Origin of the sequence: Burkholderia sp. Bp9140 (assembly GCF_003853425.1) — a bacterium.
Taxonomy (GTDB): domain Bacteria; phylum Pseudomonadota; class Gammaproteobacteria; order Burkholderiales; family Burkholderiaceae; genus Burkholderia.
On sequence record NZ_QTPQ01000015.1, the window covers coordinates 1 to 57,671 of the forward strand.

Here is a 57,671-nt window from a genome sequence, read left to right on the forward strand (position 1 = left end):
AGCGGCTTCGCCTCGAACGGGCCGAACTTCGAGAAGTCGACCTTCGGCCACGGCAGCAGGTTCAGCTCGCCGCCGCCTGCCGGCGCGGCCGCTGCGGCCGGCGCTGCGCGCTGGCCCGTCATCGCGCCCTTCACGAAGCCCGAGACGTCTTCCTTCGTAATGCGGCCCTTCGGACCCGAGCCCTGCACGCGTGCGACTTCGACGCCGAGTTCGCGCGCGAACTTGCGCACCGACGGCGACGCGCGGCTGGCGCGATACTCGCCCGACGACGCTGCGGCCGGTGCGGCGGCAGCCGGAGCGGGTGCGGGCGCAGCCGTCGCCGGTGCCGCAGCCGCAGCCGCAGCCGGTGCCGGTGCCGGTGCCGGCGCCGCTGCGCTTGCCTGCGGCGCGGCGGCAGCCGGTGCGCCGGCGGCGTCGAGCAGCACGATCAGCGTGCCTTCCGACACCGAATCGCCCATCTTGACCTTGATGTCCTTCACGACGCCGGCGACCGGGCTCGGCACGTCCATCGTCGCCTTGTCCGACTCGAGCGTGACGAGCGACTGCTCCTTCTCGACCGTGTCGCCGACCTTCACGCCGATCTCGATCACCGGCACATTCCTGTAATCGCCGATATCCGGCACGTTGATTTCAATCACATCCACCTCAGGTATCTCCCCATGCCATCGCGGCACCGCACGGTGCGCGCCGAACGCACCCATCTAGTATTCGATGTCGCCAGAGCCCATCAACATGCTCGTCAGCCCGGACCCTGCCGGGATCATCGGCCATACGTTTTCGGTTCCGTCGATCTGAAAGTCCATGAAAACGGTGCGATCCTTCATCGCCAACGCTTCGCGCAGCACCGGTTCGACGTCGCCAGGCTTGTCGATCCGGAAGCCGACGTGCCCGTAAGCACGGGCGAGCGCGACGAAGTCGGGCAGCGCATCCATGTACGAATGCGAAAACCGGTCGCGATAATGCACATGCTGCAACTGCCTGACCATCCCGAGATAGCCGTTGTTCAGCGAAACGACCTTGACCCCGAGGTCATACTGCTTGCAGGTCGACAGTTCCTGGATGCACATCTGAATCGAACCGTCGCCCGTGACCGTCACGACGTCCGACTCGGGAAACGCCCGCTTCACGCCCATCGCGTAGGGCAGCCCGACGCCCATCGTTCCGAGGCCGCCCGAGTTGATCCAGCGCCGCGGCTTGTCGAACGCATACAACTGAGCCGCCCACATCTGGTGCTGGCCGACATCCGAGCAGATGTACGCGTCGCCGCCCGTCACCTCCCAGAGCGTCTGGATGACCGATTGCGGCTTGATCACGACGTCGTCGTCCTTGAACGCCAGGCAACGCCGGGCCCGCCATGTTTCGATCTGCCTCCACCACCGGGTTCGGTCGGTCGTGTCGGCCGTCATGTCTTCCAGCGCGGACAGCATGGCCTGCACGGCGGCCTTGACGTCGGCGACGATCGGTACATCGACGGCCACCCGCTTCCCGATGGTCGCCGGATCGATGTCGACGTGAATGACCGTTCGTCCGACCGACAGGAAATCTTCCGGATTCCCGATGACGCGATCGTCGAATCGCGCACCGAATGCGATCAGCACGTCGCAGTGCTGCATCGCCATATTCGCTTCGTAGGTCCCATGCATGCCCGGCATGCCGAGGCATCGCGAGTCGGTGCCCGGAAAGGCGCCGAGCGCCATCAGCGTGTTGGTCACCGGTGCGTCGAGACGCTTCGTGAGCCGCGCGATTTCGTCGCTCGCGCCCGACGCGATCGCACCTCCGCCGACAAACAGACACGGCCGCTGCGCGCGCGCGAGCAGGTCCGCCGCCCGGCGAATCTGGCCCGCATGCGCGTCCTTGGGTGAACGGTAGGAACGCAGCGACACGGATTCCGGGTAAACGAATTCGGCGCTTGCCTGCAGAACGTCCTTCGGAATATCGACGACCACCGGGCCGGGCCGCCCCGTGCTCGCGATATGAAATGCCTTCTTCAATGTCACCGCGAGGTGCACCACGTCGAGCACGAGGAAGTTGTGCTTGACGATGGATCGCGTAATCCCGACGGTATCGCACTCCTGAAACGCATCCGATCCGATCGACGCCGTCGGCACGTTGCCGGTGATGACGACCATCGGGATCGAATCGAAATACGCGGTCGCGATACCGGTCACCGCATTCGTCACGCCCGGCCCCGATGTCACCAGCGCGACCCCGACCCTCCCCGTCGCACGCGCAAAGCCATCGGCCGCATGAACCGCTGCCTGTTCATGCCGAACCAGCAGGTGGGCGATATCCGCACTTTCCTGAAGCGCGTCGTAGAGCGGCAGGACCGCGCCGCCGGGATAGCCCCAGACCGTGTCGACGCCCTCTCGTCGCAGCGCCGACACCACCATCCGGGCGCCCGACAGTATCGTCGCGCGGCCCGCGTCTGCTGCATCGGCCCTTGCGACCTGCCGGAGCTCCGATTCCGCATGATTCACATCACTCTCCCCATCTCGCCAAACATCCGTCAAACCACATCCCCCCCCGCAGGCGACCCGTCGATCCTGCCTTCATCGGCCGGAGGACGGCATCGACCGTCGTACGGTTATCGCAGCCAGGGCTCAACGCGATTGCTGTTCGTTCTGCCGTATTTTTCGATCGCATCCCGCAACACGGATTTTTCGACCGTCCCGTCATCCACCAATGCCTTCAGCGCGGCCAGCACGATGGCGACGCGATCCACCTCGAAGAACTCGCGAAGCGCCGCGCGGGTATCGCTTCGGCCGAATCCGTCGGTTCCGAGCGTGACGTATCGGCGCGGCACGAACGCCCTGATCAGTTCGGGTACCGCGCGGACGTAGTCGGTTGCCGCGATCACCGGGCCGCGCGTTGCACGCAGGGATTCGGTGACGTAAGGCACGGCCGGCTCGTCATCGTCGAACAGCCGCGCGCCACGCTCCGCGGCCGACCCGTTGCGATGCAGTTCGGTGAAACTCGTCACGCTCCAGATCGCCGCCTCGATACGCCAGTCGTCCTTCAACATGCCCGCGGCCGCCATCACCTCGCCGAGAATGGCGCCGGATCCGAGCAGCTGGACCTGTGCCGTATCCTGCGTCGCCGGATCCAGCGCATACATGCCGTTCAGCACGCCATCCCTTACACGCTCCGCATCGGCCAACGACGGCTGCGCGTAGTTCTCGTTCGTGACCGTCAGGTAGTAGAAGACGTCGCGTTGTTGCCCGATCATCTGCCGCATCCCTTCGTCGACGATAATCGCGATCTCGTACGCAAAGGCGGGATCGTAGGCACGGCAATTCGGCACGGTCGATGCCGCGAGCAGGCTCGTGCCGTCCTGATGCTGCAGCCCCTCGCCGCCAAGCGTCGTCTTCCCCGCGGTCGCGCCGATCAGGAAGCCGCGCGCACGCTGGTCGGCGGCGGCCCAGATCAGATCGCCGATTCGCTGGAAGCCGAACATCGAGTAGTAGATGTAGAACGGCAGCATCTGCAGATCGTGGACCGAGTACGCCGTCGCCGCGGCGATCCACGACGAAATCGCGCCCGCCTCGGAGATGCCCTCCTCCAGAATCTGCCCGCGCGTGTCTTCGCGGTAGTACAGCATCGACCCCATGTCCTCGGGTTCGTACAACTGCCCGAGCGGCGAATAAATGCCGACCTGACGGAACATGTTCGCCATCCCGAAGGTACGCGCCTCGTCCGCCACGATCGGCACGACACGCGGCCCGAGCGCGGCATCCTTCAGCAGCGCCGTCAGCATCCGGACGATCGCCATCGTCGTCGACATTTCCTTGCCGTCCGCGTCGAGCGCGAATTGCCCCCACGACGACAGCGCCGGCACCTGCACCGCGGCGGACGCGACCTGACGCCGTCGCGGCACATAGCCGCCGAGCGCGGACCGGCGCTCATGCAGGTAGCGCATTTCCGGGCTCGACGCCTCCGGCTTGTAGAAACGGAGCTGCTCGACGTCTTCATCGCTCAGCGGGAGACGAAAGCGATCGCGGAACGCGATCAACTGCTCCACGTCGAGTTTTTTCTGCTGGTGCGTCGTCATGCGGCCCTGGCCGATCGCGCCCATGCCGAAGCCCTTCATCGTCTTGGCGAGAATGACCGTAGGCTGCCCCTTGTGTTTCAGCGCGCGATCGTAGGCCGCATGAAGCTTGCGGGTGTCGTGACCGCCGCGCCGCAGACGCTCGATCTCTTCGTTGCTCAGATGGGACGCAAGCGCGGCCAGCTCGGCGTTCTGCCCGAAGAAGTGCTCGCGGTTGTACGCGCCGTCGTTCGCCGAGAACGTCTGAAACTGCCCGTCGACGGTATGTGCAAACGCACGAAGCAGCGCGCCGGTTCGGTCGCGCGCGAACAGGGCATCCCAGTCCGATCCCCACACCACCTTGATGACATTCCAGCCGGCGCCGACGAACTGCGCTTCGAGTTCGTCGATGATCCTGCCGTTACTGCGCACGGGGCCATCGAGCCGCTGCAGGTTGCAGTTGATCACGAACACGAGGTTATCCAGTTTCTCGCGCGCAGCCAGAGACAATGCGCTCAGGGATTCCGGCTCGTCCATCTCGCCGTCCCCGAAGAAGCCCCAGACGGTTCGGCCCTCCGTCTGCAGCAGCCCCCTGTTTTGCAGGTAGCGCATGAAGCGCGCCTGATAGATGGCATTGATCGGACCAATGCCCATCGAGCCGGTCGGGAACTGCCAGAAGTCCGGCATCAACCAGGGATGCGGATACGAACACAGGCCAGGCCCGGCAATCTCGCGCCGGTAATGCGTCAGGTGTTCATCGTCCAGGAAGCCTTCGAGGAAGGCGCGTGCATAGACACCCGGCGACGAATGCGGCTGGAAATAGACCAGATCGTCGCCCGGCCCCGTACCGCCGTCTGCCGCCCCGCCGCGAAAGAAGTGATTGAAGCCGACTTCGAACAAGTCGGATGCCGACGCATAGCTCGCGATGTGCCCGCCGAGTTCGCCGTACGCACGATTCGCACGCACGACCATCGCAAGCGCATTCCAGCGCAGCACGGCGGAAAGCCGCTCTTCCAGTTCGAGGTTGCCGGGATAGCGCGGCTGTTGGTCGAGCGCTATCGTGTTCTCGTACGGCGTCACGTTGCTGCGCTGCGCGGCGAGCCCGCTCTTGCGTGCATGCTCGGCAACCCGATCGAGCAGGAACTGCGCCCTGTCCTGCCCGACCGATGCGACGACCGCATCGAGCGCTTCCAGCCATTCCGCCGTTTCAACCGGGTCCGCGTCGACGTTCGCCGTATCGGCGTGCTTTGCCGCGTCGATGCCACTCGATAAGTTTGTCATTGCAAGTCTCCCGCACGCCGCCCATCGACGCGCATCAATCTGTTCATGCTACCGGTCGAGGTGCAGAATATGTTTCTGAACTGCTTGTAATTTCGACGCGGACCAGTGTAAATATTCCGGATACAGACACGCTTCCAGACGATTCCTTCCATGAGTTCCCACACCAAACGGCTCGACCGAATTGACATCGGCATCCTCAACGAATTGCAGCAGAACGCGAAGATCACGAATGCGGAGCTGGCGCGCACGGTCAACCTTTCGCCGACGCCCTGCTTCAATCGCGTGCGTGCGCTTGAAAAGCTGGGCCTCTTCAAGCAGCAAGTGACGCTGCTCGACCCCGAGCCACTCGGCCTCAGCATCAACGTGTTCATTCAGGTCAGTCTCGAAAAGCAGGTCGAGCACGCCCTGCAACGTTTCGAAAAGGCGATCTCCGAGCAGCCCGAGGTCATGGAGTGCTATCTGATGTCCGGCGACGCGGATTACCTGCTGCGCGTGGTGATGCCCGACATGCGTGCGCTGGAGCGCTTCATCATCGAAAGGCTCACGACGATTCCCGGTGTGTCGAACATCCGCTCCAGCTTCGCGTTGAAGCAGGTGCGCTACAAGACTGCTCTCCCGCTGCCGACACAGGGGCTCACGCTCGTCGACGCAAGCAAGACGGCCGACTGGGATTGAGCGTCGTACCGTGGCGGCTCGGCGCCATCACGGTATTCGTCACGCCCGGACGGCGGAACATCGCCCGCCGCCGCTTCCCCGCAGGCGCACGAACATCCTGCGCCTGCCGACCGTGCACCCCGTCGCGATCACTCGCGATCACGACGGGCATACCTCCTGCAGTTCGCGTCCCGTCCGGTCAGAAGCGGTGACGAAGCCCGATCTGAACCAGTTCCTGCGTACTGGTACCCGCATAGCCGAACGAGCCGATCGATGCCTGTGCCGGCTGCAGAACGCGCTGGCCGGCCGAGTTGTACGTGGCCTGCGTCCCGCTCGCATGCTGATACGAGCCGATCAGATAGACGTCCGTCCGCTTTGACAGCGCGTAATCCGTGCCCAGGCCGACCTGGTGATAGATCGCGGACGTATCGCCGCTTGCACGCATGTAGGTATAGCCCGCACTCAGTCGCCACGCCGGATTGACCCAATACGTGACATAGCCGCTGCCGACGTTGTAAGTCTCGTTCGACTGGAACGCGGAGAAAGCGTCATGCTTGTATTGCGCGTTGCTGTATGACGCGCCGAGCACGAACGGCCCGGCCGTGTACTGCGCCGCCGCGCGGAAGATCGCGATCGAATGGGCGGTCGTGTAGCCGTTGTTGATCGGGCCGTCGAAGATCGAGTCGCTCGACGACGTCACGCCCCAGTTCGACGCTTTCGTCGCGGTTCGCCCCGCGCTCGGATTGTTCGTATGGAAGTAGCCGGCGGCGGCGGCCAACGGGCCGCTCTTGTAGCTCACTGCCCCGCCCCATGCCTGCCCCTGCCCGGTCGCGCCCGCGTTATTCCCGAATGCGTACAACGCTTCGAACTGCAGCCCGGCGTAAACCGGCGACAGGTACTTGACCGCGTTCGACACCCGCAGGCTGTTGTCGTAATTGTCGACGTCGCCGGGTGTGCCGGCCGTCGACGCGATATACGCGTCGGCGGTCAGCCCCTGTACGGTGTCAACCACCGGATCGTATTGCCGGCCCAGCCTGATCGTGCCGAACCGGTCGCTCGAAAGCCCGACGAACGCCTGGCGCCCGAATTCCCGCCCGCCCTGATTCAACGCGCCGTTCGCGGAATTGAACCCGTTCTCGAGCACGAACACGGCCTTGAGGCCGCTTCCCAGATCCTCTTGGCCTCGCACGCCCCATCGGTTGCCCGACATGGTTCCCTGCTTCATGCCGACGAAATTGTCGCGGCCGCTTTGGTGATTGACGTAGATGACGCCCGTATCGATCACACCGTAAAGCGTAACGGTGCTTTGCGCGCTGGCCATGCCGGACAGCGCGAGTGCAGAAATGGCGACAGCGGATTTCGTGTACATGAAGATCTCCTGAAATAGTTAATCGATTTATTGGTTTTTACTTCCACGTCATCTGTATGATTCGCACTACGAACCTATACGCGTGTATCCCTGTGCATGATCGACGCTTCCGACGTCCGGATGCGCCTGCGGGTCATGCATTGCCGCGCACCTGATTTCCTGCCGGCCTGCCGCGCACGCCGCCACGGACGGCGTGCGCCTCGTTCCGTCAGCGCTCGAGGATATTCAATGCGCCGTCGGTCGACATCAGCGATTCGACACCGTCCTTGCGGACCACGATCATGTCTTCGACCTGCAGGCCCCAGCTGCCGAGCTCGTAATACGGTGTCTCGACGCACATCGTCATCCCCTCCTCGATGACGACCGTGCTCGACGGCGTCAGGTTCGGCACGTCGTAGCCATCGATGCCGATGCCATGCCCGACGTGACTGCGCTTGTAGTGCGGAATCCCTTCGCGCTGAACCGCCTTGACCGCGGCATCGAACACGTCGGACGTCTTCACGCCCGGACGGATCATGTCGAGCGCCGTGAGAACGCCGACATGCAGCGCGCGATGGTATCGACGAATCCGCTCCGTGGGCTCGCCGAGCACGGCAATGCGCGAAATGTCCGCGCGGTAATGACGGTAGCGGCCCCCCACGTCGAAGCGGATCACGTCGCCGTGCTCGAGCTTCCGGTCGCCCGGCTCGACGTTCGGCATCGCGGAGCGCGGGCCGGAGCCGATACACCCCAGCACCGGGTAGCCGCCTTCCCGTGCCGTGCGTTCATGAAACGCCAGCCCGAGTTCGCGTTCGCTGACACCCGGCCTGGCAATTTCCAGTGCGGATGCGATCGATTGCTCCGCGATATGTGCAGCACGCCGCAGGCGATTGACTTCCTCCGGCGTCTTGACCGCGCGGACCGTACGGAAAATTTCGAGTGCCGGCTTGACCTTCGCGTTCGGCAGGCGGGCCTGGATCTCCTCGAAGTTGCCGGGCATGAGGCCCAGCTCGTCGAGCCCGATCACGCCGCCACTCAGGCCGCAGTCGTCGATGGCCGCGCACAGCGCGTTGATCGCCGTTCCGTGGTCCGGCAGGTTGTACAGTTCGAGCTGACGCTGGTCGAGCGCATTCAGCGTCACGCCGCTCGCCTGCTCGACCGAGAAGAACCCGTAGCGGTACACCTTCGAGATCCAGACGTCCTCCTGGTCGGCCAGCTGGTCGAGCAGGCTGGTCGTCGCGATGATCGCGGGCTCGCCGCGACCGGGCGCCGGAATGAGCACATACGATTGCGGACCGCGACGGATCCATTGGGAGAGTGCCCAGTATCCGCTCGAGTACGTCACGTTTTCCGGCAAGGTGGCGACAATGGCGTCCAGCCCATTGCGCGCCATCATTTCATTGAGCCTTTCGAGATTCAGCAACATATCTGCAACGTCCTATGTTCGAGGAAAAAATTCGCCCCGGCGCCGCCAGGCGCACGCTGCCGAGGCACCGCATATGCATACCGTCGATACCGTCGCGACGCGGCGTTCCAGCCAATGGATGTCATGCCGCGCGCGAACCGTGCCACCCGGCTATTGCTGGATCCACGCATTCCAGCGTTCGAGCAGCCGGTCGCGGTTTGCATTGATCCACGCGACGTTCGGGCTGATGAGCCTCGAACGGAGCGCGTCCGTGACAGGAAGGCCCTTCTGCGTGTCGGGCGACATCAGCTTCATCGCGTCGGTACTGACCGGAACACAGCCGAGGTTCTCGCAATGCTTGGCCTGGGCTGCCGGCGACGCGGCGAAGAACGCCAGCAGTTTTTCGGCAGCGGCCTTGTGCGGCGCGCCCTTCGGAATCATGGCGCGGTCGGAGATCATGATCGCGCCGTCGAACGACGACTTGATATTCCGGCCTTCCTTCTGGAGCACGCTCGCGCGCGTCTTCCAGATCATGCCGGCGACGTACTGGCCGCTTCGGTATCCCTGAATGCTTTGGTCGCCGGTCTTCCACCACATCGACACCTGCGGCCGGATCTCGTCGAGCTTGCGCAGCGCCCGATCGACATCGAGCGGAAACAGCTGATTCGACGCCACGCCGTCGGCCATCAACGCAACCGCCATCACGCGCCACGGATCGTTGAAATCGGGCAATGCACGGCCGCCCGGAAAGCGCTTCGTGTCCCAGAACGCCTTCCAGTTCGTCGGGCCGCCCGTGGGAAACTGATCGCCGTTGTACGCGAGATAGGTCACGCCGTAGTCGAGGTCAAGGCCGGCCGAATCGCACGCACCGGACAGCAGGCCTTTCCCCGCGAATTTCTGGCAGAAGCCGCTCATGTCTTCCGTGATGGCCTTCACGGGGTCCGCGTGCGCTTCGATATCGCCGAGAATCACCACGTCCCAGTTCACCGAGCGCGATTGCGCCATCGCGCGCAATCGCGCGATCTGCTCCTGCGCGGTCGCGGTCACGACGTTGACGGGGATGCCCGTCGCTTTCGTGAATGGCTCGAAGAGGCTGGTACGCAGGCTTTGCTGGTACGAGCCCCCCTCCAGCGCGACCGTTACGGATTCCTCGGCACGGCTCGCCACCGAACAACAGAAGGCGAAACCGCCAATGGACAGCAGGCCCACAAGTTTCTTGATCGATTTCACGTCAGTCTCCTAGATCTGGTTTTTGCTCGAGTTTCCACGGGTCCGTCTTTCCAGCATGCGGATGCCCGTCATCAGCACCAGCGACAGCCCGATCGTCATCGTCGCGACCGCCGCGATGATCGGCGTGAGGTTGTAGTCGATGTCCTCGAAGAACTTCCGCGTAATGGTCTTCCCGCCGGTATCGGACAGGAAGAACGCCACGGTCGCCTCGTCGAACGACGCGAGGAAGGCAAACACCGCGCCGGCCGCGATGCCGGGCGCGATATCGGGCAACACGACCGAAAAGAAGGCCGTCAGCCGCGTTGCGCCGCAATTCAGCGCCGCGCGCTCCAGCACCGGATCGAAGCTCTTCAATGCCGCGGACACGGTGACGACGACGTACGGCACCGCGAGCACCGTGTGCGCGATCAGGAAGCCGCCGAAATTCCCGATCAACCCGAAAGGCGCGAAGAACAGGTACAGCGCGATCGCGATGACGATGTGCGGCACGATCAGCGGACTCAGCGCGACGGCCTGTACCGCCGCCTTGCCCGGAAACGCGCCGCGAACCAGCGCGATCGAGGCCATGGTGCCGATGACCGTGGCGGAAATCGTCGTCGCGAAAGCGATCTTGAGGCTGAACCAGGTTGCCGACATCCAGTCGACATCGCTGAAATACCGCGCATACCATTTCAGCGACAGCACGTGCGGCGGAAACTGGATATACGCCGCGTCGCCGAACGACATCGTCACGATGATCAGGATCGGCCCGATGAGGAACAGCAGCACGAGAAGTGCCACGCCCACAAGCGCCATCTTCCCGACCGACAACGGAAAGCCGATCCGGCCGACCGTTGGCGAAGACAAACCGATGGAAGGAGTTTTCATATTACAAACGCCCCGAGAGCGACATGAAGCGCCGGAAGACCACCGTCACCGCGACGGTCGCCGACAGCAGGAGTGTGGAAAGCGCTGCCGCGAACGGCCAGTTGAACGTCTGCGTGACCTGCTGGCCGATCAGCGTGGCGATCAGCAGCGTGCTCGGCCCGCCGACCAGGGCCGGCGTCACGTAGAAACCCAGCGCCAGGACAAAGACGATCAGCGATCCTGCATAAACGCCCGGCATGCTGAGCGGCAGCGTCACGGTGGAAAAGGTCCGCACCGAGCTGGCGCCCAGGTTTGCGGAGGCCCGCGACAGATCCACGGGTATCGCCTTCAACGCGCCATACACCGGCAATATCATGTACGGCAGAAGGACATGCACCATCGCCATGACGACGGCCCCCTGGTTGTAGATCAGCTTGAGCGGGCTATCGATCGCGCCGGCACCGATCAGGACGTCGTTCACGATGCCGTTGCGCTGAAGCAGCACGATCCACGCGTACGACCGCACCAGCACGCTCGTCCACATCGGGATGAGAATGCACACGGTCATGAGGAACGCGGTCCTGCCCTTGACGCGCGTCAGCAGCCATGCGACGGGATAGCCGAGCACGCACGTGATGCCCGCGACCGCGAGCGCAATCGCGAACGTCCTCGCAAACACGCGCACATAGAGTGCCGACGCGACGTGCTCGTAATGCTCGAAGGTCAGGCCCGGGGAAAACAGGCTCGTCAGAAGCAGCTTCCCGACCGGATAGACGAACGCGATGGTCAGCAGCACCAGGAATGGCGACAGGAGCAACAGTGAAGGCAGCGCGCCGTAGCTGTCGCCGGACCGGGTGGCCGATGTTCTTGTCGACGTGCTCATCTCAGCCTCCGCGGAACACGTGCAGCGCCGACGGCTCGAACGTGATGTCAACGGCCTGGCGCTCGTCGATATCGCCGTCGGCGGATTCGCCGGACTGCGTCTGCACATGCAACACCGTCCCGTCCGCGAGACGCACGACGTACCACTGGAACGCGCCGACATACGCGCGGGCCTCGACGACGCCGCCAATGCTGCTCCCGAGGTGCTGATGCGCCCGCCCGATTCTCAACCGCTCGGGCCGAATCGCCAGATCCAGCGTGTCACCCGCGGCCGCGGAGATGCCGCCACGCACCTGATGCCGCGGCAACCGGATCAATACGTCGCCGACTACCCGCACGGTTACGCTCTCGTCGTCGATCGCCACGCATCGGGACGGAATGAAGTTCATTTTCCCGATGAAGTCCGCGACGAAAGGCGTCGCCGGGCGCTCGTAGAGGTCGAACGCGGTTCCCACCTGCTGAATGCGCCCGTTGCCCATGACGGCGATCCGGTCGGACATGGTCAGCGCTTCTTCCTGGTCATGCGTCACGTAGACGACCGTCACGCCGAGCCTTTGCTGCAGCTGCTTGATCTCGATCTGCATGCGCTCGCGCATTTTCTTGTCGAGCGCGCTCAGCGGTTCGTCCATCAGCAACACCGGCGGCTCGAAAACCAGTGCTCGCGCAACGGCGACGCGCTGCTGCTGCCCGCCGGACAACTGATTCGGCATGCGATCGCCGAATCCGTTGAGCTGCACCATCGACAACGCCCGCTCGACCCGCTCCGGAATCTCGGCCTTCGGCACCTTGCGCATCCTGAGCGGATAGGCGATGTTCTGATGCACGGTCATGTGCGGGAACAACGCATAGCGCTGAAACACCATGCCGATGTTTCGCTTGTTCGGCGCCATCCGCGTGATATCGGTCGCGCCGAGCGTCAGCCGCCCCTCGCTCGGCAGCTCGAACCCCGCCAGCATCATCAGCAGCGTGGTCTTGCCCGAACCGGACGGCCCCAGAAGCGACAGGAACTCCCCGGCGCGAATGTCCAGGTCGATGCCGCTGACGGCTGTCGTCGCCCCGTATTGCTTCGCGAGATGCTCGATCCGGATCGGCGCGCCATCGATCGCAACGCCCACTCTGGATGGCCGCGAGACGTCCCTCGCAGTGCCTGCCCGGCCGGCCTGTGCCGGATCGAAAACGGCCAGCGCGGCCGTGGGATGCTTGGTGTTCATGCTGGTACCCGAAAAGTGGCGGCGTCGACGGCAACCGGATCACGGTAGCCTGCACTGGTGCCGATCAGTACGACCCTGTCGGTCCCGGCCAGATGCCCTTGCGCCAACAGGTGAGGAATGGCCGCATAGGGCGCGGCCGCACAGAGCTCCAGGTAGATGCCTGACCGTTGCGCCAGGTCGTGCTGCGCGGCGTCCGCCAGTTCGTCGGCTATGACGAGTGCGGTTCCACCGGTATCGACGACGGCGCGCAACGACTGGTCCGTCGCCGTCGTGCCGGCAATCGACGCCTGCCGCGTCGATCCGGGAAACTGGTCGGTGATGACGGCCTCGTGCCGAAGCACTTTCGAGATGCGCGGGAAAGGCTCGACAGCAACAAGCTTAGGCAACGGATGATTCCATTGCCCACGTTGCGCAAGCGTTGCGAAGCCCGCCGCGATTCCCCAGATGATGTCGCCTCGGGCGGTGGGCACGATCACCGCGTCCAGACCTTCCCTGCATTCGGCGGCCAGCTCGAACGCGACCGTCTTGTACCCCTCGACGCCCCATGCGCAACTCCCGACCGGCGGCAGCAGATAGTTCGTGAGCGGAAACCATCCCTCGTGCTTCACCGCCTCTTCCATCACTCGCCAGCGATCCAGGCTGTTCTCGGCGACGACGACATCCGCCCCGTAGGTTGCAAGCGCGCGACGAACGGGTTTGGGCAGGCTCGCCGTCACGATTACCCGCGATGCGAGACCGGCCTTGGCTGCGTAGCAGGCCATCGAGATACCCGCATTGCCCGAGCTCGCGCAGATGATGCCGCTGGCGCCCACCTCCACGGCGCGCGCCACCGCCAGCGGGCTCATGCGGTCCTTGTGGCTGCCGGTCGGGTTCATCCATTCGGCCTTGATCCACAGCCGGCCCAGGTCGGTCGATTCAAGCTCGATGAGCGGTGTGCCGCCCTCGCCCAGAGACGGCCACTCGAGATACGGGAGATAGGCCGCCCATCCCGACATGTCGCCGCCGCTCGGCAACGGCGCGCCGACGTCCTGCTTCTGCTTCGCATAGACCGCTGCCACGCTGGTCGGTCTCCCCGCCGCGCGGCCCTCGGGACAGCCGCCGGGATAATCCCCGACCGGCAGCACCGCGCCGCCGGCCAACGACTGGAAACCCACCAGGTCAGGGTTTTGCCGATACACATTGGACATCAAAACGTCTCCTCCAGATTTCGCTTTCGTATCCCTCGTGCCTTGTGGCGCCGAGGGTGTGCTCCCAGGCCTCCATTCCCTCACAGCCATGCTATGCTGTCCAATGCATACAAAATTGAGTTCCATGCCTTGAGGTAATGTCTATGGAAGCGAGGCAGATCGAAGCGTTTCGCGCGGCGGCCATCCATGGCGGTTTCACCCGTGGAGCGGAAGCGCTGGGCATCACGCAACCGGCGCTGACCCGATCGATCGCCCGGCTGGAGGCCGGCATCGGGTTTCCGTTGTTCGAGCGCGGTCATGGGCCGGCGCGCCTCACGCCGGAAGGGGCGGCGTTCCTTCAGGAAGTCGAACGACGATTCGTCGCGGTCGACCAGTTGCGCCGTATCGCGCAGGACATCCGCAATTTCGGAACCGGCAGGTTGCGCATCACCTGCATGCAAGTCTTTGCGAACGGGGTGATTCCCGGTGCACTGCAGCGTTTCCGGCAGTCCTTCCCCGAGGTGACGATATCGCTCCAGGTGCGGCCATCCGCGACGGTCTACGAATGGGTCACCGGCGGCCGTTGCGATATCGGGATCGCGGGCCCCAAGAGCGGGTTTCTCGGCGTCGAGGAAGAGCCGTTCATGGCGTTGGCCGGTGTCGTGGCGGTCCCCTCCGGCCACCGGTTCGCGCGATTGAAGCGCCCGATCGTGCCGGCCGACCTGGACGGCGAACCGTTCCTTGCGCTGGCGCTGGAGGACGGCACCCGCCACGTGATCGACCAGATCTTTGCCGATTCACACGTTCATCCCGCCATCCAGGTCGAGACGCAATATGCCGAAACGCTTTGTGCGCTGGTCGCGAAGGGACTCGGGGTCGCGATCGTCAATCCCGTGCTCGCGGCGGAGGTCGCGCACCTGCCGATCGTCTTGAAGCGTTTCGAACCGCGCGTGCGGTTCGAAAGCCGCCTTTTGTGGTCTGCGTCTCATCCTCGTACGAGAATCGCCGAGGCATTTGTCGCATGCATGCGCGAAGAGGTCATGAGCAGCCTTCGTGCGCTGCCCTATGCCGACGAATTGACATGAATCCGCCGGCGCGACGGATCATCCTGAACCGCACTTGTCACGGTCCGCGGCACGCGCCGATCCGGGCTTCGGCGACAGCGCGCCCGTGCCGGCACATTGATCCGGTAACGGATCAGGCGCGACGCGTGATGGCGTCGCCGGGGCCCACCGGCCGCCCCGGCAATCCCGGCGATCGAACGGACCCGTCGCCCGTTCGGTCACCGGTCGCACACACGCCCCGCGTCACGGACAGTTGCCGATGACGTAGTAGCCGGCCGATGTCTGCGCCAGCGTGTTCGAGTAAAAGATATTGTCCAGCCCCATGCTCTGGTTCGATCCGTTCGCGTAGGCCGTGCCGCCGGAATCATGCGCACGGCCGGCCTGCACATGGGCATAGTTCGTCGCCGTCGTCTCGGTACACGCGAAGCTCGATTGAGTCGTCGCCGACACTGCGGACGATTGAGCGCTCTCCCCCGCGCTCGGATCGATTTCGGTCACGGTATAGGAATAGGTCGTCCCCGCAATCAACCCCGAATCGGTGTAGCTTGCGGATGCGGAAGAGCCGACCTTGCTGCCATTGCGATAGACGTTGTAACTTGTTGCATTGGCAACGGCATTCCACGAAAGCGCAACGCTCGTCTGTGTCGTGCCCGCCACCGCGAGGCCGGTCGGCGCGGAGCCTGACGGCGCCGGCCCCGACACCGCGCGAAGATTATTCTTGACCCAATAGTCCATCAGGAATACCGGATAATTGATGTGGGTGGCATCCACGTAGTTCTTGTTGTTGCCGCCGGATCCGGCCGGCCACGCATGCGACATGCCGGAAACCGAGATTTCGTGGGTCCGGACCTTGCCGCTGCTGTCGGAATACGGCGTGTTCGTTCCGCCTCCCGGAATCGTCACTTTCGCGCCCTGGGTAAAGGTGCCGCCGTAGATGATCCGGAAAGCCGCCGTGTCGAGCGGGCCGTAGGCCTGAGCGACCGTGTAATCCGATGTCCCCCAGACCGCCCCGGCAATCTGCGTCGAAAACTTGCCCGCGTTGGATCCCGCCCACGCCTTGCACTGGTTCGCCGCCGTCGTCGCCGTATAGCCACTCGGCACGTAGCTGATCTGTGCGGTGGTCGTTCCCGGCGGCGGCCCGGCATTGATCCCGATCCCGGCGAACACATCCGGTGCGATGCAACCCAGCACCATCGTCATGCCGCCCCCGGAAGACAGGCCCGCGACATACACCTGATTGGGATCGATCGCGTACTGCGAGTTCGATACGAAGCGGTTCACCAGATCCAGCAGCACGCCGACATGCCCGGCACTGCGGCTCGGGGAGGTGTTCGCATAATCCCAGCAGTGATTGCTGTACACGTTGCCGGTCGCGTTCGGCGCCAGGATGATCGCACCGTACTGATCTGCAATCGCCTTCCAGTTGAAACCGGCCGCACTGCTGTTGCTGATCACGTCGCCGGACGCGGTCTGCAGGCAACCGTGCAGTACCAGTATCAGCGCGCGCTGACCGTTGGGCGTCGTGGGCTGGCTCGCGGGCCAATAGTAATAGCCGGTCAGGTTGCCGCCATTCACGGAATCCGCGGCCCAGGTCTGCTGCCCACTCCAGGTTCCGGGGCCGGGTGTGACCGCGGCCAACGCGGAAGTCGTCGCCAGCGCGACGAGGAAACCGACAAACCATCGCCATTGGTGTCGTGAAAGCAATTGCATGACGTCTCCTTGACTTGTATGGATGCTGCTTACGAGGCAAGCGCCGCGGACGTGGTGGACTATCCCGTCTCGATCAGCCGACCGGTTCGGTGGAGCGGATCGACACTTCACCAACCGCGTCGAGAACCAGACGGACGAACCGCCGCCCCCGGCGCCGATCGAACTACAAGCAGCATCCATGCCCGTTACCGACACGGCATGGCACGACCATAGCCAGGCAACCATCGGCGCCGCGCGCCTCTCGACGCGCAATCGCCGCTTCACCGCGCTTTCCCGCCATTGCGATCCTGAATCAACAATGAGGAATCCACACTTTATTTGCGGAAATGCGCCCGCACCGGCGATAAAGCGGGATTCGTAGGGGGAATTCCCACTCCCGCGCGAATCCACAAGTTGAGACACTGCTCGCCTTCGTCTCCCATCCGAGACGGTTCGCGGCAAGCAGGACCGGGCGGCACTGTCACACAACAAGGAGAAAATCCGAATGGCAACCGAGGTCGACACCATCCTGGGCGACTACAGCTATGTGTGGGGACGCGCAATGCGTTCGCTCTTCGAAACCTTCAACAATTCCAGCGAAGGCACGCTGATCGTCGACCGACAGGCCAGAATCGTCTGGATCAACGAGAAGTATGCGGCTCACTTCGGCTTTGCCGATCCCAAGATCGCGATCGGTCTCGATTGCGAGGCCGTCATCCCCAACAGCCTCATGCGAGAGGTCGTCGAAACCGGAAAGCCCATCCTGCTGGACATACTCGAAACCGAGCACGAACCTTTCGTCGTGACGAGATTGCCGCTGAAGGACGACAGCGGCGCCATCATCGGTGCCATCGGCTTTGCCCTCTTTGGAGAATTGAAGGCACTCACACCGCTGTTCAGCCAGTATTCGCGCTTGCAAGCAGAGCTCATCGCGACGCGACATGCGCTTGCACAGACTCGGCGGGCTCGATACGGCCTGTCGAATTTCGTCGGCACGAGCCCCGCCAGCATGGAAGTGAAGCGTCTCGCGCGGCGCGCCGCGCAGGTCGATTCCCCCGTGCTTCTGCTCGGTGAAACCGGTACCGGCAAGGAACTGATCGCACATGGGATACACGCCGCATCGGCGCGTGCTGACAAGCCGTTCGTCGCCGTCAATGTCGCGGCGATTCCCGATTCGCTGCTCGAGGTCGAACTGTTCGGCGCAGCCGCGGGCGCCTATACCGGCGCCGACCGCAAAGGCCGGATCGGCAAGTTCGAACTGGCGCACGGCGGCACGCTTTTCCTCGATGAAATCGGCGACATGCCGCTGTCGCTGCAGAGCAAGCTCCTGCGCGTGCTGCAGGAAAAGGAGTTTGAGCCGCTGGGCACGAATCGCATCGTCGTGAGCAATGCGAGAATCATTGCGGCAACCTCGGTCGCCCTTGCCGAACTCGTCGCCGCTCGCCGTTTTCGCGCCGACCTCTACTACCGGCTCAACGTGCTCACCATTCACACGCCGCCGCTGCGAAAGCGCACGCACGATATCGCCGCGCTGTCCGACATGATCCTCGATGAACTGGCAACCCACCACCATATCGATCGCCCGGTGCTCGGCGAAGACGCGCTGCAACGACTGCGCGAGCATGCGTGGCCGGGAAATGTGCGCGAATTGCGCAACACGCTCGAGCGGGCAGTGATGTTTTCCGATCGCCCGTGCATCACCGCGAACGTGCTGGCTCCGTTCGTCGGCGACGACATCGACGCGACGCTTGCCGATCCCGAATTTGTCCGAGATCCGGCCGCGGCGCATGAAATGGACATCGACGGAGCAAGCTACGAGGACGCGATGCGGAGGTTCGAAAAGCGTTTTCTCGGCGCCGCGCTGCGATCCGAAGACGGATGCGTATCGAAGGCGGCGGCACGGATCGGCATCGGACGCGCGACCCTCTACAAGAAAATGGCCGTGCTCGGGCTTTGACATCGGCAGGTGTCAGCCGTCTTTCGCGCCTACTTCGGGCGCCGACCGGGCCATCCACGGCGAAGCGGCGGACACACGTCGGATGCCCCGCGCGGCGGCATGTGCGTGCGCCATTCGTCTCCATTCATGGACACGATGTCTCCGATCCGGGACGCTCTCGTCCCGCTTCACCGGGCTCGCCCTCGCAGGCAGGTCACTCGCCACACGCGCTGATCTGCGTTGCAGCATGGTCCGGATATTGCTCGTCGGTTCGTCGACGAAGTCCGATACAAACAATGCGACGAACGGAGACACGCATGACACACGATACGGCGACCGGCCGGCAACGCCATCCTGCATCGGCATTCACCGCGGCCTGCGCCGCAGTGCTGGCGACGACCGTGCTGGCCGGATGCAACGGCGATGACACCGTCAAGCCGCAGGCCAATCAACTGCCGGCGTTTGTCGCCGGCGGCGTCCGGACCACGGCCTACGACGGCAATACGGACGACCTGCTGACGGCTGGCCTGGGCAAGACGGGACTCGCCTCGGCAACGCCGCCCGCCTTCGCGAATGCCGCCAGCCCCACCGCGGCCGAGTTGCGCCGGCTGGCCATCTGGTCCAACTATCGTGCGCTGGTCGACATGTCGTCCAACGGCGGGTATGGGCGCTTCTGGGGACCCAATGTCGACCTCGCCGGCAACGACACGCTCGGGGAAGGCAAGATCGCCGGCACCGAATATCTGGCATTCGCCGACGACGGCAGCGGCACGCAAAACGTCAGCCTGCTCGTCCAGGTTCCCGCCGGGTTCGATCCCGCCCATCCCTGCATCGTCACCGCGACCTCGTCGGGCTCGCGCGGCGTATACGGCGCGATTTCGGCGGCAGGCGAATGGGCACTCAAACGTGCGTGCGCGGTTGCCTATACCGACAAAGGCACCGGAAACGGTGCGCACGAACTCGCGACCGACACCGTCACGCTGATCGACGGGACGCTCGCGAGCGCCGCATCGGCCGGCCACCGCAGCATCTTCACCGCCACCGTGGAGGCAGCGGCACTCGACGCATACAACCGCGACTTCCCGAACCGCTACGCGTTCAAGCACGCGCACTCGCAGCAGAACCCGGAGCAGAGCTGGGGGAAGGACACGCTCGAGGCCGTGCAGTTCGCCTATTGGGCGCTCAACCAGCAGTTCGGTCCGCTGCTGGACGGGTCACGCCGTGGCGTCCGCTATCTTCCCGGCAGTATCGCGACGATCGCCGCATCGGTCAGCAACGGTGGAGGCGCGTCGCTGGCTGCCGCCGAACAGGACTCGCAAGGCTGGATCACGGCCGTGGTCGTTGGCGAACCGCAGGTCAACGTGAACATGGGCGCGGGCGCACAGGTGCGTGAAGGCGGCTCGGTGATCAGTTCCGCGGGCAAGCCGCTGGCGGACTACATGACGCTTGCGAACCTGCTCCAGCCGTGTGCGGCAGCGGCCGACGAACTGGCTACGGCGCCGTATCTGAGCGCGCTGCCGCTCGCCACCACGCGCGCGATCCGGGCCGCACGCTGCTCGTCCCTTGCCGCGGCCGGCGTGATTTCCGGCAGCGACCTGCCAAGCCAGGCTTCGAGTGCGCTCGCGCAATTGCATGCGGCGGGCTATGAAACCGATGCGGATTTCCTGCAGGCGCCGATGTGGGACTCGCAGGCCGTGCCGGCCGTCGCGGCCACCTATGCGAACGCCTATACGCGTTCGAGCGCGACCGACAACCTGTGCGGCTTCAGCTTCGGCACGACGAACGCTTCCGGCGCTGCGGCCGCACCGGCCGGCCGTTCACCGATGCTCAACGTCTTCGGCACGGGCAACGGCGTGCCGCCGACCAACGGCATCAATCTCGTTTACAACGCCGGCACGAACGGGGCGGCGGACCATCGGCTCGCCACCGGTGACGCGAGCTACGCGGGCGCCGCGTGCCTGCACGCGCTGTGGACGCAAGGCAATCCGGCGATGGCGGCCAGCGTCGCGGCCGTACGCGTGACGGGGAAATTGCAGAACAAGCCGACCATCATCGTGCAAGGCCGCAGCGATGCGCTCGTTCCGGTCAACCATGCGTCGCGCGCGTATCTTGCGCAGAACAGCATCGCCGACGGTGCGCATAGCCAGCTGTCGTTCTATGAAATCACGAACGGTCAGCACTTCGATGCATTCCTGTCCGTGGCCGGCTTCGATACGCGCTTCATCCCGGTTCACTACTACTATCTCCAGGCGCTGAACCTGATGTGGGACCGCCTGACGCGCGGGACGCCGTTGCCGCCGTCGCAGGTGGTTCGGACGACACCGCGCGGCGGCGTGCCAGGACAGGCGCCGCAGCTCGCCGTGGCGAACCTGCCGCCGATCGCGGGCGTGCCCGCCGCGAATGCGATCCAGGTGACGAACGGCATCGTCGATATCCCGCACTGACAGCTGAACCTCACGGCCGGCCGCCTGCCGCGGGTCTGTTTCGACCGCGGATAGACGGCCGGCTGACAGGTGCCGGCGGAACGCAGGCCAGGCGATGACGGACCGCGATGGGGATGCTGCAAGCGCTTGTGTCCAGGCAGAGTTGAACGGCAGCCGCAGCGATGGTCAAGGCGGCTGCCTGCAGCCGAACCGTAGCGAGGACGGCTAGAAGCGATGGCGCAAGCCCGCATTCAGACGGAGCTGAGACGATCCGTTTGCATCGATCCCCGTCGCGCCAATGACGGCCTGCGCGGCACCGCGTCCGTTCATGCCATCGGCATGCGTGTAACCGCCCAACGCGTAGAGATCGGTTCGCTTGCCGAGCAGCAGGCTCGCTCCAGCGCTCAATTGTCGATAACGCGCCGCCGAATCGCCGGATGCATGCAACTGGTTGAACGCGATGCCAACCATGAGTGCCGGCGTGGCTTGCCACACGCCATATACGGACGCGTTGCGGAACGCCTGCGTGCGCGCGAACCGCGATGCCGCGTCGGGCCGGTAGCGTGCGTTGCCATGGTAGCCGCCTAAAGTCACCGCGCCCAACGTGTATTGCGCCGCGATGCGGACGATATGCACGGAGGCCGCCGACGCATAAGCGGCATTCACCGCACTGTTGAACAGTGAATCCGCACTCGACTCGCCGCGTGTCCCATGCGCCGGATTACCGAGGTCGACGTGCAGATAACCTGCCGCGGCCGCGAATGCGCCGCGCCGATACGCGAACGCCGCGCTGTGCGCAAGCCCGGAACCCGTCGAGCCCGGCACGCCGTTGACAGACACGAGCGCCGACGCCTGCCAGCCGGCCGTACGCGGGCTCGACCATTTGAATGCGTGATTGAACCGCGCGCTGGAATCAGCGTTGTCGACGTCACCCGGTGTCGAGAACGTCTGGCCGAGATAGCCGTCGCCCTGGAGCGGTTGGACGAGATCCGCCAGCGGGTCATACAGCCGTCCCGCAATCAGCGTGTGCCCGCCGGGCGTGCGCAAGCCCACGTGAGCCTGACGACCGAACAGCCGGCGGCCCTGGTTCGCCCGGCCGTTCACCGCATTGAAGCCGTTCTCGAGCTGGAATAACGCCGCTGCACCGCCGCGCAGCGGCTCGACGCCTTTCATGCCGACACGCGAACCGGACAAGCTGCCACTCTGCAGTTCGATTCTGCCGGGAGCCCCGGCGCTACGCGTGTAGACGACGCTCGTGTCGACGATCCCGTAAAGGGTGACCGACGATGCGCTCGCGTCGTCGGCCGCGAGCAGCGCGAGCGCGACGCCGGCCGGCACCGCGGCGCGTCGCCTCCCCCGGCAACTCACAGATACTTCAGCCATCCGATATCCTTGCGGCGCTGCTTGAGCCGCGCGAACCATGCAACGGGCCAGTACAGCGGAACGATCAGAAGCGCCGAGGTCAGCCAGACTCCCCATAGTGCGTCGAACCCGAAGTACTTCCCGTGATTCGCGCCGAACGTTGCGAGTGCGATCAGATAGAGCATCTTGAGCACGTACAGGTGCAGCAAGTAGAAGAACATCGGCGCGCCGCCGAGTATGGCAAGCCGCTGCGCGACGGCACTACGGTCGCGCCGTTCGAGCCATGCGAGCAACAGCAACGTGGCGCCGAGCGTCGGCAGCAGGAACATCAGCGACGGCGGATACTTCGTCGCGGCAAGGAAGCTCATCGTCGTGCGTAGCGCATCACCGGTTACGATCCATAGCTTGTCGCCATACACGTTCAGCCAGCGCAGCGAGACATACGCCGCGACCAATGCAGCGCCGGTCGCGACGAGCCGACGCGCACGCATGTCCGGCACCATGCCGCGCGCGAACCAGGGGCCGGCCGCGTAGCCGAGGAGGATCACGCCGATCCAGGGAAGAACGGGGTAGCTTGTGCGCACTCTGACGCCGTCCCACAGATCGATGAACGCGCGCTGATGCAGGATCGCCCACGGCACGAAGCCGGCCGAGCCCGGCTCGAGCCTCACGCCGTCGAGCAGGTTGTGCCCGACGACAATCGCGATGCCGAGCACGAACTGCACCACCCGCGGCAGGCGCAACAGCGCGGCGAGCGCGAGCATCGACAGCCCGATTGCCCAGATCACCTGCAGCCAGAGCGTGGACGGCGGAAACTCCGCCGTCCACGCGAACGACACGAAGGTCAACTCGAGAAAGATCAGGAACGCGCCACGCTTGACGAGGAATGCCGTAGTTGCCGCGACTGGACGGTCCCGGCCGTACAGCCACGCGGAGAGGCCCGTGAGGAATACGAACGCCGGCGCGCAGAACTGGCTCGTGAGTCGCGTGAAGAACAGCGATGGATCGACGGTCAGCGCGTCCATCGGATCGGACACCTGGCGATGCAGGAAGAAGGTTTCGCGGACATGATCGACGAGCATCAGCAGCATCACGAGACCGCGCAGCGCGTCGATCGCGATCAGGCGAACGCCGCCGTCAGCTGGAGCGACGGGAATGGAACGAGGAGACATTGAGCAAAGGCACGGAATGGAGAACGTCGAATCGGAACTTGCTCAACTGCGTCATCCGTGCGGTCAAGGCAACGAATCACAAGGTCATGAGCAAACTATCAAAATTGAAATGATATAACATCTCATTACATTTTGTAATAAGACGCATCCGAACACAATGCATTTGCCGCGCCGACGCGGTCGCATGTCGGCCAGCAGCGGCGCATTCGGCACATCGTGCCCGCCATGGTCGTCGAGCGCGACGGCGTTGATCGACACCGACATGCTGAAGGGCAACCCGGCCATCAAGCCGACGTTGATTCCGGTCGGCCGGTTCGGCCGCACGGACGAAGTCGCGTCCGTCGTCGTCATGCTGGCGCGAAATGGCGACATCACCGGGCAGACGATCAACATAAACGGCGGCGGGTATGTGATCTGACGGGCGGATCGCTTCGCTGCCGGTCGGCTAACCGCCGTCGCAGCGCGCCCTGCGAATCAGCAGCACGGAGAAAATCACAGCCGTTCCCAGCAATCCTGCTCCGGAGGCAAGCAACAGAATCGACGTTGAGCGTTGTTGAACGATTGCGGCACCCGACAGGATACCGATGGATTGCCCCAAGAAGAGGAAGGATGAGAACAGCGCGACTGCCGTGCCCCGGCAGTCCGTACTCATCTGCGTAGCGTTCAATTGAAGCGTGTTGTGCAGCACATGAAAACCAAAACCCGCGCCGAAACATGCGAGCAGGCTGACGCTTCGTTCATGCTGGCAAGCAAGCAGGCCAAACGAGCCAAGCAAAGCCACGCCGCCGATCACGGCGAAGCCGGCCTCCGCAACATGTCGACGCAGCAATCTTGCCGCGCGGCTGTAAAACAGGCCACCCACCCCATACAAGCCCACCGCAAACCCGGATTGCGGCATCGAAAAGCCCAGTTTCTCGTGAAAGTGGGTGGGTAAAAACGCGAGCGCACCATAAGCCAGAGCGCCTTCCAGCACGGCAATCACCAGCACCACGCGCGCCCACGGCGTCCGCAATACGGAAACCACATTGCGCCAGAATGGCGACGCCGCCGGCCGGCCGCGATCCGCCTGCATCGACGCCCGCGTCAGCGTCAGCATGCCGCCCGCGCCAAACGCGGCCGCGGTAGTGAAGAATGCAGTCCGCCACCCTGTCAGCGATGCGATCGTGCCACCGGCCCATTGACCGTAGATCGTTCCCAGTATGGTGACCCCAAGCAGCCTCGCGAGCATTTCCTGCCGGCGCTCGTAACGAACGGTGTCGCCGATCCACGCCATGGTCATCGGGACAATGCCGGCCGCCATTGCGCCTGCCGCGGCCCGCGCCAGAATCAGCTGATCGATGTTGCCGGATGCCGATGCGGCAAGATTGCCGAGGGCGCTGACCGCGGCACAGATACCCACCACCCTGATCTTGCCGATGCGATCGCCCAATGGCCCGAAGAACAACTGGGCAGCACCATACGTCAGCGCAAAGACGGAAATCGTTCGGGCAGCATGTTGCGGGGCGACCGCGAAATAGGCTTCGAGCGACGGCAGCATCGCATCGCAGATTCTCATCGAAGCCACGCTGGTAAAACAGCAAAGGTAAAGGGCGCAGAGGGGCCGCGTGATCGAGGCAGTGGCGCCGAATCGGTTGTCGCCGGTTTTCATGAGCGGTTCACGCCAATGGCGCTGGGGCCGATTTCGCGGGTGAATGGACAGCGTTGAGCCCGCCGATCAGACTGGCCCGCTGCCCTGCAACTGCCGGAAACCGGATCCAGCGAACCAATCCGTCGCCTGTCATAGCGGAACACCGGCATGCGAGACTCGCCTACGCATCGATCGCGCAATCGCCTCCGCGCCACAATATGGCCAGATATTCGTCACGCTCGATTCGCAGCGGAACCGATTCGAGTTTTTGCCCGAGACAGGGACCCAGTATGCAGAGACCGTCGTCCAGCGTGAATTTCGCGCCGTGTCCATGGCAAACGATGTGCTGCATCGAACGATCGAGATAGCCATCCTTGCGCCACGGCAGCGTCGATCCCGGCCAGTGCGGACACGCGTTCCGATAGCCGCGGATCAGCCCGTCCCGGCGAACGACGAAAAGATCGTCGACGCCACGCCCCTGCAGATCGAACCCGCGCGCTCCCGAGATCGGAAGCGCGCTCAATTCGCACAGACGCATCCAGCGCAAGGAGCCGGCGGCCTTCATCGGCTGTCATCCCTGCAGCGGTTCGGATGACGGCGGCGGCCCGCCCGGCGCCCACTTCTCACGCCACTGGAGCAGAAACTCCTGAGCCCGGTCCGCATGCGCGGGCGCGATGCGCGGCACCCAGGCATCGTCGTGAAGATCCATGTCCGCGTCGTACTCGACGTGGCAGCCAAACGGCGAGTTGAAATACCAGAACCAGTTCGAACCGAACTGATGGCGGCCCGGGCCCCAATACGATTCATAGCCTTTTGCCGCGAACGCGCTGCCGGCACGCATCACCTCCGTCGGGCCGCCGAGGTGAAACGTGAAGTGCTCGCAGCCCTGCATGAACGGCGGCGTCTGGATCAGGAAAAGCGTGTGGTGATCGAGCGTCCCGGCAGGACGCAGGAACGGCCCCATGCCGATGAACTTGTCGCTCAGCCGGAACTTGAGCCGGTTGACGTAGAACGCTTCCGCCTTGTCCGTGTCCGGCACGAAATACACGACGTGCGACAGCGTCCGCGGGCGCGGAGGCGGTTCGTTCTCGCCGGTCAACGCGCCCGTCACGTTGACCCCGCGGCGGCCATCGCCCGGCGCGTTCACCGGCTCGGCCGGAAGCTGCAATGCCCGGCGCACGGTGACCTGAAACCCGAGCACGAACCCCATATCGTCAACCGCTTCGATCGAACCGTCGGGGAGCAGTCTCACCTCGCGGTCCTGTTTCAGTTCGCTGGCGATCTCGTCGAGCGTCGCCTGATCCGCCACACCGTAGATGGTCTTGCGCAGCTGATTCGCCGTGGGAAAGGGCCACGCGGGCAGCGACGGATCATCCTTGGGTCGAATGACGACCCCGGTTCCGTCCAGGGCTTCGAATCTGTCTTCGCCCTGTCGCGTGAGACCGTAGTCGAGAACAAACTGCGTGCAGCTTTCAACGTCTTCGACACCGAAGACGAGTGTGTCAGGTCCGAGGATTTTCATTGTCGTCGTCCAGTTAATGAAACCGTCTCACCACGTGAGACGTATTGACTACCGCCGCCTGGTTGCTAGATGGGCTGGCCGAGATACCGGTACGTCTCCAGCAACAGGGCGGCCGACCGGTCCTTGTTGCCGATCGAGTCCTCCTGCTCATTCACGCAGAGCTGCAGCGACGCGTCGTAGATCCTCTTCACCCGCTCGAAGCGCCGCTGGTCATAACGGGTCAGCGCTTCCCCGGCCGACGCACCGCCGGCCAGGCATTCCGCCAGCACCACGGCATCCTCGACCGCCATGCCCGCGCCAGAGGTCATCTGCGGCGTCGGCGCATGCGCGGCATCGCCCAGCAGCACGACGCGTCCGCGATGCCAGGGCGTGGGCACCAGCGTGATGTCCAGCGGACGGAAAATCACCTGGGACGATTCGGTGATCAGGTCGAGCGCATCGCGAATGGCCGGCGCGTCAAACTCGGCCAGACGCTCCCGGATCAGCACATGCGACTGGTCCGGCGCGATGCGCAGCGGTTCACCGCTGCTTTCGAGGTAAAACATGTAGCAGCTCTCGCGCGAGGTCGGGAAAATCCCCAGGACCTTGCCGGTCGGCGTTCGATAGAGACAGAAGCCGTCGGCCTGTTCAGGACGCGGCGCGTTGAATCGCCAGACGCTCTGGCCGGCGAACCGCGGCTCGTAGTCGGCGCCGAAGACGCGCTTGCGCAACCCCGAATACACGCCGTCCGCCGCGACCACCAGGTCGTACGATGCCAGCCGGCCATCCGAGAATTGCACGTCGACGCGGTCCCCGCGGTCCGTCAGGTCCTGGACCGTCACGCCCTTTTCCAGCACCGCGCCGCTATCCGCCGCCGCCGTTTCGAGGATGCGTGCGAGTTCCGGCCTGCGGATCCCGCAGCTCGGCGGGGCGGGATGGACATGCTGCAGCTGGCCCGACGCGTCGAACTCCTTGAAGACGCCGAACGCCATCCCGCTTTCGCGACAGGCATCGGCAAGACCCAGCGTCTCGAGCGCGCGCATCGTGTTGTGGAGCAGACAGATGCCCGCCCCTGCCGTCGGTCTCTCCGGCTTGATGTCGATGCAGTGAACGTCGAATCCTTGCCTGGCCAGCGTTACGGCGGCCGTGGCGCCGCCAATTCCGGTGCCGACGATCAGCACGCGTTTGACCTTCATTGTCTGTCTCCTTTCTCCACTCTGATGGCGGATAGGTTTTCAGGGCCACCAGTGAAACCGGTGGACACCCCGGCTGATCGGCGTGTCCCCCGAACGATTGCAGGTTTGTCCCGTGACGAAGCCTGCGCACGAAGCCCGTTTCACATGAACGGCGTGCGCCGCTGCGGCCACCAGGTTTCCTGCGGTTGCCGCGCGATGCGATTGCGCAGCACACCCACCCCCTGCACGTCGAGCTCGATCACGTCGCCAGGTTTCACGCTGCGTCCGAGCTCGAGCGCCGAACCGTTGCCCATCGTGCCCGAACCGATCACGTCGCCCGGTTGCGCGTAGTCGCCGAGCGACACATACGCAATGAGTTCTTCCGGGGTCCAGAGCATTTCCGATGTGTCGCCCTCGCCCCACGTCTCGCCGTTCACACGCACCGACATCCGGATATTGTCGAGTCGCTCGAACTCGTCGATCGTGGTGATCCACGGACCGATACCGTACGCAAAATCCTTGCTCTTCGTCGGCCCCATGCCGATGGCGAACTCGTTGCCCTGCAGATCGCGCGCGCTGAAGTCGTTGAAAATCGTCACGCCGAAGAGATACGAACGCGCCACGTCAGGCGTGAGGTTGTGCGCCTGCCGGCCAACGACCCAGCCGAGCTCCAGCTCATAGTCCAGACGTTCGGAACGCGCAGGCCAGGGTACCTCCGCCTCGTGCCCGATCACCGTCCAGGGCGATCCCTTGAAGTAACCGGGCACTTCGAGCAGGGCCGGCGTCGGGCTGATGTTCATCCGCTCGTGGAATTGGCGGATATGCTTCGTGAAAGTGAGCCCATCGCGCACCACGGATGGGTCGCACGCCGCGCCCCACTGCAGTCCATCGATCGCGAGCGACGCGTCGTCGCCGTACTTCTCGGCTGCTTCGCTCGCAGTGTCGAGAAAACGTTGGCCGAGAGCGATGGCGGCCGACATGCTTTCGGGGAACACGACGGATGCGTAACGCAGCGCGGCGTCGCGGGTTGCCCCTTGCGCCTGCAGCCGCAGCGCCTCCGCCGCACGCAGATCGATGACGCGCTTCTGTTCCGGCTGCACCAGACAGATGCGGTGAACCGGCCCGTCCAGTCCCTCGACTACAAATCGCCCCAGCTTCATATGCCGTCTCCACGTGAAAGAATTGAGATAAGCCATAATGAAACTGAACGTATCGTTTTGTCAACGAGATAAAGATCAGGGTAATTCCGGGCAAGCGCCAATGTCGCATGCACGAAATATCCGTATACGTTTCGTATCGTTCATTCATGTAAGACACCGACACTGGCCGGCAATGGCGCGGTCGCAGGGAAGACCGTCGCCTGACGCCATCGGTGCGGACAAGGAAGAGCTTCGCGCCTGCGTGCGAGCGCTCGATGACGACCACCGGGCTGCCGCCGCCCCGCAAGCCGGTCGGCGTGGCAGCCTCTGCGTTGCCCTCAACCGCGCACGTCGAAGACGGCGAACGACGCCGTGGCATTGGCCACGCAACGCGCCCGCGCGCCGTCATACAGGTCTGCCTCGAGGAAGGCGATGCGGTTGCCGAGCCGCTTTACGCGGGCTTCGACCGCGAATTTCCCGACATGCCCCGGTTCGAGCATGTTGACCGTGAGACTGACGGTCGCGCACGTACGACCATATGGAAGCTGCGAGAGCAGCGCAAGCGCCATCGCCAGATCCAGCATCGATGCCAGCGCGCCGCCCGAGACGACGCCGTTGCCCTGAACGGCATCGGCGGGCGCGGTAAAGCCGATCGACAGCGCGCCCCTGCTGCCTCCCAGCAATGTCGCGCCGAGCCACCGCAATGCCGGATTCATCGAGAGTGGGACGTTGCCGATCCCGGCCGCAACGGTTTGCTCGATGAACGCGCGGTCGAGGTTATCGGGCCGCACGCCGATTTCCGCTTCGAGCGCCTCAGCCATGTCGCCGCTCCGTGCACACCTGGCGCTGCCGCCCGAGCCCTTCGATCTCCGCCTCCATGATGTCGCCGTCGCGCAGGAAGCGGTTGTAGTGCGTGCCGTTTCCGGCGGGCGACCCCGTACAGATGATGTCGCCCGGCAAGAGCCGCGCGTACCGCGAAATGTATTCGATCTGCCGGTCGATGCCGAACAGCATGTCAGCCGTCGTTTCATCCTGCATGACCTGACCGGACACGGTCAGGCGCATCCTGAGCCGGTGCGGATCCGGTACGAACGCGCGGGGAACGAAATACGGGCCGAGCGGAAGAAATCCCGGCTGGCCTTTCGATCGCAGCCAGTCGGTGCCCAGCATCTTGTAATCCGTCCGCGGAATGAGATCGCGCGCGGAGATGTCGTTGACGATGGTATAGCCCGCCACATGTGCAAACGCATCCTCACGCTTGATCCGATAGCCGCCGCGGCCGATCACGACAGCCAGCTCGAGCTCCCAGTCGGGCTGCGTCGTGGTGTCCGGCAAGACCAGCGGATCGAATGCACCGGAGATCGCGGACACCGGTTTGGTGAACGCGTAAGGCTCTCCGTGGGCCACGCGTTCGTCGAGCATGTTTTCCGCCCACTCGCGAAGCTGCGTGTCGTTCAGGCCGTCGGGGCCCACCTTCGCGTCGACAGTCAGATCGACCACATGCTTGCGGTAGTTGGCGCCGGTGCAGAACACCTGGCGCGGCAAGTCGACCGCCGGATGGGTATGCAAGTCGGATAGCCGGTGCCATTGCGCTTCCGGCGCCGAGACCTGGCTCGCGAGACGCTCCAGCGCCGGGCGGCTCAGATCCCAGTTTTCGAGCAGCCCGAGAACCGTGGACGCCCGCGCCAGCATGGTGTCGCCATGTCTTGCCGCGAGTTCGGCAAGCGGCGTCACGCGCTCGTCGAGAACGAAGCCAACGAACCGCGCACCATCGCCTGCGGAAAATGTCCCGAGTGAATACCGCGTCATGCCATGTCTCCGATATGTTTGCGAACCAGCGAATCGTCGACGATCGCCGAATAGTCGCTGTCAGCGCCCGCCAGGCCCAGCGCCCGGCGATGCGCAACGAGAAGCGCCACCCCGTCCGGTGCCGGCAGCAACGACCGGGGGGATAGCGCGATCATTCCGTCGGCCGCTGCCGCCGGCAGCGATGCCGCGACCACCGCTTCCCGGGCTAGCGCCGGCTGGTCGCGAACCGTCTGCCGCGCGCTCTCGAGATCCGCGAGCCACGCGCCCACGCGCGCCCGCGCGCCGCCGGTGCGCATGACGATTCCCTGCCCCGGAAAATGCGGCCAGATCTGCTGAACGCTCGCCACCCTGACGAAGCCGGCCTTGATCGCCATCGCATCGAACGGCGGGCCGAGCAGCGTGGCAACGCCCTGTCGCGCCAGCAACGCTTCCAGACGCTCCTGAACACCGCCCGCGGTCACGAGACGACAGGCATCGCCGTCAAGCCCCGCATCGCCGAGCATCGCCCGCAACGCGGTGACAAAGCCGTTGTCGGGTGCGTCGATGAGAATGTCGGCGCCGCGAAGCGAACCCACGTCATGCCTGCCGGCCCGCGCCACCAGCGTCAGCGGCGTGGTCCGCTCGATCTGGGCGACGACGCGAAAATCGGCCGGCCCGGCACGCCGGTTCCATCCGATGACGTTGTCCATCGCGGTGACGACGGCATCGACGTCGCCGGCCACCAGTGCATCGTATTGTTCGTCCGACGAGCGGTTGCGGACCGCCCGCGTCGTCACCGCGGCGCGCGGATCGCGGCCGGCGACCATCGCCAGCAACGGCGGCACGAACCACATCACCCGGATCGCCTGTGTCTCCATCGCATTGCTTCCTCATGGTTGGCTACCGCCAATTACAGAACGTACCGTTCCGTTTTGTCAAGCAATGTTTTCGCGGTCTATGGTCTGAATTCGTTCACCTGTCATCTTCCTATTGACAGTGCAACTTCAACAGTTAACGATACGAAACGCATCGACTCGTTAATGGAGAAGAAATGGACACGACGGTAGACAGGGACAGCGCGCAGCCCGTGGCAGGAAACGGGTATCGGCCCGTGCGGAGACTCATCACGGATACCCACGCCGACGGGAAATCGTACTTTGTATCGGATGGGCCGGCCCCGAACAGGACGGCGCGCGCGGGCCTGCCGGTCGCCCATGTGCTGTGGGCGACCGGGGAAGCCCGCGCGCCCGGTGCCGAGCCCGCGCCCGCAGGCCACGCATTCGGGTTCCATTCGCGCGGAGGATCGCTGCTGCGGATCGTCGACTTCCCGCCCGACGAAACCTACGACGAAGCGACGCTGCAACAGTTTCTCGACGCCAACGGCGTGCGCGACACAAGCAATCCGCGGCATTTCTGGTTCCACAAAACCGAATCGCTCGACTACGCGTTCGTCCTCGAGGGGGAAATCTGGGCCCTGCTCGACGAAGGCGAGAAGCTCATGCGCGCCGGCGACGTGCTGATCCAGCGTGCAACCAACCATAGCTGGGCAAACCGCTCGGGCAAGCCGTGCCGCATGGCATTCGTGCTGCTCGACCTCGTTGACGGAGAGCCGCTGTGAGCAAGGCAATCATTACGTGCGCCGTGACCGGCGGCGCCCATACCCCGTCGATGTCCGAGTTTCTGCCCGTCACGCCCGAGCAGATCGCGGCCGAGTCGATCGCGGCGGTCGAGGCCGGCGCCGCCATCGTTCATCTTCACGCACGCAATCCCGACGATGGCCGCCCCACCGGCGACCCGGAGATCTTCAGGCGTTTCGTGAGCCCGATCAAATCGGCGACCGACGCGATCATCAACATCTCGACGGGCGGCGGCGGTCCGCACATGTCGATCGAGGATCGCGCGGCGGCAGGCCGGGCGCTGAAGCCCGAAATGTGCTCGCTCAACATGGGATCCATCAATCTGGTGCTCGCCGAGATGGCCGAGCGAAAGCGGGACTGGAAGCATGACTGGGAAGTGCCGTTCCTCAAGGGTACGCGCGGTCTGATCTTCCGCAATACCTACGACGACATCGAATGGATCCTGGAAAACGTCGGCCGGCTCGGCGGGACGCGCTTCGAATTCGAATGCTACGACGTCAGCCACCTGTACACGCTGCAGTATTTCCTGGAAAAGGGGCTCGTGAAGCCGCCGCTGTTCGTGCAGACGGTATTCGGGCTGCGCGGCGCGATGGGCGCGCACGTCGAAGACCTGCTCCACCAGAAGCGAACTGCCGACCGGCTGTTCGGCAGCGACTATCACTGGTCGGTGCTGGCGGCCGGCAAGCACCAGATGCCGTTGGCCACGATGGCCAGCCTGATGGGCGGTAACGTGCGCGTCGGCCTGGAGGACAGTCTTTACATCGGCCGCGGCCAGCTCGCGCAGAGCAATGCGGACCAGGTCCGCAAGATTCGCCGGATTCTCGAGGAACTCGGCATCGAGATCGCCTCTCCCGACGAAGCACGTCGGATTCTCGACCTGAAAGGCGCGGACCAGGTGAACTTCTAGGGACGACCGGGCGCCCACGCCCGGCACCCGCCGGTGCGAAACGGCTGCCGCACGTCAGCGTGCGGCAGCCGCCTTGGCCTGAGGCGCACCGCGCCTGGCAACCTCCAGTTCCGCGACGTTCGGGATGTCCGCGCCGAGAAGCGCATAGGTGTAGTCGATGTGTTCCTGCGCGAAGCGGTCATCCAGCGCGCCAACGCCCGTCATCAATCGCATATAGACCGGCGCGTACAGCAGCTCGGCCAGCAACTCCACATTCTCCGGCGCACGGATGCGCTCGGCAACGCACCACGCTTCCAGCATTTCCCGGACAAGCGCCCGGCGGCCGTAATGGAACCGCTCACGGAAGACCCTGAGCACGGCGGGATCGGCCTGCCCTTCGGCGATGATCTGCGCAACGATGCGCCCCGACCACCCCGCATATTCGTGGATCAGCGACACCAGGTGCGTTGCGATCGCCTTGCCGGGCGGCAGGTTGCGCGGCATCGGCGTCTTGACGATGTGGTGCTCCATGAAGGCGTCTATCACCACCAGCGCCTTGGCGTCCCACCAGCGGTAGATCGTCGCTTTTCCAACGCCGGCCTCCCTGGCGATGGCCTCGATCGAAATCGACTGGACCGTGCGGCTCTCGAGCAGTCGGGCGGTTGCCGCAAGAATCTGCATGCGCGTGCCCTCGCTGCGGGGGCGGCCGACCCCTCGAGGGGGGACTGCCGCGGCGGCAGCTTGGATATCTGTTTTCATCGAGTAGGCAATTGAATGATGAACGGCGCCCGTCACGCCACGCCACGCCACAAGCTACGCGGCAGCGACGTGCATGGCCGGCAACAGATATTGTAATACACACCGTATCCAAATTATCGCACCGCCTGACGGTAGGGTGCCACGAGCGGATCGATCGACACCGGAACCTGCGGCATGACGAGAGTTGCGCTTTTCATCAGCAGTTTCGGCAGCCAGCTTCGCCGAAGCATGCCGCGGGTTTGACCCAATATCGTCAGCCGGCGTCATGGTTACCATATCACAAACGAAACAGACCGTTTCGTATATAAAATTGGGCAATGCCCTTCCGGAGACATGATGAGCAAATCCATTGACGGGTTGAAGAGCCGGATATCGCTTGTGCTGGGGCATTGTGCCGGCATGGTCGATGTCGTTGCGTTGCCGGTTTGGGTGGGGATCGTTCTGATCCGGCATGACGGGCTGGATCCGCAGTTGGCCGGTGCATTGGCTACCGCCTTCCTCGGCGCGGTGGTGGCAAGCAGCCTGTCGATCGCTCCGCGAATCGACCGCATGCGCGGCACGATTGCCGTTCCTGCCGGCTTCGCCATCGCAGCGGCCGCATTCTTCATGATGGCGCTGACGCGGGACTATGCGACGCTCCTGGCGCTGCATGTCGTCGGTGGCCTTGCGGTTGGATGCGGTCTTTCGCTCACCCATTCAGCGATTGGCGCGAGCCCCAATCCGCACCGCCTGATCGCGACCGGCTTCACCGTGCTCAGCCTCCTGTCACTGGGGTTCCTCGGCGCAGTGCCGCACGCGATCGCGGCGTTCGGGGGCCAGGTGGCGTTTGTTGTACTCGGGGCCATCATGCTCACCGCGGCGCTCGCCGCCCTCGCGGGTTTTCCGGAGCGCCGGACGGCGACATCGTCCGACGGCGCGTCACGCGAGCAGCCGAGACTGTCCCGGCGCGTATGGTTCGCGATGGTGGGGACCAGCCTGCTCACCGTGAGTCACTCGATGATGCTCAGCTTCCTCGAGCCCATCGGTCTCGCGCACGGCTTCGGCACCGGCCAGGTCATGAACGTGCTGCTCGGCATCGGGCTCGTCAACATGCTGCCCGGGCTGCTCGCCGCGCTGCTCGAGCGCAAGGTGTCCAGCCGCGCGGTGATGATTGCAGGCCCCGTACTGCAGGCCGCCCTGGGCTTCACACTCGCCCGGTCGCCCTTCTTTGGCGCCTACGCGTTGGCGGGCGTGATCTTTCCGACCGTGATGATCTTCACGCACACGTTCATCTTCGCGTTTCTCGCGCGCAACGATCCGTCAACGCGAGCGGTCGCCGCGACGCCGGTCATGGCAATGACAGGATCCGCCATCGGCCCGATTCTGGGCGGCACGGTGGCGGACCATTTCGGATATGGGAGCATCGGGTGGACCATCGTTGTCGCTGCCGGCGTCAGCACCTTCTGCTTCTGGCAAGCGAGCCGCCGAACCGAACCCGAGCTCGCGCCCGCCTCCGCGGCGCCTCGGTAACGGCGTCCGGTGCGTTCGGCCGAGCCCGATGACGTGCCCGTCTTCCAGCGACGCCCCGCTTTCACGGGCTCGCACCGCTCGTTCGGCACGCAAGGCCGGTCACCGCGGCAAAGGCTCTGCTGTCGCGTCGACGTATGCATCGACCTGCTCGAAAGTCAACGCACCCTGATTCGCTCGCGCGCCGATTTGCCAACGGATGCGAATCGCGCCGCTTTTTTTTCACGTTTCGCACGATGAGGGGAAGACGATGACAAAACCCACCCAAGCAGTGATTTCCGCCGCGCAGGCGAGCGCCGGCAGCATGGCGAACCGCGATACGCCATTCGTGTTCGATGAATGGTACGTGGCGGCACGATCTTCTGAAATCGGCAGGGCGCTGCTGCCCCGGACACTGTTGGGCAAACAGGTCGTCCTCTACAGAACGCGTGAAGGACAGGTCGTCGCACTCGACGACCGTTGCGTTCATCGCTCGTATCCGCTGTCGGCGGGCACGCTCGAAGACGATACCGTCATCTGCGGATACCACGGCTTTCGCTACGACGCGAATGGTGACCTCGTCGAGGTCCCCTCACAGGAGCGTTGCCCCCGGGGGCTTGGCGTACATCGTTATCCGGTACGGGAAATCGGCCCGCTGGTCTGGATTTACATGGATCCGGCCTCCGAGCCGCGAACGGAGCCACCCTCCGAGGCATCGCTTGATCGTTCCGGATGGGCACTATCGGACGGGTATCTGCGTCTGCGCGGCAACTATGTGAGCCTGCACGAGAATCTCCTGGACCTGACGCATCTGACCTACGTGCATGCGAAGAGCTTCGGCACGCCGGACTATGCCAAGGCGGCGTTTGAAACATCTGTCGAGGAAGGGCGCTATGCCGTCAAACGCCATGTCGTTCCGACCACGTTGCCACCGGTCTGGGCGGAACCGACCGGGATCTCCAGTTCGACAGCCGCGCGAATCGCCACGTCGACATTCGTGTCGCCGGGTCTGCACGAGGTGCAGGTCACTTTCTACGAAAGCGCCCTGCCCGCCGCCGAGCGGACGCCTTTCACGATCAAGACGCTGCACTTGCCCACGCCGGAAAGCCAGGAATCGACACACTACTTCATCGTCCACTGTCGGGACTTCGAGCTCGACGACGAGGCAATGACGCAACTCATGCATGAGCGGCTCTTTGTCGCGTTCAGGGAAGACGTGCAGGCGCTCGAGCTGCTCGAGGATACGCTTCGCAAGGCCGACAACCCATTCTTCGAAATTTCGGTTGCCAGCGACCGTGCGTCCGTTGAAATGCGCAAGTACTTGAAGCGCAGGGGACAAGCGGCGGGCGCGGGTTCGAGCGGACGCACCCATCTCCTTCAGCCGTCCGAGTAAGCAGCCCGGGACATCGTCCCGGGCGCATGCATGAATCCGCGAGACGCGGAGCCACCGGCCTTGCCCCTTCGCCGCCCGCCCGGCGAAACGATGGCTCCGTCCGCCGCAATCACGTACGACTCATCGACGAGGGTCGTGGTCAGGCCTGGCGCGCACCGACCGGCGCTCTTTTCGCCGCAGGCTTTTGCTTTTTCTGACGTGCACCCGCATGGAGTGCTTCCGGCATGTCGACACCAAGCAACGTGAAGACATAGCTGATGTGCTCACGCGCGAAATGCTCGTCGAGCGGACCGTTGCCGACCAGCAAACGCATGTAGACCGGCGCATACAACAGCTCGGCGAGGGTCTCGATATTGGGCGGCGCCGGAATGCGCGAGGCACTGCGCCATGCCTCGAGCATTTCCCTCACGAGCGCCCGACGCCCGTAATGGAACCGCTCGCGGAATTCGCGCAGGACCGCGGGATCGGACTGCCCCTCGGCGATGATCTGCGCGACGATCCGGCCGGACCATCCCGAATACTCGCGAATCAGCGACATCAGATGCACCGCAATTGCTTCGCCGGGCGGCAGATCGTGCGGCATCGGCGTCTTGACGATGTGATGCTCCATGAACGCATCGATCACGACCAGCGCCTTGGAGTCCCACCAGCGGTAGATGGTCGCCTTTCCAACCCCGGCTTCCCTGGCGATCGCTTCGATGGAAATCGACTGAATGGTGTTGTTCTGGAGCAGACGAACCGTCGCCGCGAGAATCTGCGTGCGGGTTTCTTCGCTGCGTGGCCTGCCCACGCCGCGCTCGACGGCCGGTGCGGGAACGGAAAGCGGAGTGTTTGTCTTCATTGGCGTCCCGTGTTGACGTATGCCGCGAACGGTATCGCTCAATTATAAGACAGCTCGTACCTTAATTCGCGCGCGACACGAAAACAGGTCGTCATGGAACGGAGCGGCCGTCGCCCCGCGACGACCGCCCGCGCGCCTTGCCGGGAGGGTCGATTTCCAGCCTGCGACCCACACCGTGGAGGAACGTCGATCAGCGGCCGGATACCGTATCGACGCCAACGCCGTGGCGACCGCGGCGCCCCGCCGGGCGCCGTGAGCCGGGCGTTTCACTCAAAGGCCGCCCAAGGCGACGTACTTGATCTCGAGATAGTCGTCGACACCATACTTCGATCCCTCGCGCCCCAGTCCGGATGCCTTGACGCCACCGAACGGCGCCACTTCCGTCGAGATCAGCCCTTCATTGACGCCCACCATGCCAAATTCGAGTTGATCGACCACGCGGAAGATCCGGCCCACATCGCGCGCGAACACGTACGATGCCAAGCCGAAAGGCGTGTCGTTGGCGAGCGCGATCGCCTCGTCTTCTGTTTCGAACCGGAACAGCGGCGCGATCGGGCCGAACGTCTCGTCGCGGAAGATCAACGCGTTCGCCGGGACGTCGGCCAACACCGTCGGCTCGAAGAAGAATCCGCCCAGCGCGTGGCGCTTGCCGCCCGCCAGCACGCGCGCGCCCTTCGACAGCGCATCGCCGATATGCTCTTCGACCTTCCGGACCGCGTCCTCATTGATGAGCGGCCCCTGAACCACGCCCGCATCCATGCCGTTGCCGACTTTCAGTTCGGAGGAAGCGGCGGCGAGCTTCGCCGCGAACGTCTCGTACACGCCGGATTGCACCAGGATCCGGTTCGCCGCGACACAAGCCTGACCGGCGTTGCGATACTTTGCTGCAAGGGCGCCCTTCACCGCGGCATCGAGGTCGGCATCGTCGAAGACGATCAGCGGTGCATTGCCGCCCAGCTCCATGCTCGTCTTCTTGATGGTCGGTGCGCATTGCGCGAGCAATTGCGCCCCGACCTCGGTCGAGCCCGTGAACGAAACCTTGCGGACCACCGGGTTCGACGTCAGTTCGCCGCCGATCGCGCGAGCCGAGCCGGTGACGACGTTGCACACGCCCGGCGGCAAGCCCGCGCGCTCCGCCAGCACGGCCAGCGCCAGCGCGGAAAGCGGCGTCTGGCTGGCGGGCTTGATCACGCCGGCGCAGCCGACGGCCCAGCCGGGGCCCGCCTTGCGGGTAATCATGGCCGAAGGAAAGTTCCACGGCGTGATCGCCGCGAAAACGCCGATCGGGGTCTTCTGTGCCAGGATTCGCCGGCCATCGACGTTCTGCGGGATGATGTCGCCGTAGACCCGCTTCGCTTCTTCGGAGAACCACTCGATGAAGCCCGCGGCGTACAGGATCTCTCCGCGCGATTCGACCAGCGGCTTGCCCTGCTCGGCCGTCATGATGAGCGCCAGGTCGTCGACGTTGGCCAGCATCAGGTCGTACAGGGTCCGCAACACCTTCGCGCGTTCCTTCGCCAGCGTCTTGCGCCAGCCTTGCATCGCACGTTCGGCCGCGGCAACGGCGCGCCGCGTCTCGGCCGCGCCGCCATTGGGCACGCGCGCGACGAGCTCGCCGGTCGCCGGATTGCGCACCTCCAGGGTCTGGCCGCTGTCGGCCTGCACCCATTCGCCATCGATCAGCATCGCCTGGCGCAGCAGGCCGGCATCCTTCAGCGGAAGCTTGACGGGTTCGTTCATGAAGCCTCCTTCACGCGGGGTTGCGACCGACGAAGAAAGCCTCGTCCGGATCGGTTGTCGGATGCAGGCCGGCCGCCTCCTGCCCTTTGCGCAGCGACGCCATGTCGCGCTGGTAAATGCGCTGCGTCGGATGCGGCAGCGGCCCGCCGTTGTACCCTTGCAGCCACCCTTGATACTTCCAGGCCATGCGGTTGAGGAGGCCACTGGGCGCCATCGGCAGACCGGCGAAGGCCTTGCGCGCCGGATCGATCCTGTACCAAAGCTGGGTCGCCTCGTCGAATTCGCCCGCCTGAATGAGCTTGAAGATCTTCGGCATGACGGGGCCGTAATAGGCCGTGTAGTTGGTGCCGCAGAACGGAATGTCCATCACCTGGGCAAGCGGCACGAATTCATGCTCGAGCGGTGACGAGATCACCACCTCCTTGTGGAACTCGCGATGCACCTCGATCGCGGACATGAAGTTCGGATAGCCGCCTTCGGCCTTGATCGCGACGACGTTGGGGATTTCGTCGACCATGCGGCGCAGCACGGGCACCGGAATGTCGGCCGGATGCAGACGCGAGAAGCCCCATGCGGGCAGCGGGAAAATGATCACGCCGAGGCTGGTTGCGTCGCAGATCTTCCGCGTGTACTCGAACACTTCGTCGTACGACTTCGGATAGAAGTACGGAGGGTAGCCGAGCAGCACGAGGTCGGCGCCTGCCGCCTCGACACGGCGGATCGCCTCGATGTTGTCCTCGAGCGTGTTGAATACCGCGTGATGAACGACCACGAGGCGACCGGACGCCTGGTCGGCCATGATGTCGCAAAACTCGCCGTACTGCTCGAGCGTGATCGCGACTTCCGAACACGACAGCGAGCCGACAAAACCGTGCTGGATGGCCAGCTCGACATCGTGGCGTACGGCCTTTTCGTTGATGCGCTTGAAGTCCGACGTCATCGTCGGCAGGGTCACGTTGGCAACGCCAACGAGATGCTCACGCGCCCATTCGCGCGCTTCCTTCTTGGTGTAGCGGGCCATGCAGTGCTCCTTGTAGTCTGCGGGATGTTCGGTGTCGCATCAGCTGCGCGCCTAGCGCTTGGTGTCGAATTCGATCGGCAACGTCGTGGCGAGCCCCGCGTCGATCGCCTTGTCGAGGATCAGCCCGGCAACCACGATGTCCTGCAGGCCGCCGCCGACCGATTTGTACATGCGGGTCCGCGCATCTTTCAGCCGATCGTCGAGCGCGCCCGCGAGCAGATCCGCGAGGCTGAACGACTTGTCGTGAAACGCGACACCCGCCTTGTGCGCGGCGAGCATGTCGCCCGTCTCCTCGAGCACCTCCTCGAGCATGTCGCACACGATGATGTCGCTGCGGGCGACGACCGAGACGTCGATCTCTCGCTGCTCGGGAATCGTCGAGCCGATGGAGACGACGGTTGCGCCAGGCTGCAACCAGTCGCCGAACAGGATCGGCTGCTCGTCACGCGAACGCGCCGCGGCCAGCACGAGATCGGCTCCTTCGACCGCTTCCCGCGCGGAGGCCACGCCGCGCGCGGGCACGCCGACATCGCGCGTGACGGCCTCCGCGAATGCCGCTCTGCGTTCAGGCGTCGGACTGAACACGACGACCTCGGTCAGGTTCCGCACGGCGGCAATGGCGCGCGTGTGCATCGATGCTTCGAGTCCGCTGCCGAGGACCGCCAGACGTGCGGCTTTCGCGGGCGCAAGCCGGTCGAGCGCCGCGGCGGAAGTGGCTGCCGTGCGAAAACCCGTGACGAGGTTGCCGTCGACGAACGCCGCGATGCGGCTGGTTTCCTGGTCGAACAGCACGATCACGTATTCGACGCCGGGCGCTTTCGCACCCATCGCCATGCCCATGACCTTGGCCCCGTAGTAGCGGCTCCCCACGGGGACGGCCGGCAGCGTGCGCAGCCACGTCTTGCCGGCGACTGCGACCGTCCGCGGCGGCGTGCTCCTGGGCGGAATGGATTGGCCGTAGGCCGACTGAAGGGCGCGGATCGCGTCCTTCCAGGCGAAAACGGAGCGTGCGGCCTCGCTGGACACGAACACGGGTGCAAACGAAGAGTGGGTCATATGCAGTACCGGAAGTTGGCTTGAGGGGCTCGGCCCGTCACGCGGCGGGCGATCGATGCGCGACCGGCTCGAGAACGATGGATGGGTACCGGGCCGCGGAGTCGCCGCATGTCATCCAGGCGTCCGACAGCACCCGGATCACGGCGCTCGCGTGATTTCGGTCGCGATCTTCAGTCGCACGTTGTCCGACAGCGCGTGAGGGATCGCGTCCATGCCGTAAGCGCTGCGACTGATGTTTGCCGTCGCTTCGAATCCGACCACGGGATGTCGCGTCCACGGATTCACCGCGCGATCGATCAGCGTCGCGTCGAACAACACCGGCAGCGTGATGCCGCGGATCGTGAGGTCCCCGTCGATCGCGTACTGGCGGCCGTCGAACTGCCGCACCGAACGGGAGACGAACACGATCTTCGGATGCACGTCGGCGTGCAGCCAGTCGGTGCCACGCAAGTGTTCGTCGCGCAGGTCGAAAGCCGTGTCGATGGACGCAGCGTCGATGTCGAACGACACCCGCGATGCGTCGACGTGCTCGTCGTCGAACGCCAGTTGCGCATCGAAGCGCCGGAATATTCCCGGCGTACACGTGAGGCCGAGGTGGCGGACCGAAAAGCTGATGTGGGTATGCGCGGCCTCGAAGGACCATGCCGGGCGCGCCGCCGAGTCCGGCTCGACGACAGCGGCATTGCGCAGGAACGGCAGCAGGAAGTTCAACATGCGGCGTCTCCAACCCGGTCACACCGGGCTATTCATCTTGACGCCATGCTAACCGCGAGAAAACATCAATGCAACCATTGATGCATATCTTCTTTGCAATTGATTTGTACTTTACGTGTATACCCTAGCCATCAATAGCGACAGAAAGGCCCTTCAGGCATAATGAGTCGCCAATTGATGCGTTCAACCGCGCACCAATCCGCTGACACCCATGCATCGCGGCCGCGTCGCCGCGAACCGGCACGATCGAGCACGCGGCCAAGCACTGGCCGCAGCCACCGCCGGACCAACGAGCCTTCCGGCGCGGAAGGCGGAGAATATGTCTGTACAAACGAACCTGATCGATGACGATGTGCTGCGACTGCGCGAGTACATCGAGGGCCACGTCGCGACGAGCGGCGACCTGCGCCTGCCCCCGGAACCGAAGCTCAGCGAAGCGTTGGGCGTTTCGCGCGGACGGCTGCGCACGGTGCTGAAAAGGCTCGAAGACGAGGGCGTCATCTGGCGACATGTCGGCAAGGGCACCTTCGTCGGCCCGAAGCACGTCAAGCCGGATGACGAGACATGGTCTTCGTCCATCAGCGTCGACGACATCATGGACGCACGTCTCGTGCTGGAGCCCCAGCTCGCCGCGCAGGCGGCAGTACACGCGACGGCCGCCGACGTCGCGGCGATGACGCAGTGCCTCGCCGACATGGCCGCGATCGAGCCGTTCATGCCGTGGAAACGGCTGGACGAGCACCTGCACCGCCTCATCGCACAATCGACGCATAACGCGCTGCTGTTGATGCTCTACGACACGATGCGGGTGCAGGTGCATCTCAATCTGGATGCGCGCATGGAAGAGGTGTTCTCGTCGCAGACAGGCCCTCGGCACGATACCGACGACGAACACCGGCAGCTTGTCGACGCAATCCGCACGCACAACCCGGCGCGCGCGGAACAGTTGATGCGCGAACATCTGCGCTCGGTGAGAACGAGGCTGTTCGGCTTGCGCTAGTACGACGCGCTTCGGCGGCGCGCGCGGTCTGGTCGTCACGACGCGAATCGTTCCGCCTGGATCGCGCTCTTGAGCCGGCGGCCGCGGAGCAGGCCGCACTGGCATCCGCATCGCGGCAATCCTGTGCCGGCCCGCGGTTTCCGGTGGTTCCCGCGCGATCACCGGCGGGGGCCACCGTGCGCCTGGTCCGCTACGCGGTCGTCTCGCGCTTCTGCGCCGCGTCCGCGCGCTCTGCTTCGAGCCGCTGGTTGACGGCCCAGCGAAACTGCGAGAGCGCGGCGTCGATACCGAACGGCATCATCTTGAAGCCGGGATCGAGCACAAGATTGCGGTGCTGCGCACTCACCATTTCGCGATCCTCATCGAATGCATCCACGACCGCCTGATGGATGGAGCGTGTGACTTCCGGCCTGTCGAGCGAAAAATTGTGGGGATGCGCGAAGAAGTAGTGGGTCGAGCCCTCCGTCTCCGGCGTGAGCGCCTGGCAACCGTGGAATTCCGCGGCGTCCACGCGCGTCCCCTCCGGCGCGCCGGTTCCGACGGGCGCCATGCCTGAGTCCATGCGCAGGATGGCGGGAATCGTGAAATCGTAGATATTCCAGCGGTCGACGTTGCCCGGCCAGTCACGCACCGCTTTCACGAACGGCGGCGGCGCGGTGTCCAGCGTCCAGCGCGTAATGCGTACGCCATCCTTGATCCGCTCCACCTTCGGCCGCACCGCGGCGTAATCCTCCCCGCCGCCCAGCGTCGTCGGATGGACATAGGGCAGATGCGAAAAATCCAGCAGGTTATCGCAGATCAGCAGGTAGTTGACGTCGTAGTGAATGTAGCCGGGCAGCGAACGCCATTGCGGATCGTCGACCCAGTGGGTGTCGGGAATCGTGGACGGATCGGCCAGTTCGGGCTCGCCCATCCAGATCCAGATCCAGCGGTGCTGCTCCACTACGGGAAACTGCCTCACCTTCGCGTGCGGCGGGATTCTCTCCTGAGCCGGCGCCTCGATGCACGTGCCCTGACTGTCGAACTTCAGTCCGTGGTACATGCATCGCACGCAGTCGCCTTCGCGTCGGCCGAGCGACAGCGGCGCACCACGATGGCAGCAGCGGTCCGCGAGCGCGATCACGTCGCCGGACTCCTTGCGGTACAGCATCACCGGCGTATTGATGATGGTGCGGGAAAACAGCTTGTCGCCTTCCACCTCGTGCGACCACGCGGCCACGTACCACGTATTGCGGATGAACATCGCTTGTCTCCTGTGTGTTGTAGGACGTGCTGTTGCACATCGCGCCATAACGATAGAATCGGATCCGTGATGCAGCAACCTAATGGGATTAATTCGATCTATGCATGCCGCACATATACGTGATCTCGATCTGAATCTGCTCGTGCTGTTCGATGCGATGCTTCGCGAGCGGAGTGTCACCCGCGCGGCGGCGGAAGTCGGCTTGTCCCAGGGTGCCATGAGTCATGCGCTCAATCGCCTGAGGACGTTTTTCGAGGATCCGCTGTTCGTCAAGACGCCCACGGGCATGGAACCCACGCAAAAGGCCACGCAGCTGGGCGTGACGATCACGGAGGTGATGACGGCATTGAGGGAGCGCGTCCTCTCGCAGGCGAGCTTCGATCCCGCCACGGCACGGCGGATGTTCGTGATATGCATGACGGACATGGGGGAACTCGTCTTCCTGCCACCGCTCGTGCGGCGCCTGCGGGAAGTCGCGCCATACTGCTCGGTGCGCTCGGTCCAGGTGCCCCTGGAGGACATCGAGGCCACGCTTGCCGCGGGCGATGCCGATCTCGCGCTCGGCTCCGTGCGTGCCGCCCCCGACGGCCTGTACCAGCAGCAACTCTTTCTGCACACGTTCGTCACGATGGTCAGCGTGCACAACAAGGCCATCGGCAGAACGATCAGCCGCGCGCAGTTCGAGCGTGCGCCGCAGATCGTCGTTTCGCTGACGGGCCGCGCAAGCGCCGCCTACGATAGTGCGTTCGAGGAATACGGCATCAAACGGAATGTCTTTCTGACAACGCCGCACTTTCTGGTCGTGCCGCACCTGATCGATGCGCAGCCGGACCTGATTGCGACGGTGCCGCTCGAGCTCGCAAACGTCTTCGCGAAACTCGGCACGGTCAGGATCATCCCGCCTCCCGTGCCGCTGCCTCCATTCGCACTGCGACAACACTGGCATCCGCGCTTTCACAACGATTCCGCAAACATGTGGCTACGCGGGATCATCAAGCAGACGTTCGACCACTACCCGGATATCGACGGCGGTTCGTAGGTGACGGAACGCATGCAATGGACGCGGCGCGGCGATGGCCGGCCCGCGACAACGCGTGACCGGCCATGCGCACGAGCGATCAGAACATGTGCATGATCCCGACGGTGGCCCCGGTGGTCGTCCCTGCGGGCGCAAAAAGGGACGCCACTCCGGCGCCTGGCGTCAGGCCCAGATTTGCCTTCCCGTGATTGTTGACGAGGCCGGCCTGCGCATACACGCCAGTACGTTTCGACAGGAAATATGTCGCGCCGACCACACCCATCAGCGAATGGTTCGATGAATCGTTGCGATCGCTGACATACCAGACGCCCGCATTGAGATCCAACTGCGGCAAAGCGAAGTAATCGACACCGCCACCGTACACGTTGTTGGTCGCCCCGCCCTGAACCTTGAAGCTTTCGAACGATGCCTTCGCGGTGACCGGGCCAAACTTGTAGGCGGCACCGATCACCCGCCCGACATACGGCACGTTTCCGGCCGGGACCGTGATAACCGATCCGCCTGCATTGCTGTCGAAAAAGGCGGCGTCAACCGTCAATCCGCCCCACTCATACTTCAAGCGTGCCGAGTACTGGCGGCCCGACTGGAAATTGCCGGCCACGCCGCCGAACGAGAACATCGCGCTGCCCTGGAAGCCGGCCAGTACCGGGCTCGTATACGAGATCGCATTCGAGCTGAACGAACCCGTCACACTGACGTTGTTGGAATAGATGGCCAGGACGCTGCCGAACTCCGAGAAGACACGCGGATCCAGCGCCCACGTAGCGAGGAAAAATGGAGAAAACTGCAGGCCCGCCTTCACTTCGCCGAACCCGCCCTTCAGCCCGACATAGGCTTCTCGGCCGAACAAATTTCCGTTTCCGTTGCTGAAACCGCCATTGGAGAAGCCGATGCCGCTCTCAAGCTTGAATACCGCCTGCAGCCCTCCGCCCAGGTCCTCGGTGCCGGTCAGGCCGAAGATCGCAGGAGCAATCCCGCCGTTCTGAAAACCGACGAACTTCCCTGCATTTCCCCCGGTCGCCAGGTTCATCGTTTTACTGAGATAGAGGATGCCGGTATCCGCAATTCCGTACAGCGTAACGCTGCTTTGCGCATGGGCCGATACCGCAAAAAGAAGGCTCGACGCTACTGCGGTCGTCGCCCTGAAAACGCACCTCCGGTACATGACTGTCTCCTTGATTTATTCTATAAACAAAAAACACTTCGTATTACGAAGTACTTGCGACAGTACTTACGACTGTCAGACATCAAATTGAAACGAGATGCCGCGTTCTTCTCGAGCGCTCGCCCCCCGATTCGGACAGCACGCTCCCCGGCACCGCAGTTGCTTTTCAGCGCAAGCCGAGACCTTCCTCCATCATCGATCCGGCAACCAAAATATCGATACGTCAAGTATCATAATATGCCGATGATCGCCGCCTAACAATCGCGTTTTCCCTGCTTCACATCCTGCCATCTTCAGAAAAATCTTCTATTTTCTATACTTATCGAATCGTATTTAATTTAAGTGATAATCCCGACCAAACCGCGACAGCTCCGTTGCAGAACGCACGCGAGCCGCGACGTAAATCTCCACGCACGCCGCTGACGCCGTGCGCCGGCATCCCGCAATGAATCACTGGTATCGATGACAGTGCAACTCCATCCACTCTTGCCCGAAGGGATGGCGGTCGGCCAAACGGGCCGGTAAAAGTCACCCGCGCCCGGTTGACGATGTGCGCGGGCACCCGAAACTTATCCCGCCTGCAGGATGCGTGCGTGGTGAAGAATGTGATCTTCCATGAAGCTCTGGACGAAGAAAAATCCATGGTCGTAACCTTCTTGACGACGCAGTGCAAGCGGCTGATGTGCGACTTCGCACGCGCGTTCGAACACGTCAGGGTTCAGTTGTTGCGCGAGAAACTGGTCTGCCAGCCCCTGATCGATCAGGATGCCCTCACGGAACCGGTGCCGCGCGTTGCCCACGAGCTCGCTCGCATCGTATTGCTTCCAAGCGTCACGATCGGCGCCGAGATAGCCGCTGAACGCCTTCTCGCCCCACGGACAGCGGGTCGGCGCCGCAATCGGTGCGAACGCCGACACCGACCGATAGATCTCCGGATTGCGCAGCGCCAGCACCAATGCGCCGTGACCTCCCATCGAATGGCCGAAGATGCCAAGGCGTGCGCCATCGATGGGCAACGCGCCGATCGCCGTCTCGCGCAACTCGTCCCGCACGTACGAATACATCCTGTAGTGCTTCGACCACGGATCCCGAGTCGCGTCGACGTAGAAGCTCGCGCTAGCGCCAAAGTCCCATGATGCCGACTCGCCCGGCACGCCCGCACCGCGCGGGCTAGTATCGGGCGCGATGAGCGCAATGCCGTGTTGCGCCGCGTAGCGCTGCGCGCCGCCCTTGATCGGAAACGTCTCTTCGGTACAGGTCAATCCGGCCAGAAAGAACAGCGCCGGTACCTTCCTGCCTGTCGCCTCTTTCGGCAGGAAAACCGAGAAGCGCATCGGCAGACCGATGGCCTCCGACTGATGCCTGTAGATGCATTGCGTGCCGCCGTGCGAACCGTGCGACTCGATCAATTCGAGCATTGCGCTTTCCTTTAATGGAGGACGACCGGGCGAATCGATTCGCCATTCCTGGAATCGGCTGCGCCCGGGTCGTGTGCGCCCGATGCGCGCGCGGCGGCGCGCCAGCCGAACGCTTCCCGTCTTTCAGTTCGCCGCCTGCGCCTGTCGTTGCGCCAGCTCGGCCTCGATCTGCCTGTCCAGCAGGCGGCGGACGCGAACGGCCGCGGCATCGCCAACCAGCAGTACCGGCTTGAGCGACCAGAAATCCTGCTCGCCGATCGACTCCTGCTGTTTCTCCAGCATCGGCGTGTCCTCCCTGTCGAACGTGGCCGCAAACGACTCGACAACGCTCGCCGCGATTTGCTCGCCATGTGTGCCGCCGTCCTTCGGCACACACATCGAAAACCAGTAATGCGACGTGCTCTGCGTCTCCGGCGTGAACAGATGTGGATTATTGAACAGGAGTCCGACGGATTCGTTCCGGGGTCGCCCGACAGGCGCTGCGCCACCCAGCAGCAGCAGGTTTGACGGGGCGCTCCACCTGACGTCGAGCCAGCGGTCGACACGCAGGCCACGCGGAACGCCGAACTGATCGCAAGCCGCATCGGGCAGGACTTCGTTGTGGATGAAACGCAGCGACCAGACCTCCTCTCCGTCCTGGCGTACTTCAGTCTGTGCGTGCTTGACGGAATCGCTGCCCAGCGAATCGGGATGCAGGAATTCGATGTGTGACAGGTCGAGAATATTGTCGACCTCGAGCCGGTAGTTCGCACGCGGCCGAAGGTACGCCTTGCCGACGTACCAGCACTCGGGATCCATGCACGAGAAATCCGGGATGCTGGCCGGATCGGCGCGGGCTGGATCGCCCATCCAGATCCACAGCACGCTGTATCGCTCGACGAGCGGATACGAACGTACCGTCGCGGCAGCCGGGATCCTGCCGTCGCCATGAGGATTGTGTACGCACTGCCCGGCCCCATCGAACTGCAGTCCGTGGTAGCCACATTGCACCACGCCTCTGTCAGCCAGAAGACGCCCGCAGGACAATGGCGCGAAGCGGTGCGGGCAGCGATCGTACAGCGCGTGCGGCACGTTCGCGGCGTCACGGAACATCACGACCGGCTGGTCGAGCAGCCTTCTCGCCAGCAACGCGCCCTTTTCGAGTTCGCTATCCCAGGCCGCCATGTACCACGTGTTGAGCAGGTAATCCATGTTGTCTCCTCTAGCCATGCATGAGCCAACGGCGGCGGTCCGGGCACACCGCTGGCGATAGGTTCGTAAACGAACGGCGCGCCGGGTACGCTGGCTATACGTCGCGCTCCATCCACCGTGCAACGATGCGGCGTGCCTGGATACCCGCCGCATCGGCCTTGACGCTACGCTCGCCCGCGCTCACGCGGCGAGGACGACGGGCCACCTGCGCCTGGATGGCCTCCAGCACGGCACGATCCTCGTCGAAGCCGGTACGGATCGCGCCGACCAGATGGTCCATCGCTTCCGATGCGGTGGCGAAATCCCGCCCGATAACCCAGCAATACAGCATGTGGGTCTGATCGATCGGCGTGGTGGCGTGCGCGACGCGAAAGCGGCTCGGCGCACACCCCGGTCGGGACGGATCCTCGAAATCGACACCCCCCTCCTGTAGCGCCGGCGACAGGAACGAGCCACGATGCTCGCGATGCCAGGGCGTACCGGGCGGCACACCAAGCGCCATCGCATAACCCGGCGCGAGCGGCTTGTTCACGAAACGCTGGCGGTATTCGACGGTGTCGCCGTCGCCGCTCACCTCCGGGGGGTTCTTCCAGTCCTCGATCTGAAAGGTCGACGCATGCACATAGCCAAAGTGCGTCAGGTCCAGCACGTTTTCCTTGAGCAGCATGTAATTGGCTGAGATTTCCATCTGTCCGGAGCGGGTGGCGAACGAGGAATCGATCGTCCAGTGCAGTTCCGGCGGCGCAGGCGTCGCGTCTATCATCGCGGGATCGCCGACCCAGATCCATACGAACGGCCCGACTTCCCGGACGGGATACCGCTTTGCCGAAAAAGCAGGCGCGGCGTCCGCGGACGGCACGCGCACACAATGCCCGGCGGAATCGAAGCAGAATCCGTGGTACCCGCATTCGATCGTGTCGCCGCGCAGGCGGCCCAGCGACAGGGGGGCCTGACGGTGCGGGCAACGGTCTTCCAGCGCGGCGACCGTACCATCCTCCTGCCGGAAAAGCACCACGGGCGTATCGAGCAGCCATCGGCCGAGCAACGTGCGCCCCACTTCGCTGCCAAGCGCGGCAACCCACCAGCAGTTGTACGGATAGTTACGCGTTTCGGCGATGCTTTCCGCGATATTCACGATTGCCACGATGTCTCACCCCTTGTCTGGAAACTGGTCTGTCTTGCCTGTTCGGCATCAGGTAGCCGCTGCGCCCGACACCGCTCCGGCGCCGTTTCGCGCAACCCGCCGCACGATCGGCGTTCGAGATGGGCGATCATCACATTACTAAACGAGGCGTCTCGTTTCACTTTAGTTGAAGTCCATACCGCGCACAATCGGGTTTGCCCGGACAAAGCCCCCGGTTCGCCATGCCCGCGCCAAACCGACCGGCCATGAAAGGATGCCGGATTCTTCCAGACGGCGTGCGTCCATCCGGATTTCGTCAGCGAGACAAGGGAAAATTCCGTTGACGACAGCAGGCGCTGTCGATATCTTTTTAATACGATACGTATCGACATGAAAATAGAGAAACGAAACCCTCGCTCGTGGCGAACCGCCCAGCCAGGCAATCTTTCACGAGACGGCGTTCCGCGCGCGAGGCAAGCCAGCTTCGCCCCCTTAGTCCGGGCGGTGCCGACCAGAACAAATCAGGAGCCTTTGACATGAACACAGTGACCCGCCCGGTGCGCATCGGCGCCAAGGTGATGGAAACCCGCGACATCTGCAGCCTCGAGCTGGTAGCCGTCGACGGCGGCGAGCTTCCTCCGTTTTCGGCCGGCGCGCATATCGATGTTCATCTGCCCGTCGGGCTGGTGCGCCAATATTCGCTATGCAACCACCCTGCTGAAACGCACCGCTACCAGATTGCCGTGCTCCGCAATGCGGACTCGCGTGGCGGCTCGGTCGGCATGCATGCACTTGAGGTTGGGCAAATCGTCGGAATCAGCGAGCCCAGAAACCATTTCCCGCTGGTGTGCGACGCGCCACATAGTTTGCTGATTGCAGGCGGTATCGGTGTCACGCCGTTGCTGTGCATGGCGGAGCACCTGGCGAGCCTGGGCCGATCGTTCGAATTGCACTACTGCACGCGTTCAGCCGATTCCGCCGCCTTCACCGAACGACTCCGTGCGTCTCCGTTTGCCGCTTCCGTGCACCTTCATTACGACGACGGGCCCCAGTCTCAGAAGCTTGATCTGACGGCCCTGCTCGAGCGAGGTCGTTCGAGCGCCCATCTCTACGTCTGCGGACCCGCGGGGTTCATGGACTGGACGCTCGATAGCGCAAGAACCGCAGGCTGGCCGGAACAACACCTGCATCGCGAATATTTCGCGGCGACGCCCAGGAACATGAGTGGCGACGGTAGCTTCGACGTCGAGATCGCGTCGACAGGTCGCGTTATCCGGGTTGCGGCTGACCAGACAGTGATCGCCGCACTCTCCGCTCATGGCATCAGCGTCCCCACATCCTGCGAACAGGGCGTGTGCGGCGCTTGCATCACCCGCATACTGGACGGCACGCCCGAGCACCGCGACCTGTTCCTGACCACCGAGGAACAGGCTCGCGCAGACCAGTTCACGCCGTGCTGCTCTCGATCTCGAAGCCCGAAACTCGTCCTGGACCTCTGAACCTGCAATGCGCGTCCATTCGAGCAGGGTGACGGGAGAGGCTGTAGACGTTGTTTGCCGCCTTTAGGGCGTTCATACGGCGAACTCGGACACCGGCGGACCGATCCCTTCGATGCCAATGGGTCCGGTCATCCTCAAGCACGCGCAAAGCCCGTTCGATCACCTCATCCCGTCGCCCAGGTGCCGCCTGCCGAAACATCGTTGCCCCGGATAACACGACGAATCGCCCCCTCCACAAACCAGCGTCCGCTTTCGTGCGCCAAGACGTCCCCACGTCGCGCATAAAATTGACCAGTGAATGTAATTGATTACATTCCCGCTATAATCCAGGTCGCCATCAAGCGCCGAGTGGCGCGTCCTGTCCATGGAGCGCCGATCGGCCGGCGTCCTCCGGCAATCCCTCTGTTCCATTCGCGCACGGTTTCCCAGCATGCCACTCCTTTCCATCGCCATTCTCCTGACGTTTCAATGCCTGGGTGAAGGTCTGACATATCTCCTGCATCTCTCGGTACCGGGCCCGGTAATTGGCATGCTGCTGCTGCTTGCCAGCCTCCACGTCTTTCCGCCGCTTGCGACAACCCTGGAATCGACCGCCGCCAGCCTGCTGCAAAACCTGTCTCTTCTCTTCGTTCCGGCAGGCGTGGGCGTCATGTCGACCGCCGACGGAATCAAGGGCGATCTTGTACCCATCGCGCTGTCGCTCGCGGTCAGCACGCTGCTTGCAATCGCAGTGACCGCCGTGACGATGCGGTATCTGACGCGCGTCATGTCGAAACGCACCAGCAACCGTGCAGGGAATGCATCGTGATCGCTCACCAAAAGCTGTCCGCCCTCTGGGTCTATCTCGCGGCGTCGCCGCTCGCCGGACTCACGCTGACGCTGATTGCGTATCTGTGCGCGCAGGCAATCTACCGGAAGGCGCGATTTAGCCCGCTCGCCAATCCGGTACTGATCTCCATCGCGCTGATCGTGACGATCCTGGCGTCGACCGGGACGTCGTATCGAACCTATTTCGACGGCGCCCAGTTTGTTCACTTCCTGCTTGGCCCCGCCACTGTCGCCTTGGCACTCCCGCTCTACCGGCAATGGGCAAACCTTCGCAAGGCCGCGCTACCGCTGCTCGGCGCGCTAACGGCCGGCTCGACCACCGCGGTCGTTTCCGCGCTGGTCATCGCCGGCGCATTGGGTGCCTCGCAGCAAACACTCGCCTCCCTCGCCCCGAAATCGGCGACCACGCCGATCGCGATGGCAATCGCCGAGCGTCTGGGCGGCATCCCGTCGCTCACTGCCGTGCTTGTCATCTGCACCGGCATTTTCGGCGCCGTGACCGCGCGTTCGCTGCTGAATCTGCTGCGCATCTCGGCGCCCGAAGTGCGCGGATTCGCACTCGGCGTCGCCTCTCATGGAATCGGCACTGCCCGCGCCTTCCAGGTCGACGCGACGATGGGCGCCTATGCGGGCCTCGGAATGGGTTTGAACGGCGTACTCACCGCGATCGTCGCTCCGGCACTCGCGCCCGTCGTCGCAAGCTGGCTTCACTGAGTTGCGGAGCACATCTCGCCATCCATCCGGCTATCGCATGGGCCTAGGTTTCCACATGAAATGCACCCCAAAAATGTAATCCTTTACATTCGTTTTTGCCAAGCATAGAATCCGCATCAAAGTCGGGACACACGCTGTCCAGATGCTGCGGCCGACAGGCCCACGAGCCGGTAGCCGCCCAGGACTGTCCGGTTCCATTTTCAGAATTTTTCGGAGGCAAACATCATGCAGGACATTCATCGCCGTCCGATCCGCACCGACTACGACTACGTGGTGATCGGGTCCGGGTCAGCGGGCAGCGTCATCGCGGCACGGCTGGCGGAAGATGCCGGGACGCGCGTGCTGCTCATCGAAGCGGGCCCCAAGGACACGAGCACCTATATCCGGATGCCTGCGGCGCTCGGGTTCCCGCTGATGGACGACAAGTTCAACTGGTACATGCACTCCGAGCCCGAGCCGGGCCTGAACGACCGGAAGATCTACGAGGCACGCGGACGTGTGCTGGGCGGCTGCTCGTCGATCAACGGCATGAACTGGGTGCGCGGCAACCCGTGGGACTACGACAACTGGGAGGCGATGGGCAACGCGGGATGGAGCTACGCAGACGTGCTCCCCTACTTCCGCAAGGCCGAAACCTTCGACAAGGGCGCGAACGACTACCGCGGCGGCAACGGCCCGATGCACATCGAAACCTGCCGTGCCGACAATCCGCTGTATCGCGCGTTTCTCGAAGCCGGCAAACAGGCGGGGCTGCCCCACGTGGACGACCACAACGCATACCGGCAGGAAGGCGTTCACATCACGCAGCGCAACGTGCACCGCGGCCTGCGCTGGAGCACGTCGCGCGCGTACCTGCACGCAGCGCCGCCGCGCGACAACCTTCATGTCTGGAGCATGGCGCAAGTGCTGAAGCTCGAATTCGCGGGCAAGCGTGCGGTCGCGGTGCTGGTGCGTGTCGGTTCCGAAACGAAGCGTATCAACATTTCACGTGAGGCCATCGTCTGCGGCGGCGCGATCCATTCGCCGCAGATCCTGATGTTGTCCGGCATCGGCAATGGCAATGACCTGCGACGCCTGTCGATCAATGTCGTTTCGGACCTGCGCGGCGTCGGCCAAGGGCTGAAGGATCACCTGGCCGCGCCCGTCCAGTACCGCGCGACGCAGAACGTTTCGGCGGCACGGGAATTGACGACGTTCGGCAAGCTGAAACTCGGCGTTCAGTGGAAGCTGTTCAAGAAGGGGCTCGGCGCCACCAATTTCTTCGAGGTGGGCGCGTTCATCCGCACGCAGGACGACATCAAGGTACCGAACGTGCAGTTCGAATTCATTCCGATGCTCGGTGAATTCCAGCACGGCAACGTGAAGCTCGAGAACGGCTTCCAGTACTTCTTCAGCCTGATGCGACCGACCAGCAGCGGGCGCGTATGGATCGACAGCGCCGATCCGCTGGCCGCGCCGAAATTCGTGTTCAATTTCCTGACGACCGAAACGGACCGGCGCGACGCGGTTGCCGCGGTGCGCGCAATCCGGAACGTGGTCGGGCAGCAGGCATGGGCACCGCTGCGCGGCGATGAAGTCACGCCTGGCCGGCCCGTCCAGACCGACGAGCAGATCCTCGCCTATCTGCGCGAGACGGCCGGAACGAACTACCACCCGAGCTGCACGTGCCGGATGGGAACCGGGGACGATGCCGTCGTCGACGCCCAGGGGCGCGTGCATGGCGTCGACAACGTGCGTGTGGTCGACGCGTCGATCATGCCGGAGATCGTCAGTGGCAACCTCAATGCGCCGGTCATCATGATGGCCGAAAAGATCGCCGACCATATTCGCGGCCGCTCGGAGCCGCCGGCGAGCAAGGCCGAATACTACAAAGCGGCCTAGACCCCGCTTGTCCCGCGATTACCTCCGACAGGGCAGATCGCGCGGTCTTCAGGCCGTGAACGCGACAGTCGTTCACGGCCTTTTTTTGGACCGGTCAGCACCGGACCGGTCACCACCAGAACGTCCTGGACACACGATGAACCTTTCCACGCGACCCGAAATCGTACGGCCTGACGATCGCGACACGCGCCGCCGCGGCGCAAAGGTCGCGATTGCATTCCTGATCGGGGCAGGGCTGATCAACAACCTCGATCGCAGTGCACTATCGGTTGCAAACCATCTTGTTGCGTCCGAACTGCGGCTCTCGGCCGCACAAATGGGCATGCTCATGTCGTCGTTCTCGATCGTGTACGCGTTTTCCCAACTGCCGATCGGATTGATTCTGGATCGCTTCGGCGCACGGATCGTGTTCGGACTCGGTCTATTGTTCTGGTCGACTGCGCAGCTCGCGTGCGGCTTCGTGCAGACCTTCCAGCAGTTGCTGTTCGGGCGTGCGTGGCTCGGTGTCGGTGAATCACCGCACTATCCCGCATGCGCGAAGATCGTCAGCGAATGGTTTCCCGCGGAAAAGCGCGGCGGGCCGACCAGCCTGTTCCTGATCGCCGGAACCGTCGCACCCGCGCTTGCACCGCCGCTGCTGACGCTGCTGCTGATCGCGGTCGGCTGGCGGATGATGTTCGCGACGCTGGGCGTGCTGGGTATCGTGCTGGCGCTCATGTGGTTTGCCGTCTACCGGAACAGCACGTCCGACCGAGGGACGAGCGGCGCGGCAGAAGAAGATGAACAGGCCCACGCATCGCGCCCGGGGTTCGCCGAATGGCGCGCATTGCTGGTCCAGCGCAACACGATCGCGATGATGCTCGGCTCGGCCGGCGTGATCTACATGATCTGGCTGTATGTGTCATGGCTGCCGGCCTACCTCGAGCATGAACAGCACGTGAGCATCGCCAGGACCGGATGGCTGGCGGCCATTCCGTATGCAGCCGGCACGCTCGGCCAGTTGAGCTGCGGCACCTTCATCGACTTCCTGACCCGCAAGGGATACGGCGTATCGCTCAGCCGCAAGATCCCGACGTGCATCGGCCTCGTGGTCGCCGCGATGTTGACGGCCGCCGCCGCGGCAGCACACACGCCGGCACTCGCGGTCGCCGCGATCTCGGGTGCGCTGTTCTCGATTTACTTCGCGAACGTCGGCACCTGGGCCATCGTCGGCGTGATGGTGCCGAGCCGGATGGTTGCCACGATGGGCAGCGTACTGACGTTCGGCGGATATCTTGGCGGATCGGCAGCGCCCGTCATCACCGGCGTGATCGTCGATCGTACGCATTCGTTCGCAAACGGCCTGCTCATCAGTGCGTGCCTCGCGATCGCGGCCGCCGGGGTCTTCGCGTTCGGCATCCGGATCAAGGACCGGGACTGACATCGGTCGTGCGGTCGTGCGGTCGGCTGCACGCGGCACCGGCCGCGAGCCGTAGAGCGGTGTCGTGACGCTCTACGGCGGCAGGACTTCCCGGAGCCGCATCATGGCGACGCCGGCAGCACGCGAACCCGGGCAAAAGCCCGGGCGCTGCATGCGCGCGTGAAAGATCACGCAGGCTTTCTCCACAGATCGCTCAGCGTATAACCGGTCGGCAGCGGATCGCTCGCGTCGAGCACGTACTGGTGGTACCCGGTGATCCATGCGCTACCGGTGATCATCGGGCGAACGCCCGGCTTGCCGCCGATCGACAGCGTCTCGGCGATCTCGCCGACGAATTCCGTTCCGAGGATCGATTCGTGCACGAAACGCTCGCCCGGCTGAATCTGCCCGCGCGCATGCATGACGGCGAGGCGCGCGCTGGTGCCTGTTCCGCACGGCGAACGATCGACGCGGCCCGGCGATACGATCACGCTGTTCTTCGCGCGCAATCCGCCATCGGCGCCGCGCTGGAGCGGGCCGGCGAAGAGCGTCTGGTTGATCGTGTGAATCCCGGGATTCTCGGGGTGCACGGCGGGGATTTGCTCAGCGGCTGCAGCCTTGATCCGTTCACCGATTTCCACCATCCGTCCCGCCTCGTCGGGCTCGATCGCGAAGCCGACGGCCGTCGCATCGACGAGCACGTAGATCATCCCGCC

At 64.0% G+C, this 57,671-nt stretch carries 49 protein-coding genes (1 of these 49 running past the window's edge); 16 read left to right on the plus strand and 33 right to left on the minus strand.

Annotation, left to right across the window (positions count from 1 at the left end; all coding sequences use genetic code 11):
* The 3 genes from DIE21_RS14275 to mdeB form a co-directional block, all read right to left on the minus strand.
* On the minus strand, positions 1–644 hold a 644-nt coding region (locus tag DIE21_RS14275; protein WP_260432482.1), incomplete at its 3' end, for a biotin/lipoyl-containing protein.
* Between the two features lie 57 nt (positions 645–701).
* Positions 702–2,390: a biosynthetic-type acetolactate synthase large subunit gene (gene ilvB / locus DIE21_RS14280; protein WP_124498417.1), complete on the minus strand. Its 1,689-nt coding sequence runs from the start codon at positions 2,388–2,390 to the stop codon at positions 702–704.
* A gap of 194 nt (positions 2,391–2,584) precedes the next feature.
* Entirely contained in the window at positions 2,585–5,305 is a 2,721-nt protein-coding gene (gene mdeB / locus DIE21_RS14285) for an alpha-ketoglutarate dehydrogenase (RefSeq protein WP_124498308.1), read from the minus strand.
* A 150-nt stretch (positions 5,306–5,455) separates the two neighbouring features.
* Here mdeB and DIE21_RS14290 point away from each other — a divergent pair, with 150 nt between their 5' ends.
* Positions 5,456–5,980, plus strand: a complete 525-nt coding sequence (locus DIE21_RS14290) for an Lrp/AsnC family transcriptional regulator (RefSeq protein ID WP_124498309.1) — start codon at positions 5,456–5,458, stop codon at positions 5,978–5,980.
* A gap of 178 nt (positions 5,981–6,158) precedes the next feature.
* Here DIE21_RS14290 and DIE21_RS14295 read toward each other — a convergent pair whose 3' ends face one another.
* The 7 genes from DIE21_RS14295 to DIE21_RS14325 all read right to left on the minus strand — a co-directional run bounded on the left by DIE21_RS14295 (position 6,159) and on the right by DIE21_RS14325 (position 14,068).
* On the minus strand, positions 6,159–7,328 hold the full coding sequence (locus DIE21_RS14295) for a porin (RefSeq protein ID WP_124498310.1): 1,170 nt from the start codon (positions 7,326–7,328) through the stop codon (positions 6,159–6,161).
* A gap of 208 nt (positions 7,329–7,536) precedes the next feature.
* Positions 7,537–8,733, minus strand: coding sequence for a Xaa-Pro peptidase family protein (locus DIE21_RS14300; protein ID WP_124498311.1), 1,197 nt, complete (start codon positions 8,731–8,733; stop codon positions 7,537–7,539).
* Between the two features lie 150 nt (positions 8,734–8,883).
* Complete coding sequence (locus tag DIE21_RS14305; RefSeq protein ID WP_124498312.1) at positions 8,884–9,942, minus strand: ABC transporter substrate-binding protein; 1,059 nt, start codon at positions 9,940–9,942, stop codon at positions 8,884–8,886.
* Between the two features lie 9 nt (positions 9,943–9,951).
* Entirely contained in the window at positions 9,952–10,809 is an 858-nt protein-coding gene (locus DIE21_RS14310) for an ABC transporter permease (protein ID WP_221622376.1), read from the minus strand.
* Position 10,810: 1 nt separating this feature from the next.
* Positions 10,811–11,671, minus strand: coding sequence for an ABC transporter permease (locus DIE21_RS14315; RefSeq protein WP_124498313.1), 861 nt, complete (start codon positions 11,669–11,671; stop codon positions 10,811–10,813).
* A 1-nt stretch (position 11,672) separates the two neighbouring features.
* Positions 11,673–12,881 (minus strand): ABC transporter ATP-binding protein, encoded by a 1,209-nt coding sequence (locus DIE21_RS14320; RefSeq protein ID WP_185642768.1) that lies wholly within the window; start codon positions 12,879–12,881, stop codon positions 11,673–11,675.
* The gene (locus DIE21_RS14325) at positions 12,878–14,068 is read right to left on the minus strand and encodes a pyridoxal-phosphate dependent enzyme (protein WP_185640777.1); all 1,191 of its coding nucleotides are present in this window, start codon (positions 14,066–14,068) and stop codon (positions 12,878–12,880) included. Before DIE21_RS14325 ends, DIE21_RS14320 begins: the two co-directional genes overlap by 4 nt.
* Before the next feature lie 143 nt (positions 14,069–14,211).
* Here DIE21_RS14325 and DIE21_RS14330 point away from each other — a divergent pair, with 143 nt between their 5' ends.
* On the plus strand, positions 14,212–15,132 hold the full coding sequence (locus DIE21_RS14330) for a LysR substrate-binding domain-containing protein (protein ID WP_185642769.1): 921 nt from the start codon (positions 14,212–14,214) through the stop codon (positions 15,130–15,132).
* 222 nt (positions 15,133–15,354) lie between these two features.
* Here DIE21_RS14330 and DIE21_RS14335 read toward each other — a convergent pair whose 3' ends face one another.
* A complete protein-coding gene (locus tag DIE21_RS14335) occupies positions 15,355–16,821 on the minus strand; it encodes a PHB depolymerase family esterase (RefSeq protein WP_260432484.1) in 1,467 nt (488 codons plus the stop codon).
* 484 nt (positions 16,822–17,305) lie between these two features.
* Between DIE21_RS14335 and DIE21_RS14340 the strand changes: the two genes are divergently transcribed.
* Both DIE21_RS14340 and DIE21_RS14345 read left to right on the plus strand, forming a co-directional pair.
* A complete protein-coding gene (locus tag DIE21_RS14340; RefSeq protein ID WP_124498316.1) occupies positions 17,306–18,757 on the plus strand; it encodes a sigma-54-dependent Fis family transcriptional regulator in 1,452 nt (483 codons plus the stop codon).
* 296 nt (positions 18,758–19,053) lie between these two features.
* Positions 19,054–21,180 carry a D-(-)-3-hydroxybutyrate oligomer hydrolase gene (locus DIE21_RS14345; RefSeq protein WP_124498317.1) on the plus strand — a complete coding sequence of 709 codons (2,127 nt, stop codon included), beginning with the start codon at positions 19,054–19,056 and terminating at the stop codon, positions 21,178–21,180.
* Between the two features lie 204 nt (positions 21,181–21,384).
* Here DIE21_RS14345 and DIE21_RS14350 read toward each other — a convergent pair whose 3' ends face one another.
* Complete coding sequence (locus tag DIE21_RS14350) at positions 21,385–22,542, minus strand: porin (protein ID WP_185642770.1); 1,158 nt, start codon at positions 22,540–22,542, stop codon at positions 21,385–21,387.
* Entirely contained in the window at positions 22,524–23,693 is a 1,170-nt protein-coding gene (locus DIE21_RS14355; RefSeq protein ID WP_124498318.1) for a DUF1624 domain-containing protein, read from the minus strand. The genes DIE21_RS14350 and DIE21_RS14355 overlap by 19 nt, the downstream gene beginning before the upstream one ends.
* 184 nt (positions 23,694–23,877) lie before the next feature.
* Here DIE21_RS14355 and DIE21_RS14360 point away from each other — a divergent pair, with 184 nt between their 5' ends.
* Positions 23,878–24,111 (plus strand): hypothetical protein, encoded by a 234-nt coding sequence (locus DIE21_RS14360; protein ID WP_221622377.1) that lies wholly within the window; start codon positions 23,878–23,880, stop codon positions 24,109–24,111.
* Positions 24,112–24,138: 27 nt separating this feature from the next.
* Here the strand turns inward: DIE21_RS14360 and DIE21_RS14365 are convergent, their stop codons facing one another.
* The 8 genes from DIE21_RS14365 to DIE21_RS14400 all read right to left on the minus strand — a co-directional run bounded on the left by DIE21_RS14365 (position 24,139) and on the right by DIE21_RS14400 (position 31,801).
* A complete protein-coding gene (locus DIE21_RS14365; RefSeq protein ID WP_124498319.1) occupies positions 24,139–25,341 on the minus strand; it encodes an MFS transporter in 1,203 nt (400 codons plus the stop codon).
* Between the two features lie 160 nt (positions 25,342–25,501).
* Complete coding sequence (locus DIE21_RS14370; protein ID WP_260432485.1) at positions 25,502–25,885, minus strand: Rieske 2Fe-2S domain-containing protein; 384 nt, start codon at positions 25,883–25,885, stop codon at positions 25,502–25,504.
* Positions 25,886–25,891: 6 nt separating this feature from the next.
* Positions 25,892–26,842 (minus strand): VOC family protein, encoded by a 951-nt coding sequence (locus DIE21_RS14375; RefSeq protein WP_124498320.1) that lies wholly within the window; start codon positions 26,840–26,842, stop codon positions 25,892–25,894.
* 65 nt (positions 26,843–26,907) lie between these two features.
* Positions 26,908–28,017, minus strand: coding sequence for an FAD-dependent oxidoreductase (locus DIE21_RS14380; protein WP_124498321.1), 1,110 nt, complete (start codon positions 28,015–28,017; stop codon positions 26,908–26,910).
* 140 nt (positions 28,018–28,157) lie between these two features.
* Positions 28,158–29,156 (minus strand): fumarylacetoacetate hydrolase family protein, encoded by a 999-nt coding sequence (locus tag DIE21_RS14385; protein WP_260432486.1) that lies wholly within the window; start codon positions 29,154–29,156, stop codon positions 28,158–28,160.
* A gap of 317 nt (positions 29,157–29,473) precedes the next feature.
* Positions 29,474–29,956 (minus strand): PaaI family thioesterase, encoded by a 483-nt coding sequence (locus DIE21_RS14390; RefSeq protein ID WP_124498322.1) that lies wholly within the window; start codon positions 29,954–29,956, stop codon positions 29,474–29,476.
* Positions 29,949–30,944 carry a fumarylacetoacetate hydrolase family protein gene (locus DIE21_RS14395; protein WP_124498323.1) on the minus strand — a complete coding sequence of 332 codons (996 nt, stop codon included), beginning with the start codon at positions 30,942–30,944 and terminating at the stop codon, positions 29,949–29,951. The genes DIE21_RS14390 and DIE21_RS14395 overlap by 8 nt, the downstream gene beginning before the upstream one ends.
* The gene (locus tag DIE21_RS14400) at positions 30,941–31,801 is read right to left on the minus strand and encodes an ABC transporter substrate-binding protein (protein WP_124498324.1); all 861 of its coding nucleotides are present in this window, start codon (positions 31,799–31,801) and stop codon (positions 30,941–30,943) included. Before DIE21_RS14400 ends, DIE21_RS14395 begins: the two co-directional genes overlap by 4 nt.
* Positions 31,802–31,974: 173 nt before the next feature.
* Between DIE21_RS14400 and DIE21_RS14405 the strand changes: the two genes are divergently transcribed.
* Together DIE21_RS14405 and DIE21_RS14410 are read left to right on the plus strand one after the other, a co-directional pair.
* Positions 31,975–32,541, plus strand: a complete 567-nt coding sequence (locus tag DIE21_RS14405; RefSeq protein WP_124498325.1) for a cupin domain-containing protein — start codon at positions 31,975–31,977, stop codon at positions 32,539–32,541.
* Positions 32,538–33,467, plus strand: a complete 930-nt coding sequence (locus DIE21_RS14410) for a 3-keto-5-aminohexanoate cleavage protein (protein WP_124498326.1) — start codon at positions 32,538–32,540, stop codon at positions 33,465–33,467. The genes DIE21_RS14405 and DIE21_RS14410 overlap by 4 nt, the downstream gene beginning before the upstream one ends.
* Before the next feature lie 54 nt (positions 33,468–33,521).
* On the opposite strand, the gene DIE21_RS14415 is transcribed toward DIE21_RS14410, so the two are convergent.
* Positions 33,522–34,127 (minus strand): TetR/AcrR family transcriptional regulator, encoded by a 606-nt coding sequence (locus tag DIE21_RS14415; RefSeq protein WP_124498327.1) that lies wholly within the window; start codon positions 34,125–34,127, stop codon positions 33,522–33,524.
* A gap of 414 nt (positions 34,128–34,541) precedes the next feature.
* Here DIE21_RS14415 and DIE21_RS14420 point away from each other — a divergent pair, with 414 nt between their 5' ends.
* Together DIE21_RS14420 and DIE21_RS14425 are read left to right on the plus strand one after the other, a co-directional pair.
* A complete protein-coding gene (locus DIE21_RS14420) occupies positions 34,542–35,714 on the plus strand; it encodes an MFS transporter (RefSeq protein ID WP_260432487.1) in 1,173 nt (390 codons plus the stop codon).
* A gap of 247 nt (positions 35,715–35,961) precedes the next feature.
* The gene (locus tag DIE21_RS14425; RefSeq protein ID WP_185642771.1) at positions 35,962–37,083 is read left to right on the plus strand and encodes an aromatic ring-hydroxylating dioxygenase subunit alpha; all 1,122 of its coding nucleotides are present in this window, start codon (positions 35,962–35,964) and stop codon (positions 37,081–37,083) included.
* A gap of 139 nt (positions 37,084–37,222) precedes the next feature.
* Here DIE21_RS14425 and DIE21_RS14430 read toward each other — a convergent pair whose 3' ends face one another.
* From DIE21_RS14430 to DIE21_RS14450, 5 genes are all read right to left on the minus strand, one after another.
* A complete protein-coding gene (locus DIE21_RS14430) occupies positions 37,223–37,924 on the minus strand; it encodes a TetR/AcrR family transcriptional regulator (RefSeq protein WP_124498328.1) in 702 nt (233 codons plus the stop codon).
* 270 nt (positions 37,925–38,194) lie between these two features.
* A complete protein-coding gene (locus tag DIE21_RS14435; protein ID WP_124498329.1) occupies positions 38,195–39,664 on the minus strand; it encodes an NAD-dependent succinate-semialdehyde dehydrogenase in 1,470 nt (489 codons plus the stop codon).
* 10 nt (positions 39,665–39,674) lie between these two features.
* Complete coding sequence (locus DIE21_RS14440; RefSeq protein ID WP_124498330.1) at positions 39,675–40,685, minus strand: dihydrodipicolinate synthase family protein; 1,011 nt, start codon at positions 40,683–40,685, stop codon at positions 39,675–39,677.
* A 51-nt stretch (positions 40,686–40,736) separates the two neighbouring features.
* On the minus strand, positions 40,737–41,741 hold the full coding sequence (locus tag DIE21_RS14445) for an ornithine cyclodeaminase family protein (RefSeq protein WP_124498331.1): 1,005 nt from the start codon (positions 41,739–41,741) through the stop codon (positions 40,737–40,739).
* Positions 41,742–41,879: 138 nt separating this feature from the next.
* On the minus strand, positions 41,880–42,455 hold the full coding sequence (locus DIE21_RS14450) for a YceI family protein (RefSeq protein ID WP_124498332.1): 576 nt from the start codon (positions 42,453–42,455) through the stop codon (positions 41,880–41,882).
* A 211-nt stretch (positions 42,456–42,666) separates the two neighbouring features.
* Here DIE21_RS14450 and DIE21_RS14455 point away from each other — a divergent pair, with 211 nt between their 5' ends.
* Positions 42,667–43,455 carry a FadR/GntR family transcriptional regulator gene (locus DIE21_RS14455; protein WP_260432488.1) on the plus strand — a complete coding sequence of 263 codons (789 nt, stop codon included), beginning with the start codon at positions 42,667–42,669 and terminating at the stop codon, positions 43,453–43,455.
* 190 nt (positions 43,456–43,645) lie between these two features.
* Here the strand turns inward: DIE21_RS14455 and DIE21_RS14460 are convergent, their stop codons facing one another.
* Complete coding sequence (locus tag DIE21_RS14460; protein ID WP_124498333.1) at positions 43,646–44,698, minus strand: aromatic ring-hydroxylating dioxygenase subunit alpha; 1,053 nt, start codon at positions 44,696–44,698, stop codon at positions 43,646–43,648.
* A 100-nt stretch (positions 44,699–44,798) separates the two neighbouring features.
* On the opposite strand from DIE21_RS14460, the gene DIE21_RS14465 reads away from it, so the two are divergent.
* Positions 44,799–45,737, plus strand: a complete 939-nt coding sequence (locus DIE21_RS14465) for a LysR family transcriptional regulator (protein ID WP_185642772.1) — start codon at positions 44,799–44,801, stop codon at positions 45,735–45,737.
* Positions 45,738–45,816: 79 nt separating this feature from the next.
* Here DIE21_RS14465 and DIE21_RS14470 read toward each other — a convergent pair whose 3' ends face one another.
* The 4 genes from DIE21_RS14470 to DIE21_RS14485 form a co-directional block, all read right to left on the minus strand.
* Positions 45,817–46,902, minus strand: coding sequence for a porin (locus DIE21_RS14470; protein ID WP_124498334.1), 1,086 nt, complete (start codon positions 46,900–46,902; stop codon positions 45,817–45,819).
* Between the two features lie 569 nt (positions 46,903–47,471).
* Complete coding sequence (fghA, locus tag DIE21_RS14475; protein WP_124498335.1) at positions 47,472–48,320, minus strand: S-formylglutathione hydrolase; 849 nt, start codon at positions 48,318–48,320, stop codon at positions 47,472–47,474.
* Positions 48,321–48,443: 123 nt separating this feature from the next.
* The gene (locus DIE21_RS14480; protein WP_124498336.1) at positions 48,444–49,511 is read right to left on the minus strand and encodes an aromatic ring-hydroxylating dioxygenase subunit alpha; all 1,068 of its coding nucleotides are present in this window, start codon (positions 49,509–49,511) and stop codon (positions 48,444–48,446) included.
* Between the two features lie 94 nt (positions 49,512–49,605).
* Positions 49,606–50,655, minus strand: coding sequence for an aromatic ring-hydroxylating dioxygenase subunit alpha (locus DIE21_RS14485; RefSeq protein WP_221622378.1), 1,050 nt, complete (start codon positions 50,653–50,655; stop codon positions 49,606–49,608).
* A gap of 515 nt (positions 50,656–51,170) precedes the next feature.
* Here DIE21_RS14485 and DIE21_RS14490 point away from each other — a divergent pair.
* The 5 genes from DIE21_RS14490 to DIE21_RS14510 all read left to right on the plus strand — a co-directional run bounded on the left by DIE21_RS14490 (position 51,171) and on the right by DIE21_RS14510 (position 56,976).
* Complete coding sequence (locus tag DIE21_RS14490) at positions 51,171–52,133, plus strand: PDR/VanB family oxidoreductase (RefSeq protein WP_124498338.1); 963 nt, start codon at positions 51,171–51,173, stop codon at positions 52,131–52,133.
* A gap of 430 nt (positions 52,134–52,563) precedes the next feature.
* On the plus strand, positions 52,564–52,941 hold the full coding sequence (locus DIE21_RS14495; RefSeq protein ID WP_124498339.1) for a CidA/LrgA family protein: 378 nt from the start codon (positions 52,564–52,566) through the stop codon (positions 52,939–52,941).
* Positions 52,938–53,675: an LrgB family protein gene (locus DIE21_RS14500; protein ID WP_124498340.1), complete on the plus strand. Its 738-nt coding sequence runs from the start codon at positions 52,938–52,940 to the stop codon at positions 53,673–53,675. Before DIE21_RS14495 ends, DIE21_RS14500 begins: the two co-directional genes overlap by 4 nt.
* 225 nt (positions 53,676–53,900) lie before the next feature.
* On the plus strand, positions 53,901–55,556 hold the full coding sequence (locus tag DIE21_RS14505) for a choline dehydrogenase (RefSeq protein ID WP_124498341.1): 1,656 nt from the start codon (positions 53,901–53,903) through the stop codon (positions 55,554–55,556).
* 136 nt (positions 55,557–55,692) lie between these two features.
* A complete protein-coding gene (locus DIE21_RS14510) occupies positions 55,693–56,976 on the plus strand; it encodes an MFS transporter (protein ID WP_124498342.1) in 1,284 nt (427 codons plus the stop codon).
* A gap of 167 nt (positions 56,977–57,143) precedes the next feature.
* On the opposite strand, the gene DIE21_RS14515 is transcribed toward DIE21_RS14510, so the two are convergent.
* Positions 57,144–57,671 carry the 3' portion of a proline racemase family protein gene (locus tag DIE21_RS14515; RefSeq protein ID WP_124498343.1) on the minus strand. It continues 510 nt past the right edge of the window, so only the last 528 of its 1,038 coding nucleotides appear in the window; the start codon falls outside the window, past its right edge; the stop codon is at positions 57,144–57,146.

What these genes read in the sequence shown, in the direction of transcription:
- DIE21_RS14510 (WP_124498342.1), top strand. Translation starts at nt 55,693, where the DNA reads ATGAACCTTTCCACGCGACCCGAAATCGTACGGCCTGACGATCGCGAC.
- DIE21_RS14435 (WP_124498329.1), bottom strand. Translation starts at nt 39,664, where the DNA reads ATGAACGAACCCGTCAAGCTTCCGCTGAAGGATGCCGGCCTGCTGCGC.
- DIE21_RS14335 (WP_260432484.1), bottom strand. Translation starts at nt 16,821, where the DNA reads ATGCAATTGCTTTCACGACACCAATGGCGATGGTTTGTCGGTTTCCTC.
- DIE21_RS14450 (WP_124498332.1), bottom strand. Translation starts at nt 42,455, where the DNA reads ATGTTGAACTTCCTGCTGCCGTTCCTGCGCAATGCCGCTGTCGTCGAG.
- DIE21_RS14415 (WP_124498327.1), bottom strand. Translation starts at nt 34,127, where the DNA reads ATGCAGATTCTTGCGGCAACCGCCCGACTGCTCGAGAGCCGCACGGTC.
- DIE21_RS14390 (WP_124498322.1), bottom strand. Translation starts at nt 29,956, where the DNA reads ATGGCTGAGGCGCTCGAAGCGGAAATCGGCGTGCGGCCCGATAACCTC.
- DIE21_RS14420 (WP_260432487.1), top strand. Translation starts at nt 34,542, where the DNA reads ATGAGCAAATCCATTGACGGGTTGAAGAGCCGGATATCGCTTGTGCTG.
- DIE21_RS14370 (WP_260432485.1), bottom strand. Translation starts at nt 25,885, where the DNA reads ATGAAGGCCGCCGGCTCCTTGCGCTGGATGCGTCTGTGCGAATTGAGC.
- DIE21_RS14395 (WP_124498323.1), bottom strand. Translation starts at nt 30,944, where the DNA reads ATGACGCGGTATTCACTCGGGACATTTTCCGCAGGCGATGGTGCGCGG.
- DIE21_RS14310 (WP_221622376.1), bottom strand. Translation starts at nt 10,809, where the DNA reads ATGAAAACTCCTTCCATCGGTTTGTCTTCGCCAACGGTCGGCCGGATC.
- DIE21_RS14480 (WP_124498336.1), bottom strand. Translation starts at nt 49,511, where the DNA reads ATGGATTACCTGCTCAACACGTGGTACATGGCGGCCTGGGATAGCGAA.
- DIE21_RS14375 (WP_124498320.1), bottom strand. Translation starts at nt 26,842, where the DNA reads ATGAAAATCCTCGGACCTGACACACTCGTCTTCGGTGTCGAAGACGTT.
- DIE21_RS14365 (WP_124498319.1), bottom strand. Translation starts at nt 25,341, where the DNA reads ATGAAAACCGGCGACAACCGATTCGGCGCCACTGCCTCGATCACGCGG.
- DIE21_RS14385 (WP_260432486.1), bottom strand. Translation starts at nt 29,156, where the DNA reads ATGAAGCTGGGGCGATTTGTAGTCGAGGGACTGGACGGGCCGGTTCAC.
- mdeB (WP_124498308.1), bottom strand. Translation starts at nt 5,305, where the DNA reads ATGACAAACTTATCGAGTGGCATCGACGCGGCAAAGCACGCCGATACG.
- DIE21_RS14315 (WP_124498313.1), bottom strand. Translation starts at nt 11,671, where the DNA reads ATGAGCACGTCGACAAGAACATCGGCCACCCGGTCCGGCGACAGCTAC.
- DIE21_RS14360 (WP_221622377.1), top strand. Translation starts at nt 23,878, where the DNA reads ATGTCGGCCAGCAGCGGCGCATTCGGCACATCGTGCCCGCCATGGTCG.
- fghA (WP_124498335.1), bottom strand. Translation starts at nt 48,320, where the DNA reads ATGCTCGAATTGATCGAGTCGCACGGTTCGCACGGCGGCACGCAATGC.
- DIE21_RS14430 (WP_124498328.1), bottom strand. Translation starts at nt 37,924, where the DNA reads ATGAAGACAAACACTCCGCTTTCCGTTCCCGCACCGGCCGTCGAGCGC.
- DIE21_RS14465 (WP_185642772.1), top strand. Translation starts at nt 44,799, where the DNA reads ATGCATGCCGCACATATACGTGATCTCGATCTGAATCTGCTCGTGCTG.
- DIE21_RS14505 (WP_124498341.1), top strand. Translation starts at nt 53,901, where the DNA reads ATGCAGGACATTCATCGCCGTCCGATCCGCACCGACTACGACTACGTG.
- DIE21_RS14350 (WP_185642770.1), bottom strand. Translation starts at nt 22,542, where the DNA reads ATGGCTGAAGTATCTGTGAGTTGCCGGGGGAGGCGACGCGCCGCGGTG.
- DIE21_RS14340 (WP_124498316.1), top strand. Translation starts at nt 17,306, where the DNA reads ATGGCAACCGAGGTCGACACCATCCTGGGCGACTACAGCTATGTGTGG.
- DIE21_RS14490 (WP_124498338.1), top strand. Translation starts at nt 51,171, where the DNA reads ATGAACACAGTGACCCGCCCGGTGCGCATCGGCGCCAAGGTGATGGAA.
- DIE21_RS14495 (WP_124498339.1), top strand. Translation starts at nt 52,564, where the DNA reads ATGCCACTCCTTTCCATCGCCATTCTCCTGACGTTTCAATGCCTGGGT.
- DIE21_RS14460 (WP_124498333.1), bottom strand. Translation starts at nt 44,698, where the DNA reads ATGTTCATCCGCAATACGTGGTACGTGGCCGCGTGGTCGCACGAGGTG.
- DIE21_RS14295 (WP_124498310.1), bottom strand. Translation starts at nt 7,328, where the DNA reads ATGTACACGAAATCCGCTGTCGCCATTTCTGCACTCGCGCTGTCCGGC.
- DIE21_RS14290 (WP_124498309.1), top strand. Translation starts at nt 5,456, where the DNA reads ATGAGTTCCCACACCAAACGGCTCGACCGAATTGACATCGGCATCCTC.
- DIE21_RS14355 (WP_124498318.1), bottom strand. Translation starts at nt 23,693, where the DNA reads ATGTCTCCTCGTTCCATTCCCGTCGCTCCAGCTGACGGCGGCGTTCGC.
- ilvB (WP_124498417.1), bottom strand. Translation starts at nt 2,390, where the DNA reads ATGGTGGTGTCGGCGCTGCGACGAGAGGGCGTCGACACGGTCTGGGGC.
- DIE21_RS14320 (WP_185642768.1), bottom strand. Translation starts at nt 12,881, where the DNA reads ATGAACACCAAGCATCCCACGGCCGCGCTGGCCGTTTTCGATCCGGCA.
- DIE21_RS14330 (WP_185642769.1), top strand. Translation starts at nt 14,212, where the DNA reads ATGGAAGCGAGGCAGATCGAAGCGTTTCGCGCGGCGGCCATCCATGGC.
- DIE21_RS14400 (WP_124498324.1), bottom strand. Translation starts at nt 31,801, where the DNA reads ATGGAGACACAGGCGATCCGGGTGATGTGGTTCGTGCCGCCGTTGCTG.
- DIE21_RS14345 (WP_124498317.1), top strand. Translation starts at nt 19,054, where the DNA reads ATGACACACGATACGGCGACCGGCCGGCAACGCCATCCTGCATCGGCA.
- DIE21_RS14380 (WP_124498321.1), bottom strand. Translation starts at nt 28,017, where the DNA reads ATGAAGGTCAAACGCGTGCTGATCGTCGGCACCGGAATTGGCGGCGCC.
- DIE21_RS14455 (WP_260432488.1), top strand. Translation starts at nt 42,667, where the DNA reads ATGCATCGCGGCCGCGTCGCCGCGAACCGGCACGATCGAGCACGCGGC.
- DIE21_RS14470 (WP_124498334.1), bottom strand. Translation starts at nt 46,902, where the DNA reads ATGTACCGGAGGTGCGTTTTCAGGGCGACGACCGCAGTAGCGTCGAGC.
- DIE21_RS14445 (WP_124498331.1), bottom strand. Translation starts at nt 41,741, where the DNA reads ATGACCCACTCTTCGTTTGCACCCGTGTTCGTGTCCAGCGAGGCCGCA.
- DIE21_RS14405 (WP_124498325.1), top strand. Translation starts at nt 31,975, where the DNA reads ATGGACACGACGGTAGACAGGGACAGCGCGCAGCCCGTGGCAGGAAAC.
- DIE21_RS14300 (WP_124498311.1), bottom strand. Translation starts at nt 8,733, where the DNA reads ATGTTGCTGAATCTCGAAAGGCTCAATGAAATGATGGCGCGCAATGGG.
- DIE21_RS14325 (WP_185640777.1), bottom strand. Translation starts at nt 14,068, where the DNA reads ATGTCCAATGTGTATCGGCAAAACCCTGACCTGGTGGGTTTCCAGTCG.
- DIE21_RS14440 (WP_124498330.1), bottom strand. Translation starts at nt 40,685, where the DNA reads ATGGCCCGCTACACCAAGAAGGAAGCGCGCGAATGGGCGCGTGAGCAT.
- DIE21_RS14425 (WP_185642771.1), top strand. Translation starts at nt 35,962, where the DNA reads ATGACAAAACCCACCCAAGCAGTGATTTCCGCCGCGCAGGCGAGCGCC.